The sequence below is a fragment of the Centipeda felix genome, from assembly GCF_900186465.1.
Taxonomy (GTDB): Bacteria; Bacillota; Negativicutes; order Selenomonadales; family Selenomonadaceae; genus Centipeda; species Centipeda felix.
Genome location: NZ_LT891956.1, coordinates 1 through 48,372, shown reverse-complemented (window position 1 = coordinate 48,372; position 48,372 = coordinate 1). Strand labels below are relative to the sequence as shown.

Sequence of the window (48,372 nt, the reverse complement as noted above, 5' to 3'; positions counted from 1 at the left end):
CGACGCGCGGCGGTGTGGCGGCGTCGCTGAACGAGCTGGCGGGCGCGGCGGGCGTCGGCGTCTTGCTCGATGAGGAGCAGATCCCCGTGCGTCCCGCCGTGCAGGGCGTCTGCGAGATGCTCGGGTTCGACCCGCTGACGCTCGCGAACGAAGGCAAACTCCTTGCCTTCGTCCGTCCCGAGCTCACGGCGCGTGTTCTCGATGTGATGCACGAGAACACCTACGGACGCGAGGCGTGCGTGATCGGACACACGACGGCCGATGCGCCCGGTACGGTGGGGCTCAGGACGGCACTCGGCGGCATCCGCGTCGTGGATTTGCCGCTTGGGGAACTGGTGCCGCGCATTTGCTAGGATACGGCAGGAACACCCACCTCCATGGATGATGTTTGCATGATTTTTACTGACATGATTTTTTACGAACAAAAAAGCGAGCGGATCGTCCGCTCGCTTTTTATCAAACGTCTTACTTCGTCAGATGTACGTCGGGAATCTCGACCGTATCATGATGCGTGTCCGGGTCGACGTTGGCATACACGCCCGGCTTCGTCTCATACGCCTTCAGATTGTCCTCGTTCGCCTTGAGCATATCCTCGACAAAACGCTCCACTGCATCTGCACAATATACCTTCATCGTAAAACCCCTTCCTATGACCGTTGATGGTGATCTTTATTTCGAACCGAGCATATCATTTTTTGGGACTTGTGGAAAATATTTCTTTCTGATAAAATAATAGTGTAACTTTATTAAAAAAATCTATTGGACAAATGTGATATTTGAAATATTGTCCCGGTTCTTTATATAGTAGACTAATGATGATATAGGAATACACTACGTTCTGTCGCCGCAGAGGCGCGGAAGGAGATGATCGGATGACGCTGGTTCAGATGCGGTATTTCTACGAGGTATGCCAATGGCAAAACATCACAAAGGCCGCAGAGCATCTGCACGTCTCACAGCCGACCGTCACCGTCGCCATGCAGGCGCTCGAGGCGGAGACGGGGCTGAACCTCTTTCACCGCGAGGGACGCAAGATCACCGTAACGGTGGATGGGGCAAAGCTCCTCAGTAAGGTCTCCTACATCCTCACGGAGGTCGCGCGGCTCGACGATGAGATCCGCGACATGGCGCACCGCCACGCAAAGGTGCGCGTTGCCATGCCGCTGCAGCTCGGCGTCGTCTTTCTCCCGCACATCTTCGGTGAGTTCCGCGCGGAGCATCCCGAGATCGAGCTCGAGATCATCGAGACGGGCGGCGTGAGCGCCCTGCAGATGGTTGAGGAGGAGAAACTCGACTTTGCCCTGACGAACTATACGGCGGATTTCAGCGCGCGGCTCTCCTATGCGAAACTCTTTGACTGCGAGTGCACCTTTGTCACGCGCCCCGATCATCCGCTCGCCGCGCGGCATGCGCTCAGCATCAGCGAACTCAAGGACGAGCCGCTCATCATGCTCGACAGCAAATTCTTCGTCGATCGCCTCGTGCAGGACGCGTACGGGCGTGCTGGCGAAAAGCCGAACGTCGTCCACTACTCGCCCTACCTCCACACCGTCAAAAATCTCGTTCACACGGGCATCGGCTCGACCTTCCTCGCGCGTCCGTCCGTCCTCCCGACCGACGGCTTCGTCCAGATCCCCCTCATCGACCCCCTCTTCATCAACAGCGGCCTCGTCACGAAAAAGGGACGGCAGGTATTCGACGACGTCCGCCTCGTCATGAACTACCTGCGCGCACTGACGAAGAAACTGCTGGGCGACGACAAGAAAGACGAATAAATAAACCCTGTGGGTGTCATGGCCCACAGGGTTTTTCTATCGTTCTATAGTTTTCCCATGATATTCAGGAGACTCTGGTAGCTGTCCACCTCATGATACACTACGTCATCATCGGTGAGCCTGGCAAAGAGTTTTTTGGCGCATTTGATTTTTGCCTGCTCGATGGGTTTTAGATTCAGGCTCTCCATCGTCCCTTTGGTCTCTGCGATAAAGAAAATGTGTTTCACTGCCCCCTTATTGAAGGCAATCGCCCAGTCCGGGGAGTAATTTCCCATCGGCGTCGGGATATAGAACCCCTTGGGCAGCTTCGCGTAGACGCACACCTCCTTGGCGACGTCCATGTCCTCCGCCATGCGACGCTCGACACTTAGGCCATCCTTTGCATAGCCATCGGCGAAGAGGTAGTTGTTCTGCACATTCTTCTTCGCACGGTAGGCACGGGCGTAATCTCGGTTCTTCTCATCGGTGAAAATGGAACTCTCGAAAACCTCATTCGTCCGATTATAGGTAATCTCCTCCACAACCATCGCAGCCTTTTCCTCATTGATCAATCGGATCGCCTTGACGATAAATTCCTCTGGGTTGTTCTGGAGCATCGCAAAGACAGGTCGCTTTATCCCCGCCACAATTTTTGCAGCACTGCGGCGGGTCAATTTCGCACCTTCGGCGATCTTGCCGATCACATCATACTTCACGCTAGAGCCTCCACTACGCTCGAGCGTAAGAGTCTTACGTCGCTCTTCCTTAAAGGCGGTTCCATTTTTGAGATCGTCTGCCGTAAGGTGTTCCTCCTGCTGCCCGCTTGTCACCGTGTACTGGAGGCGGGTCACGAACATTTTTTCGTCAATGTGTGCAATGGCCTTTTGGATCAGCTCCTCGTCATCAAACTCCACCGTATAGGCGTACTTGTGATGGATCAGATCCCACAGACGTTTGAACTCTGCCTTGTAGAAATTATCATTGAGCGGGTTCTCCATCACCGTCGTCTCGCGTCCGTCTCGGATCATGCCATCCAGTGCATGCGGATCGAAAATACTGCCGATCAGGGCGTGCACCCCGTCACTGATGTCCTCGACGGATTCCGGCAGAGGGACGAGCGTATTCGCTTCCTTATCATTTCTGTACTTGTCGGTGATATGCCCGTCATCGTCTACGTAGTCATTGCGAACGAGATAATTGTATATGCTGCGTCCTTGTTTTTCACTGATCGTTACATCTTGGCCATTCAGTATCAGCGTCTTGCCGATAAAATACTCTGCGGTCGCCTCGGTGGGACGGTCGTAGAGATCCTCTCGAATACCGCGCTGCAAATCCGCGACGAACTCCTTGTACCCGTCGGCGGCGATGACCGTCAAATGGTTCACCCTCTGCACCTGGCTGCCCAAAACATGGACGTCCTGTCGATCGCCGTTTTGATTGACACACAGCCGCAGCCCACGTCCGACCTCCTGTCGCTTTTGCGTGGCACTGCTGCCGCCGTGTTTCAGCGTACAGATCTGGAACACATTGGGATTGTCCCAGCCCTCGCGGAGTGCCGAGTGCGAAAAGATAAACCGCACGGGATTTTCAAAGGAGAGCAGCCGTTCCTTGTGCTTCATGATGAGATCATAGGCGGAAATATCGTCACTTTCGTCACAGCCCCGGTTCAACGTGCTGTTCACCTTATGTCCATTTTTATCGATGGAGAAATATCCGGCGTGCGTCTTCGCCGCTTCGATATCCTTCAGATATTCCTCGTAGGGGGTAGAAAAAAGAGTCAGATATTCATTGAGGATCGCTGTGTATTCTTCCTCAAAAATATCGCCGTACACGGCGTTGATCTCGTTGCCATCCTCATCATACCTCCGATACTTTGCCACTTCGTCAATGAAGAATAGAGACAGGCACTTAATCCCCTTGCCGAACAGCTCCTTCTCCTTCTCGAAATGGGAGCGGATGGTCTCCCTGATCTGCACACGGCGAAGCGTCTCCTCCGATACGTCCCCCTGCACCTGCCCGACCTGGATTTCCTCGCCATTGGTAAAAGAGAGCGTTCTCTCGATGGGGTCAATCTGATTGATGCGATAGCCACGATACTGCTCCATGTTCTTCGACAGCGAAAAAATATCGTCGCCTGCTGTCACGAGACGTGTTTCTCGCTTGATGGCCTTATGATGCTTGATCTCAAACTCGAGACGCGCCGTGGGCGGCTTGTCCCCCGCGATGACGATGCTCTCTAAAAACAGGTAGCGGTTCATCCCGCCGAGATTCTTGATGTCAAATCCCTTGACCTCGATCTGCTTGACCAGTTTCTTTTGGTAGGCGTCCAGAGCATCCAATACATAGACCAGATTATGACAATCCTTGTGCGTCGCGGAATAGTTCAGGCAAAAGAGCGGATCAAACTCCTTGAGGCTCTTCTGCGTAGCTTTTCTGCCCATTTTTTGCGGCTCATCCAATATCACAATCGGACGGCATTTTCTGATTACATCAATGGGACGACGGCTGCCGAACTCATCCCGCTCGGACGTAAGATATTGACTTGGTTGTCGGTCGCAAAGGGACAAAGCCGGTAATTTTAACATTGGTCGAACGGCAGACGAGGAAATCACTCTATGTTCTGATAAAGAACAAGAGCCAAAAAGAAGTACTGCAAGCACTTCGTCGGTTGCAGCGGCGCGTCAAAGGAGACTTTACGCACGTATTCAAGAGTATCACGGCAGACAACGGGTCAGCGTTTTTGGATGGCGAAGGAATGAAGCGTGCCGCCAAATGCGGCGAGGTATATTACGCGCATCCGTACAGCAGCTGGGAGCGTGGAAGCAACGAAAACGGAAATCGGATGCTGCGCAGGTTTCTTCCCAAGGGAACGGACTTCAGCAAATTGAAGCCGAAGGAACTGCAGCGGATCGAAGATTGGGTTAACAACTATCCGCGCAAGATTTTCGGATATAAGTCAGCAAATGATATGTATGCTGCGATGATATAACTCGCTAAAAGTTTAACGGGACCTTGCGACAATTAAACTTGCAATTTGCCCACGAACGGGGGCTCTTGAAGATTTCTTGTGCAAAGACGTTACCGTGTGCTATAATGAAACGAATACTGTCTTTCAATCGGTTTATGGTGACCAGCAGCACAGGAGTGTGAAATATTTGTTCGGCATATCTTCGATTCTCAAGCGATTCCTCGGCGACAACAACGACAAGGAGATCGCGCGCTACCGCGGCATCGTGGAGCAGATCAACGCGCTCGAGCCGTCGATGGTGAACCTCACGGATGACAAACTGACGGGTTATACGCAGAAATTCCGTGAGCGGCTCGCGCAGGGGGAGACGATGGAGGAGATCCTCCCCGAGGCGTTCGCCGTCGTGCGTGAGACCTCGCGCCGCGTGCTCGGCATGCGGCATTTTGACGTACAGCTGATCGGCGGCATCTGCCTCCATGAGGGGCGCATCGCCGAGATGCGTACCGGCGAGGGCAAGACGCTCGTCGCGACGACGGCGGTCTACCTCAACGCACTCGCGGGCAAGGGCGTCCACATGGTCACGGTTAACGACTACCTTGCACGCCGCGACAGTGAGTGGATGGGCAAACTCTACCGCTATCTCGGGCTGACGGTCGGCCTCATCGCACATAACATGGACTTCCCCGAGCGCAAGGCGGCGTATGCCGCCGACGTGACGTTCGGCACGAACAACGAGTTCGGCTTTGACTATCTGCGCGACAACATGGTGCTCTCCGAGAGCCAGATGGTGCAGCGGGATCTGCACTATGCGATCGTCGACGAGGTGGACTCCATCCTCATCGACGAGGCGCGCACGCCGCTCATCATCTCGGGTCCCGGCACGAAGTCGACGGACAACTACCGCGTCATGGCGGAGGCCGTCCGCCACCTGAAGGAGGGCGAGGACTACACCGTCGATGAGAAGGCCAAGACCGTCGCACCGACGGACTCCGCCGTTCCGAAGATCGAGAAGATCGTCGGCATCTCGAACCTCTACGCCCCCGAGAACATCGAGCTCTCGCACTGCTTTACGGCAGCACTGCGCGCCAAGGCACTCATGCACCGCGACCGCGACTACGTTGTGAAGGGCGATGAGATCATCATCGTCGATGAGTTCACGGGCCGCCTCATGGAGGGGCGCCGCTACTCCGACGGTCTCCATCAGGCGATCGAGGCGAAGGAGGGCGTCAAGATCCAGCGCGAGTCGCAGACGCTCGCGAGCATCACATTCCAGAACTATTTCCGCATGTATGACAAACTTGCGGGCATGACGGGCACGGCAAAGACGGAGGAAAACGAGTTCCTCAAGATCTACAAGCTGCCAGTCATCGTCATCCCGACGAATAAGCCCATCCGTCGCGTCGACGAGCCGGACGTCATCTACAAGACCAAGGCGGGCAAGTACCGCGCCGTCGGACAGGCGGTCAAGGAGATCCACGAGACGGGGCAGCCCGTCCTCATCGGTACGACCTCCATCGTGCAGTCCGAGGAGATGTCGCACGTCCTGAAGAAAAACGGCATCCCGCACGTCGTGCTGAACGCGAAGTTCCATGAAAAAGAAGCCGAGATCGTCGCCAATGCAGGACAAAAGGGCGCGGTCACGATCGCGACCAACATGGCGGGCCGCGGCACGGACATCAAGCTCGGCGAGGGCGTCGAGGAGCTCGGCGGCCTCTACATCATCGGCACGGAGCGGCATGAGTCACGGCGCATCGACAACCAGCTGCGCGGCCGCTCGGGCCGTCAGGGCGACCCCGGTGCGTCGAAGTTCTTCCTCTCACTGGAGGACGATCTCATGCGCCTCTTTGCCTCCGACCGCATCGCGGGCATCATGGATCGCCTCGGCATGGACGAGGACGAGCCGATCGAGCATGCGATCATCACGCGCTCGGTGGAGCACGCGCAGAAAAAGGTCGAGGCACGCAATTTCGACATCCGCAAACACGTCCTCGAGTACGACGACGTCATGAATCAGCAGCGCGAGGTCATTTACGGCGAGCGCAAGAAGATCCTGCTCGGTGAGAACCTGCGCGACAACATCCTCGCGATGGTCAAACACATCATCAAGGACGAGATGGCGCAGTACGCGAACGAGAAACTCTATCCCGAGGAATGGCAGCTCGACGCCCTCATCGAGGACGCGGAGAAGGTCTACGCCCCGAAGGGACGCCTCAAGAAGGCGGAGCTCGAGGCGCTCGCGCGCGACGAGATCCAAGAGGAACTGGAGAAGGTCGCCGAGGAGGGCTACAAGAACCGCGAGCTGATGTTCGGCGAGGAGAATATGCGCGAGCTCGAAAAGGTCGTCATGCTCCGCGTCGTCGATCAGAAGTGGATGGATCACCTCGATCACATGGACATGCTGCGCGAGGGCATCAACCTGCGCGCCTACGGCCAGCGCAATCCTCTCGTCGAGTACAAGATTGAGGCACTCACGATGTTCGAGGAGATGGAGGCGGCGATCATGGATCAGATCGCCTCGCTCATGTACCATGTGAGCATCGTCACGCCGGTTGGGCCCGCACAGGAGGGCACGGTGGACGGCAGTGCGCCGGCTGGCCCGTCGTGGATGCGGCGGCACAGCAGCGCGCCGAGCAGCTGCTCGCACGCGAGCGCTCGAAGCTCGAGAACCATCTCATGAACGCACGTGTCTCGCACGGCGATGAGTCCGCGCCCGCCGAGGCAAAGGCGGAGAAGAATGAGGACGGCAAAAAGATCGGGCGCAACGATCCGTGTCCCTGCGGCAGCGGCAAGAAGTACAAGAACTGCCACGGGAAGGATAAATGATTATTAGGCTTTGCGACGGATGCTCAACGCAAACGCCTCGTTGCGCAAGTGATCGCGTGCTCGTTCGCCTAAATACTGGCGCACTTCTTAAACGCGCTACGCTTGAACGAAAGAAGTACGCCGGGGGCGAGTCGCCCGAGCGGTCAACGTCATCCAATCACACTTCGCTGACGTTTGTGTTCTTGGGACGTTTTCCCATACGACCTGTTTCCCAATCAGCTTCGTCCTACGGACTTGCTTCTTGGACAGGTCAGTATTTACTCACTTGCTCCGCTAGGGTTTGCTTATGAGCATCCTGCCGCATTCTACTGAATACGAAAGCCTCCCCCCGTCGGTACGGGGGAGGTGGCGAACGGAGTGAGCCGGTGGGGGCGCTTTGAACGGTCCGTTGTTATATCACGTTGAACTTACATTTTAAGGAATAAACTATGCTGGAAGATCTGAAACCGACACTGAATGATCTGGGCGAAAAGCTCGATCAGATGCGCATCTCGCTCGAGATCCCCGCGAAGGAGGAGAAGATCGCCGAGCTCGAGTACAAGATGGGCGAGCCGTCCTTTTGGGATGACGCGGCGGCGGCGCAGAAGCTGAATCAGGAACTCGCCGCGCTGAAGGGCGGCGTCGATACCTACAAGGGGCTTATGGCAAAGTACGAGGATGCCGAGACGCTCTACGAGATGGGCATCGAGGAGGGGGATGCGTCCATGGAGGACGATATCCGCGCCGAGCTCGACCTCATCACGGAGGGGCTTGAGACGCTGCAGCTCGAGGTGCTGCTCTCGGGCGACTACGATGCGAACGATGCCATCCTGACGCTCCATGCTGGCGCGGGCGGAACGGAGGCGCAGGACTGGACGCAGATGCTCCTCCGCATGTATGGACGCTGGGCGGAGCGACACGGCTTTACCGTGGAGACGGCCGACCTGCAGCCGGGCGATGAGGCGGGCGTCAAGTCCGCAACGCTTTTTATCAAGGGGCACAACGCCTATGGCTTTTTGAAGTCGGAGAAAGGCGTACACCGTCTCGTGCGCATCTCGCCGTTTGACTCGCAGGCACGGCGACACACGTCGTTCTCCGCGTGCGATGTCATGCCCGAGATCGACGACGCGGTCGAGGTGCCGATCAACATGGACGATGTGCGCGTCGACTACTATCGCGCGAGCGGCGCGGGCGGACAGCACATCAACAAGACCTCGTCCGCCGTGCGCATGACGCATGAGCCGACGGGCATCGTTGTGCAGTGCCAGAATGAGCGCTCACAGCTCCAGAACAAGGAGCAGTGCATGAAGATGCTCCGCGCGAAGCTCTTTGAGCTCGAACAGGAGAAAAAGGAAGAGGAGATCGCAAAGCTCGAGGGTGTCCAGCAGAAGATCGAGTGGGGCAGCCAGATCCGCTCCTACGTGTTCCAGCCCTATACGATGGTGAAGGACGTGCGCACGAACGCCGAGACGGGCAACGTGCAGGCGGTCATGGACGGCGAACTCGACCCATTCATCCGCGCGTATCTCAACGCCAAGGCAAATCACGAGTTTTAAGAGAAGTTTGGCTTCCCCCATCGCAATGGGGGAGCGGTCAACGTCGACCAATCGTATTTCGCTATCGCTCATACTCTTGGGACGTTTTCCCGTACGACCTATTACCCGAATCGGCTGCGTCCGATGGACTTGCCTCTCGGACAGGTCAGTATGTGGCACGCTTCGCGTGCCGATAGGGGCGCCGGTGCCTGAGGAACATCTGCATCGATGCAGACGCATCATTGCAGTCGTCTGAGGTGCCCCTTCCACCGCTTGCGCGGTTCCCCTCCCCCGCTGTGGCAGGGGAGGCGATTATTGACAGGAGGGTTCATCATGTGGAAGGCAGTCACGGCCATTCTCATCCTCGCGCTGATTGCGGCGGGAGCGGTATTCGTCCTGCCGACCGTCGTCGAGGAGCACATCGTCGATGCGCTGAAGCAGCAGACGGCGGCGGAGGATGTGCAGATCTCCATCACGGACAGCCCGCGTCTCGTCTTCGGTGAGATCGGTGCCGTCGACGGCGTCATGCGGCAGGGACGCGTCGGCAAGCTCTTCGTGCGTGAGCTGACCGTCAGCGGCACGGGGCTCAAGGTGGATATGATGACCCTCCTGCGCGAGCACAAGGTGGAACTCACCTCCGCCGACAGCGTCCAGATGCGCGGCGTCGTCGATGCCGATGCCGTGCGCGAGCTGATCGGCAGCTCCTCGGGCAAGTTCGAGGGCGTCGAGGTGAAGGTGGAGCCCGGCAAGGTGCTCGCAACGGCAGAGACGAAGGCGCTCGGGCAGACGTTTGACGTGACCATCGACGGCGCGTTCAGCGTCGCGGACGGCGATCTCTACTACAAGGCACGCCGCATCTCCGCGCGCGGGCTCGGACTGAATGCACTGAGCCTCGACAGCATCCTCCCCGACATTCTTGTCGCGCGTGCCAACAGTCTGCCTCTCGGGCTCGCCTTTGAGAGCGTCGAGGCGCGGGACGGCGTGGTGGTGCTGACGGCTGGAAAGTAAGGCTTCGGTGCGGTAACATCGCAAACGCCTCGCTGCACGAGCGATCACGTGCTTGTACACTTAAATACCGACGAATTTCTAAACGCGCTTCGCTTGGACGAAGAAATTCGTCGGGGTGTACCGCACGTTTTCCTCGCTCGTTCCACTAGGGTTTGCTGCTGTCACCGCAGCCTGCGTGGGAATAGATACCATTATTTTTCACCCTCATTTTCACACTTATTTGATACAGAGCGCGCAGCATGGACGCTGCATTATATCGAAGGACTTATTTTAGATGAAGAAATTTTACTATCATCCGATTCTGCTGGCGGCGATTCTCATCGGCTTTGTCGCGAGTGTCGTGATCGGCTTCCAGCGGCACGCCGTCGAGGTGAACTCGCGCACGGTGGAGCTCGCCATCGACTACGAGGGGCTTTTGGAGCTCGCACAGCGCGAGGGGCTCCCCGCCGATGAGGTGCTCGCTCAGGCAAAGGAGGCGGGCATCACCTCGCTCGCCGTCTATGAGACGACGTTTAAGAAGTTCAACGCGAACGGCAAGGCGGCCGTCCTCTCGGGCGCGGACATCCTCGCGCGCTATCACAGCGGGATGCTCATGGATCCGCGCTGGCGCACGCTGGTGGACGAGGGGAAGATCGTCGGCACGGAGGTCTACGTCGTGGGGAGCGACCCCGAGACCTACGCACAGCTAAAGGATGACCTCCTGCGCCGTTTCGGCGCGGATCGCGTCACCGTCGATACGGTCGGCGATGAGGAGGTCATCGCGGTCAAGGCGTTCTATGAGGCGTTCCTGAAACAGAACATCGGGATGCCGGCGGACGAGATGCGCGCCGTCAACGCAGCAGGTTTTGACGTACTCGCGCGCCCGTCGAACTACCACGACTGCACGCCGGATGATGTACGCGCTGTCTTTGACCGCATGGAGGGCATCCGTGTCTCTGCCATTGTCTTCTCGGGACAGGAGACGCTCGGCGCACCGAAGGCACTGCAGACGACCATCGACGAGATGAAGGAGCGTCGGCTGACGCTCGGCCTGATCGAGGGCATCACGCAGCTGCAGTTCTACCGTCAGCAGGGGATGGACGAGATCGCAAAGGGGCTCGGAGAGGAGCACGTCGCGCGTCTCTACGCCATCCCGCCCGATGAGCAGAAAAAACTCAAGATCGCCGAGGCGGTCGAGCGCTGGGTGACGACGGATGAGGAGCGCAACATCCGCATCAATCTCCTGCGCATCTATGATACGCCTGCGCCCAATATGTCTCTCCTTGAGACGAATATGAAGTACTTCACCGATACGCGCAAGGCACTTGAGGCACACGGCTTTGCCCTTGGCCATGCGGGGACGTTTGCGGACTACGCGCCGTCCCGCCTCCTGCGCGCACTCGTCATCATGGGTGTCGCCGCGGCGGGCGTGCTCTATCTCTCGCTCGTCATTCCGGCGCTGAACCGCCGCCGTCGTGCAGTGCTCCTCGCCTTCGTCGTGCTCGCGCTCATCGGTATGATGCCCGTCCTGCTCGGTGCGGGGAGCAAGATCCGCATGCTCGCGGCACTCGCGAGCGCGAACCTCTTTCCGGCACTCGCCATCACGGGGCTGCTCGATCTCCTCGGCGGACGGCGTTTCGCAAAGGATACGCCCACATGGCGCATCATCGTCGCGGGCTGGGTGCTCCTCGGCATCACGAGTGCGCTCTCCCTCGTCGGCGCGGGCTATCTCTCAGGCTCACTCGTCGATACGCGCTATCTCCTCGAGTTCGACATCTTCCGCGGGATCAAGCTGACCTTTGTCCTGCCGATGGTGCTCGTGGCGATTGCGTTCATGCAGCGCTTTGATATCTTTGATGGGCAGTTCGACGCGTCGGCGGGCGTCCTCGGACAGGTGCGCGAGATACTCGCGACCCCCGTGCGCATCGGCTCGCTCCTCGGCGGCCTTGTCCTCATCGGCGCGCTCATCGTCCTCGTCCTGCGCAGTGGGCACACCTCAGGAATGCCCGTGCCCGGGATCGAGCTGAAAATGCGCGCCGCGCTCGAGCAGCTCTTCTACGCACGTCCGCGCACGAAGGAGTTCATGATCGGACACCCCGCCTTCCTGCTCGCACTCTGCGCGGCGGTACGGCGGTGGCGGACGTGGATCATCTTTGCCCTCGTCCTCGTGGCAACCATCGGACAGGGCTCCATGGTCGAGACGTTCGCACACATGCGCACGCCGATCGAGATGTCGCTCGTGCGCGGCATCGGCGGCATCTTCCTCGGCGGTGCGATCGGTGCCGTCCTCGTCGCCCTCGTCGCGGCGTGGAATGGACTCTTGGAGCGGGTGAAGCGGGCTGGTTGAACTGCTGCCGTAAACGAAGCCTCCCCTGCGAGAGGACCTCGCTCGGCATCCGTGTATGAGTGCCCTGCTACTCCTCGCAGAACCCTCGTTACGCAAGCGGTCGGGCACTTATCTGCGAGGGAATCACGGACGCATTCAGTTGTCCATCTTGGCACATCTTTTTCGCCCTCTCTGTGTCGATAAATCCTCAGCATAGCCACCGCTATGCTTCCGGTTTATCTCCTTGATAGGACGGAAAATCTGCACCAATCTGAACAGCATCATTGCGTTCGTGATTCCCCAATACCTGCGGATTCCAAACGCGCTTCGCTTAAACGGTTAAAATCCGCAGGGGGGCAGAACGTGCCCTCTCTTCCGCTCGCTCCACTAGGGTTTGCTACGGAGTACTGCATGGCTGCGATTACGGTGAAACAAAAGCCTCCCCCGTGCGACACGGGGGAGGGGGACCATGCGGAGCATGGTGGAAGGGGCGCCATGGGCGGCGCAGGAAAATCGTCATAGGAATGGGAAAACGGAACGGAGGGCGCTTTACCTGATGAAGCGGATCGTTGTATCCGGGTACTATGGTGCGAAGAACGCGGGCGATGAGGCCATGCTCGCGGCGATGCTCGAGGTGCTCGGAGATTTGGACCCGGAACTTCATATCACGGTCATCTCAGCCAACCCTGCCGACACTGAGCGGCGCCACGGCGTCCATGCGGTCGGCTCGCTTGACGCGCGCGGAATCTTCCGCGCCATGCGGCACGCCGACCTCCTCATCAGCGGCGGCGGCAGCCTGCTCCAGAACGTCACGAGCCGCCGCAGTCTCTACTACTACATGGCGGTCATCCTGCTTGCCCTCCTCCTCGGCAAACGCACGATGCTCTACGCGCAGGGCATCGGTCCCGTCACGGGGAAATTCGCCTGCCGCTGCATGCGCTGGCTCGGCAACCGCGTCTCCCTCATTACCGTGCGCGACGAGGGCTCCATGGCAGAGCTGCGCCGCCTCGGCATCCGCCGTCCGCCGATGGAGTGCACCGCCGACCCCGTACTCGGCATCCATCCCGTCGGGCGCGAGGCAGGGCGCCATCCTCGCCGCCTGCGGAGCGGACGGCGCGCGCCCCGTCGTTGGCATCTCCGTACGCGACTGGCAGGGCTGGCAGCACTACAAGGAAATCCTTGCCGAGATCAGCGACGCCATCGTCCGCGAGCTCGATGCACGCGTCATCTTTCTCCCCATGCAGTACCCCGAGGACGTGCGGACGGCGGAGACCGTCGCCGCATGGACAAAGGAGGACTGCACCGTCCTCACGGGCGAATACACCACCGCAGAGCTCCTCTCCCTCGTCGCGAACATGGACCTCATGATCGGCGTGCGCCTGCACGCCCTCATCTTTGCAGGTGTCATGGGCGTCCCCATGATCGGCATCTCCTACGATCCGAAGGTCGACCGCTTCCTGCGCTCCATCGGGGAAAAACCCGTCAACGACCTGCAGGACATCACCACCGTGAGCGTCCTCAAGGAAGTCCGCCGCAAATGGGCGGCACGCAGCGAATTTACGGCGGCGAACGCGGACCTCCTCGCACAGATGCGCAGCCTCGCCGCACGCAACGCCGAGCTCGCATTGGGACTAATTCACGGGAAACAGTAATGGGGAAAAACAAAGCCTCTTTGCTGGGACGTTCCAACTTGATTATTAACAACATCACATATTAAGGAAGCACTGATAAATTCGGCGCTACCATCTTAACGCATCTTTTTCGCCCGCTTTTCGTTAGCAAATCCTCCACATAGCCTTTGCTATGCGTCCGGCTTGCTGCCTCAATCGGACAAAAAATCTACGTCAATATGGCAGACCTCATTTTATCAGCGATTCCTTAAAAGAGCACTGCACGGGTGATTCGCCAATGCAATGCTCTTTTTTTATTCCCGTAGTGTCCGCATCAGAGCTTCCTTATTCTCCGTCGGCGTTGTTGTCGGACGGCCGAGGTCAGCGCGCGAGCCGATGGCGGTGCGCACCTCAAGGAAGGTGAGCACATCACTCCTCCCTACCGCAGGGAGCACCTGCGCGAGCTCTGCCGCATCTGCCGCCGTCTGCACCAGACGGTAGCCGACGGCACGCGCGACGGCGGGGAAGTCCACCGTATGCGCCGCTGTCGGTGCGCCGCCGACGCTCTCATGTGCCTCGTTGTTGAGGAGGACGTGGACGAGATTCGGCGGTGCAGCGGCACCGATGGTCGCCATCGCGCCCATGTGCATGAGGGCTGCACCGTCCCCGTCGAGGAGAAAGACGCGCTGCGACGGGCGGTGGAGGGCGATGCCGAGAGCAATCGCCCCCGCATGCCCCATCGAGCCGACGGTGAGAAAGTCATGGGCGTGATCCTCGCCGCGTACCTCGCGCAGATCAAATAGCTCACGCCCCGTCTTCCCCGTGGTTGCGACGACGACAGCGCCCTGTGCCGCATCGAGGATCCGTGCGATGGCATCCTCGCGCCGCAGGGGATTTTCATTTGCGTATTTGTGTTTCGGATGCGTGAGCGCTCCCTTGCGGACGAGGAGCGCGCACTGTCCGCCGGCAGCGAGATGCGGGCGGATCTGCTCCATCCACGCGGAGACATCCTCCGGCTGGGACGCCTCCGTGAGCACCATCGTCTTGACGCCCATCGTCTCGAGGAGCGGCAGCGTGAGGCGCCCCTGTACGAGATGCTGCGGCTCGTCGTGGAGGTCTGGCTCGCCGCGCCAGCCGATGACAAAGATGCACGGGATGCCGTAGACCCCCGCGTGGAGGAGGGAGAGCAGGGGATTGACGATGTTGCCGAGCCCGCTGTTCTGCAGGTAGACAAGCGGCACCTTGCCCGTCGCGAGATGATAGCCCGCCGCGAGTGCCGCCGCATTCCCCTCATTCGCCGCGATGATGTGCGACGGACTGTTCGCCCCGTAGGTATCCATCAGAGCGTCGACGAGCGGGCGGAGCTTCGAGTCGGGCACGCCCGTAAAGAACTCTGCTCCAAGGGCGGCAATGAGATCGTTTGCGTTCATCGTATCCTCCTGTTATCATGCGTTTGATTCTTTCGGCGGCGGGAATGCCTCCCCGTTGCTCGCGATGCCCTTTAGGAACTCCCGCACGCGCGGGTAGAAGAAGGCGCGCAGGGCAGGATCGTCGATTTCATATCCAGCCTCTTTCTCGTGTGCACGGGGGTAGATCTCCGCCTTGGCATACTGCAGGTCGATTGTCCCACTGACGGAGGCGACATTCGGTGTTTCCAGACAGAGGGTGTAGTCCCTGCTGCGCGCCGCGAGAAAGTATTCCTTACGAGGGAAGATGGAGTTGCTGAATGCAATCTCCCGTCCTGCTCCCCCGAAGACACGCGGGAGGATGCCGTCCACCGGGGCATCGACGGGAAACCCGAGGAGCGCACACAGCGTCGGGTAGATGTCCACGGCACTGGTCAGATCGTCCACGACTGCGTGCTCGGGCACCCCCGCCCCGCGCATCATCCATGCGGCATGCGTCAGCGGGGCATCGACGATATAGGGGTTCGGACTAAAGATGGATACTCCGTGGTCGGAGTAAAGACTCACGAGATAATCAGCGGGGTCATAGTGCTCCTCGATGTAGGAGAACAGCATGCCGAGCGTACGATCCGCGCTATGCACGGACTGCCGGAACGCTGCTTGGTAAAATCCGCTCGGACGCAGATAGGGACTGGGGACGTGTGCCTTGGCCTCAGGGAGACGATCCACGAGGGGGAGGCGCATCTGTGCCGCAGCAGGAATCTGAAAAAGTCCACTGTTCCACGGATGGATATCGTTCAGGTGCAGAAAAATAAAGTGATCTGCATCGCCGCAGCCCTCCAGACAGCGTATGGTTCGTTCCGTCCCATCGTGGGCGAAGGTACAATAGGGCGTAACGACGAGGCGGTCATAGCCGCGCGTCACACCGTTATATATTCCGATGGCATCGCCGACGAGGTTCGACGTCGCATATCCCGCGCTGCGTGCGCGCTCTGCGATGGTGATGATCTCCTCACGCAGCTCGATGGCCTGCCACTCACTGAATATCCCCGTATGCTGCAGATACATCCCCGTCTCAATGGTCGCAAGCGAGGGATAGGTATACTCGTGAACGGAAAAATGCTGGTGAAATGTCGTGCCGCGTGCAAAGAAATGCGACGTGTGTGGCATATCATCCGCGAAAGAAGCCTCCATCACTTCCCACGGGAGCGCATCGAGGAGAATGTTCAGCACGAGCTTTCGGCGCGTAGGGTTGTGACCGATATGAATCGGTGTGCCGACGATAAAGTCCTCCTCCGATGAGAGTGCCGTGTCTTCATTTAGCCGAAAATAGTTCGGCGCATCGGGATTGAGCGGTGCAACGTCGCTGACCGCTGTCGTCTGCGCACGGAGCATCTGTCCTGCTGCTGTGCCGATGACGGGGACAATGATCTCCGTCCCCTGCACAACGTGAATCGCTGCCTCCTTTGGCGCGCGCGTACCGCGCATGATGTCAAAGGTGAAATCCCCGCCGACATTTTCGGCAAGTCCAGGCGTATTGCGCATGGCATTCATCAGCCAGTGCTTGTTTCCGAGCACCTCCTGCTCTGCGTAGGCAGCGACATAGTACGCAGGCGTGATGTGCTGGGAGACGGGCAGGAACTCCGCAAAGAACACGGAGGACTCTGCCTCCAGCCCCGTCTCTGGCGAGTAGTGCATTCGGCTCAGCGCATAGGGGGCATAGTTCGCCTTTCCGGCCGCGATGGACAGACGGTCGAGTGTCTCCTGCGTCAGCACTGAGGCGGGGAGGTCGAGAGTGATCGGGACGTGAAAGAAGTTCAGTGCGTAGCCCTGCATGACGAGAGCATCTGCATGGCGTCCTGCCTCCAGATAGGCACGGCTGAGGACAGACCAGACCGCAGGCTCGGCGGGACGCATCCGAAAGGCGCGCTCCCCGCAGGTGACAGAATTCTCCGCATCCCCATTGGCGAGAAGATACTGCGCCGCGAAGATATCGGCGTGCGCCGCATCCCCGCCCGCCTCGCGGTACGCGGCGAGCTGCATGAGGAAGTCGTCGTCGTAGGCATCCTGCTCCGCGCGTGCGAGGAGACCGTAAAAGAGCCCCTGCGTATATTCATCGTTGCGCCAGAAAGATGTGAGCTCGTTTGGCATACATATCCCTTTCGTGGAAGTCACATGAAGAGTTCCCCATTGTTTGCGATCTCGCGGATAAAATCCCGTGCGCGGGGGTAGAAGAACGCCTGCAGTTCTGCGCTGTCTAAGGAGCAGCCCGCCGCGAGCTCATGCCCGCGTGGATAGATCCCGACGCATGCCTCCGCAAAATCCGCCGTACCGTCCGGCTGCGTGACATCTTTTGTTTCCAGCCGCAGCGCGTGCGTGGCTGTCCGTGCAGCGAGCTTGAACGTCTGCCCTGGGTAAAGGGAGAAAGAGTATACAGCGTCGCGTGCCGTACCGCCGAAGACAGCGGGCAAATTTCCGTCAATGTCAGAGGCGACGGGAAAATGACAAAGAGCCCCCAGGGTTGGATAGAGATCGACGGCACTGGTCAGCTCGTTTGCGATCACGCCTCTTGGCACGCCCGCCCCGCGCATCATCCATGCCGCCATGGTCGAGTTCTCTCCGATGATGTCGAGCGGATCCTCATCCCGGCGCGGGGTGAAGACAGAGCTGCCGTGATCGGAGTAGAGACTGACGATGTATTCATCGTCCTCGTAGTGATTTTCGATATAGGAAAGCAGCATACCGATATTGCGGTCAACATCCCTCAGACCTGCCCGGAACTGCGCTTTGTAGATCTCAAAATCCGGCAGGCGGACGCTCGCCGTCGCCTTCTCCCAAGCGAAGAGGCGCTGATCGAGCGGCAGATGCGTCTCGACCGCCGTATGGAAATTGAACCCCATCGCATCCCACGGGTGGATATCAGAGAAATGGAGAAAGGTGAAGAGATCCGCTTCGCCAAATGCCTCGATGTGATGGATGGCTCGCTCTGCACCGATGCCGGAGGGCTGATTCCATACCGTTGAAATCAGCCGGTCGTAGCCGCGCATGGTTCCGTTGTAGATGCTGTCTGTCGTCAGTATGGGGGCGGCGGTGTAGTACCCGAGATCCTTCATGCATTCGCCCAGCGTCAGGAACGCGCGTGAGAGCTCGTGACTGGCATCCGCCTGAAAAAGCTGTGTGTGGTGGGCGTATCGTCCCGTTTCGATTGCGGGGAGTGCGGGGTACGTGTACTCCGATGTGGAGAAATGTGCATCGAAAATCGTGCCCTTGGAAAAAAATCGCGCGATATTCGGCATCCATTCGGAAAAATGCGTACGCACGATATTCCATGGCAGCGCATCGACGAGGATATTCAGTACGAGTTTATGCCGCCGCGCGCTGTGCCCGAGGAGGATCGGCGTTCCCACAGCGAATGGCGCGGGCTCCTCACAGGTGATCGTCGTAGGGGCGGAGAGACGCATATAGCTGTAGAACCATTGACCGAGATAGGCGAGCTGATCTGCGTGGGTGGGCGTGCTGATGATGAGCTCCTGCAGCGGCTTTGTTCCTGCGATGGGCAGGAGCACCTCACGTCCCTCTGGTACGTCGATATTCACCGTCGTGTGTACTTCCTGCGCTTTTTGCAGATCAAATGGGAAATCGCGGCAGATATTGTCCTGGAACCAATCCTTTGAACGTGCGTCTGCCATCATATAGGAGCGGTCGGAGAGAAAACCGCCGTCGGCATAGGTCCCGCACCAATAGCTAGCACTTCCCTCCGGCGTGGTGATCGGGACGTATTCTCCGACAAAGACATCGGGACGAAATACGAGTACACCGCCATCGCACATGGCACGAGACTTTGCCAGCGGTGCGTTTAGCGCACCGTTCATCGCGCGTGTGAGCCGGGCAAGGGCGGCCGCATTTAGTCCCTGCGGCAGAGAAGCGGGGAGCGGCGTATGTGTAAAACGATGGAGATAGATTCTAAAAATCGCAGCGCTCAGGCCGTCGCCACGCTGCTCATCGGCCGAGGCCAGTACATTCCATACAGCAGGATTTAGGGGGCGCTTGCGGTAGGCGCGTTCTCCGCACACGGCAGCGGTCTCTGCATCTCCATTCGCGAGAAGATACTGCGCCGCGAAGATATCGGCGTGCACTGCATCCCCGCCTGCCTCTCGATACTCGGCGAGCTGCGTGAGAAAGTCGTCGTCGTAGGCGTCCTGCTTCGCGCGTGCGAGGAGATCGTAAAAGAGCGCAGAAGCCCGCTCGTTGTTGTGCCAGAATACGCTGAAATCGTCGCTTATCATATCGTTTTCCTTTTTCGACTGCTCTTTTTAGGGCTGTCCGCCAAACCACTCCGGTCGTGCGGCGCGCATGGCAGGCCAGAACTCCCCGTTGTTCGCGATCTCACGGACAATACTGCGCGCACGCGGGTAGAAGAATGCGCGCAGTTCCTCACTGCCCAAGGCGTAGTCCTCCTCGAGCTCGTGGGCGCGCGGATAGATCCCCACACGTGCACCGGCGAAATCCACTGTACCATCCTCATCGACGGGGTCCTGCGTCTCAAGGCGCAGCGCGTAGTCGTAGGTGCGCACGGCGAGCTTATAGGTCTGTCCCGGGAACATCGACATGCTATATACCGCGTCACGCTCTTTCCCGCCAAAGACCGCCGGCAGATTGCCGTCGATGTCCTCTGCCACGGGGAAGCCGCAGAGCGCACCGAGTGTCGGATAGAGATCTGCCGTGCTGGTCAGCTCGTTTACGATGCGTCCCGCAGGGACACCCGCCCCGCGCATCATCCAGAGGGCACGCGTTGAGTTCTCGGCGATCACGTCCATCACTCCGTTCACGGGCGTGCTGAAGATCGAGTTACCGTGGTCGGAGTAGACGCTGACGAGATACTCCTCCTCCGCGTAGTGCTCCTCGATATAGGTGAACAGCTGCGCCAGATTGCGGTCCACGCGGCGAAGACTCCGCCAGAACTGCTCCTGATAGATCTTGAGCCGTGGCAGGCGCACACTGGCGATATGCTCATCGATCTCAAACAGCCGCTCTGAGAGCGGCAGATGCGATTCTACGGCAGGGTGGAATTTAAGGCCCTTGGCATTCCACGGATGCACGTCGGAGAGATGCAGATAGAGGAATTGATCCGTCTCGTCGAACGCTTCGAGCTGCATGATGGTGCGGTCAACACACTCTGCCGAGGGCTGCTTCCACGCCGTCACATTCATCTGATCGTAGCCGCGCAGCGCACCGCAGCAGAGGCTGTCGCTTGCCCCTGCCGGAGCGGCGGCATAGTAGCCGAGATCTGTCATGCACTCCGAGATGGTCTTGATGTCGAGCGGAATCTCGTGACTGTCCCGCTCATTGAACACCTGCGTATGGATCGGATAGCGTCCCGTCTCGATCACGGGGAGGGACGGATAGGTGCACTCCGATGTGGAGAAATGCTGATCGAAGATCGTGCCGCGCGCGAAAAAGCGCGCGATGTTCGGCATCGCATCGGGAAAGCGCGTGCGCGCGATATTCCACGCGAGCCCGTCGATGAGGATGTTCAGCACAAGCTTTCGCCGCACGGGGCTGTGCCCGAGGCGGATCGGCGTGCCGACGGCATAGACGGCATCGGAGGCCGGGGTGATCTCGGTCGTCTCCGCGAGGCGGAACTGGCTGAACGCCCATTTGCCGAGATAGGCGGATGCCGGCGGCTGGGTTTCTGTCGTGATCGTCAGCTCCTGCAGCGGCTCTGTTCCTGCGATGGGGAGAATGACCTCCGCCCCCTCCGGCACCTCGATCGTTAGAGGGCCGCGCACCTCCTGCGCCTTTTGCAGGCAGAACGGATAATCCCGCTGCATCTTATCGACGAAGACGCCGCTGTGCCGTACCTCCTCGAGCAGTTGGCTTTGATCCGAGAGAAACGCATTATCGACATAGGCGGCGACCCAGTAGCGCGCGTTTCCTGCGGGCGGCGTGAGCGGGAGATACTCTCCCACGAAGGCGTCGAGCTGAAACTCCAGTGCATGATCGGCAAGGCAGGCGCGCGTCTGCGTCGTCGGTACCCCCGTTCCGATGCCTGCGGCGATGGAGAGCCGGTCAAGACCTTCCGTTCCGCCGCGCATGAGCAGCTCCGTGGGAATCTCGGGGGAGAGATAGAGCCCATAGGCGTATCCATACATCGTGAGCGCATCGACGGGACGATCCAGCTGCGTGTATGCCTCGGCCAATAGAAGCCAGACCTCGCGGTTGACGGGGCGCTTTCGGTAGGCGCGTTCCGCGCAGACCGCCGCATTCTTCGCGTCACCGTGATGGAGGAGATACTTCGCCGCAAAGATATCCGCGCGCTCACTCGTGGGCGCTGCCTCGCGGTACGCGGCGAGCTGCATGAGAAAATCGTCGTCGTAGGCGCCCTGTTCCGTGCGTGCGAGGAGACCATAAAAGAGCGCAGAGGCCTGTTCGTTGTTGCGCCAGAATACGCGGTTGTCTTCTCTCATCTCATGCCTCCTTCGGCGGCGGGAATATCTCTCCGTTATCTGCAATGCCTTTTAGGAAATCCCGTACGCGCGGGTAGAAGAATGCGCGCAGGGCAGGGTCGTCGATTTCATATCCATTTTCCCGCTCGTGCTCACGCGGATAGATGGCGACGTTTGCCCGTGCGAGATCGACGGTGCCGTCGGTGTGGACCGGTTCCTTCGTTTCAAGGCAGAGCGTATGCGATGCCGAGCGGACCGCGAGAAAGTACGGTTTGCCGGGGTAGAGGGAGTTGCTGAATGAAACATCCCGTCCTGGGCCGCCCAATACGTGCGGGAGTACGCCGTCCACATCGGCATCGCCGGGGAAATCCAGCAGATGCGCTATCGTCGGATGGATGTCTGCTGTGCTGGTCAATTCCTCGGTGATAACCCCTTCGGGAATGCCCGCGCCGCGCATCATCCATGCCGTATGGGTCAGCGGGCTGTCCACGATGTAGGGCGTTGGGCTGAAGATGGAGACGCCGTGGTCGGAGTAGAGGTTTACGAGGTACTCCTCCGGCGCATAGTGTTCCTCCAGATAGGAAAACAGTGTGCCAAGAGCCCGATCCGTACTGCGCACCCCATAGCGGAACGATGCCTGATTGATGGGGCTCGGACGGAGATAGGGGCTATGCGGCGCGTGAATCTCATCCGTCATACGTGCGGCAAGCGGCAGCGAGGCCTGCACTGCAGTCACCTGCTGAAAGAGCGGCGCAGGCCATGGGTGGGCATCTGCCGTGTGAAAATAGATGAAGTGATCTGCGTCGGGCATGCCGTCCAGATGGCGGATGATGCGCTCTGTCCCCTCGTAGGCAGGCGTACGGTACATTGCTGCGATGAGGCGATCATAGCCGCGCATGCACCCGTCGTACAGCCCCATGCCGAATCCCATCAGCTGTGCCGTTGCATAGCCGTGGTCCCGTGCACGCTCCGAGATCGTTGCGATGCTAGAGGAGAGCTCCACGGGGATCTTGTCGTGGAACATCTTGCTGTGGTGTGGATAGAGCCCGGTCTCGATGGTCGCCAGCGACGGATAGGTGTACTCGGAGACAGAGAATTGCTGATTGAAGATCAACCCGCGCGCAAAAAAGCGTGCCGTCTGCGGCATCATCTCTGCGAAGCAGCTGCCGACGATCTCCCAGGGGAGCGCATCGACGAGGATATTCAGTACCAGACGGCGGCGTCGTGGATGATGTCCGATCTGGATCGGGGTGCCGACGAGAAATGCGTGATCGGAGGAGAAGTCAGTCGTCTCACGAAGCCGAAAAAAATTGGGTGTGGCAACGTTCAGCCAGCCGGGCGCGTCGACCGATGCAGAATGCACGTGGATCTGCTGTGGCTGGCACACGCCGATAGCGGGGAGCACGGTGCCGATGATGGGGAGGACGACCTCCTGTCCGGGAGCAAGCTCGATATGTGCTGCCCCGGGGGCACGCTGCGCGCGCATCAGATCAAAGACAAAGTCGCCTGCGGCGAAGTAACCGACGCCCTGCGCATCACGGACGTTCTTCAGCTGCCATGCCTTATCGCCCTGCTGCCCTTGCTCCGCGTGGACACCGACATAGTAGGCGCAGTGGTGATTTTCGGATGCGGGGAGAAACTCGCCGGCAAAGAGCCCGTCCGTCGTGGTGATGCCCGACTCTGGATCATAGGATGCGCGTGTGGCGAGCGGCACGAACGAAGGATGAGACAGGACGACGGACAGGCGGTCAAGTGCCTCCTGTGTGATCGATTCATGCGGATAGTCATCCACCGCGATTGGCACATCGGTGAGCCGGTTGGTGTAGCCCTGCATGAGGAGCGCGTCAGCATAGCGGCCGAGCGCCTTGCAGGCACGCGCGAGCACCTCGAAGATCGGCGCTTGGAGCGGGCGCAGACGAAAGGAGCGTTCCGCGCAGATAACGGCGTTCTCTGCATCTCCATTCGCGAGAAGATACTGCGCCGCGAAGATGTCGGCGTGTGCCGCATCCCCGCCCGCCTCGCGGTACGCGGCGAGCTGTGCGAGAAAGTCGTCGTCGTAGGCGTCCTGCTCCGACCGTGCGAGGAGATCATAAAAGAGCGCAGATGCCCGCTCGTTGTTGCGCCAGAATGTGCTGAAATCGTCGCTCATCATATCTCTTTCCTTTTTCGGCTGCGTTTTTTAGGGCTGTCCACCGAACCACTCCGGTCGTGCGGCGCGCATCGAGGGCCAGAACTCCCCATTGTTCGCGATCTCGCGGACGAAGTTACGGGCACGCGGATAGAAGAACGCATTCAAATCCTCTTGATCGACGGCGCAGCCTGTCTCAAGCTCATGGCCGCGCGGATAGATACCGGCGCGCGTAATCATAAAGTCCACCGTTCCGTCCTCATCGACGGGATCCTGTGTCTCAACGCGCATCGTATGATCGTGGGTGCGCACGGCGAGCTTATACGTCTGTCCGGGATACTGCGATGCACTGTATACCGCGTCGCGCGGCGTGCCGCCGAAGATGGCGGGGAGACGGCCGTCAATATCGTCATTGACGGGGAACCCGCAGAGATGTCCTAGGGTCGGATAGATGTCCACCGTGCTCGTGAGATCGTGAACAACGGTGCCCGCGGGGATGCCCGCACCGCGCATCATCCACGTGGCACTGGTGGAGCGCTCGCTGAGGATGTCGATGCTGCCGCCGATGGTATCACCGAACATGGGAATCCCGTGATCCGAATACAGGTTGATGAGATACTCATCCTCGTTAAAATGCTGCTCCAGATAGGAGAACAGCAGCCCGAGCGTGCGATCCGTCTGCCGCATCTGCTCCAGATACTGCTCCTGATAGATGCGGAGATTGGGCAGACGGACACTCGCCACATCTGAGTCATGCGGGAAGAACCGTTCCGCAAGCGGCAGGTGTGCCTCAACGGCCGTATCGCACTTGAACCAGCGTGCATTGTACGGATGCACATCCAGCAGATAGAGGAAGAGGAACTGATCGGTCTCGTCAAACGCGTCGATGTGGCGGAGGACGGAGTCCACACCGACCGCCGTGTGCAGCGTCCATCCGGCGGCGATGACACGGTCGAACCCGCGCAGCAGACCGTGTGCGATCCCCTGTGTCGTCGCCATGGGGGCAGCGCAGTGGTAGCCGAGGCCTTTCATCCGCTCTGCGATGGTCGGCATACGGAGCGGCAGCTCGTATCCGACGCGCAGATTAAATATATTTGTATGATGCGGATAGTATCCGGTCTCGATGGCGGGGTAGGCGGGCAGGGTATACTCAGAGCTCGAGAACTGCTGATCAAAGATCGTTCCGCGCGAGAAGAAACGCATGATGTTCGGCAGATGTGTCTCTGCATAGGGGCGTGCGATGGCCCATGACAGCGCATCGACAAAGATGCTCAGGACGAGCTTTCTGCGCCGCGGGCTGTGCCCAAGGCGGATTGGCGTGCCGACGGTATAGGGGCTGTCCGCAGGCGCGTGCAGGGTGGCATTTTCACTGAAGCGAAAGAAATTAAACGACCATTTGCCCAGACAGGTTTCCTGTGTGCCGTCGGATGCCGTTGTTACGGCGAGCGGCTGCTCCGGTGCCGTGCCCGCGATGGGGATGATCGCCTCCTCCCTCGGCGGAAGCTGGATGGACACCGTGCCGCGGACCTCCTGCGCCTTTTGCAGATCGAAGAAGAAGTCGTGGTAGCCATGACGACAGAAGGAACGCTCATGCCGCAGATCGGTCAGCACATGACTCTGATCCGACAGACAGGCATTCTCGGCGTAGATCCCACCCCAAAAGGATGCGCTTCCCTCCGGCATGGTGAGGGGGAGTGCCTCACCGACAAATATATCGGGACGAAATAAAAGCTCCCCGTTTTCCACGTAGGCACGGCTCGTGGCAGTCGGTATATTGAGGCATGTTCCCATGGCGAGGGAGAGCCGATCCAGTGCCTCTGTCAGCGACGGTGATTCCATATCCAGCGATGGCATCGGCGCGCCGTAAAGGCCGTAGAGATGGCCCTGCATAGCGGCCGCATCGCTTTCGCGGCCGAGGGCCTTATCGGCGGCGGCGAGGAGCTTCCAGATCTCGGCGTTGAGCGGGCGCTTTGCGCGGGCACGCTCTGCGCATACGGCGGCGTTTTCCGCATCATCGTGATGGAGCAGGTACTTCGCTGCAAAAATATCCGCGCGCTCACTCGCGGGTGCTGCCTCACGATAGACGGCGAGCTGCATGAGAAAATCGTCGTCGTAGGCATTACGCTCTGATCGTGCGAGGAGATCATAGAAGAGCTCCTGCGCGTGCTCATCATTGTACCAGAATATGCTGAAATCGTCGTTCATCTCATGCCTCCTTTGGCGGCGGGAATACCTCCCCATTACTTGCGATGCCCATTAGGAAATCCCGCACGCGCGGGTAGAAGAAGGAACGAAGCGCTGGATCGTCAATTTCACGTCCCGCGATCCCCTCCTCGCCGCGCGGGTAGCATGCTGTGACAGCACGCGCGAGATCCACCGTCCCATTCGGCAGGAGAGCATCTGATGACTCGAGGTGAAATGTATGCGCCCGCGTACGTGCGCGCAGACAGTAGGTACGTCCGGGGTAGAGCGAGTTGCTGAACGCGATCTCACGTCCGCTGCCACCAAAGATCTGCGGCAGGACGCCATCCACATGTTCTCCGACAGGGAAATGGAGAAGGTATGCGAGTGTCGGATAGATGTCCACCGTGCTGGTCATTTCGCTCACCGTGATCCCCGCGGGAACGCCTGCCCCGCGCATCATCCATGCAGTGTGTGTCATGTCCGGACTGACGATGTAGTGGTGCTTGCTGAATATGGGAACGCCGTGGTCGGAGTAGAGGCTGATGAGGTACTCATCCGGTGTGTAGTGCTGCTCCAGATAGGAAAAGAGTGTGCCGAGAGCCCGGTCGAGATCACGGATGCCCTGGACGCATGCCGCAGCACTGAGCGGCGTTGCGCGCAGATAGGGGCTCGGGTCGCTGCCCTCTGCGCCCGAGAGACGCTCTGTGAGAGGAAGTCGTGCCTGCACACTCGACGTGATCTGGAAGAGCGGATATGGCCACGAGTGGGCATCCATCGTGTGGAGAAAGATGAAGTGGTCACTATCGCGTAGTCCTTCGAGGTGGCGAATGACTCGCTCGACGCCCTCGTAGGCGAGTGTGCGGTATCCTGAGACGATGATACGGTCATGACCGCGTGTTGCCCCGTTGTAGATGCCGATGCCGTCGCCCATGAGATTTGCCGTCGCATAGCCGAGGGCGTGCAGCCGCTCAGAGAGGGTACTGATGTCCGCGGACAGTGGCGTAGCGATCTTATCATTGAAGATTTGGTTATGATGCGGATACATCCCGGTCTCGATGGTTGGCAGGGAGGGATAGGTATACTCCGATACAGAAAAATGCTGATCGAAGATCGTTCCCCGCGCGAAGAAGCGGGCTGTATTCGGCATCCACTCGGCGAAATGCTCCCGCAGGATCGCCCACGGCAGTGCATCGGCGAGGATGTTCAGTACGAGTGGACGCCGCATTGGACTGTGTTCAATGGAGATTGGCGTGCCCACGAGAAAACTACGGTCAGAGGAAAGGGAGGCATCTTCGGTCAGACGGAAGAAGTTGGGTGTCGCGGGATTGAGCGGCGCATCCTGCGCAAGGCTTTTTGTTTTGATGTGTAGCCGCTGGAACGGTGTCACGCCGATGACGGGCAGAACATTCTCTCCGGTGCAGTGAATCTCGGCGCGTCCGGGGGCACGGTTAGCGCGTATGATGTCGTAGACGAATTCCCCACCGACATTGAAGGAAAAACCCTCTGCCGACTGGATCGTCTGCAGGAGCCATGCCTTGTTGCCCTGCTGTTCCTGCTCCGTATATGTGGCGACGTAGTAGGGCGGACGATGTACACCCGTCGTGGGGATAAACTCACCGGCAAAAACACCTTCCGTGGCGCACAGCCCCTTTTCGTCCTCCCAGCTCATACGGCTGAGCGCCATCGGCGCATAGCTTGGTTTTCCCATGGCAACGGACAGACGATCGAGCACCTCGGGGGTCAGCGCGCTGCGCGGAATATCCGCCGGGAGTGTGAGCGGATGGTCCAGCAGCTTCGCCGTATACGCCTGCATGACAAGCGCATCCGTATAGCGTTCCGTCGCTGTGTATGCACGGCGCAGCACTGCCCAGAGTGCAGGCTCGACAGAGCGCAGGCGAAAGGCACGTTCCGCGCAGATGACGGCGCTTTCTGCATCTCCATTCGCGAGAAGATACTGTGCGGCAAAGATGTCGGCGTGTGCGGCATCCCCGCCTGCCTCCCGATAGGCGGCGAGCTGCATGAGAAAGTCGTCGTCGTAGGCGTCCTGCTCCGCACGTGCGAGGAGGTCGGAAAAGAGCGCAGAAGCCTGCTCGTTATTGCGCCAGAATATACTGAAATCGTCGTTCATAATATTTCTTTCCTTTTAGCGCTGTCCGCCGAACCACGTGGGGCGTGCATCACGCATCGCGGGCCAGAACTCCCCGTTGTTTGCGATCTCGCGGACGAAGTCACGGGCACGCGGGTAGAAGAATTTCCGCAGATCCGCACTATCCTCAGCATAGTTCTCATCGAGCTCATGGCTGCGCGGGTAGATCCCCACACGTGCATCGGTGAAATCCACCGTGCCGTCCTCGTCGAGCACTTCACGCGTCTCCAGACGAAGTACGTGTCCGTGGTTTCGCACGGCGAGCTTATACGTCTGCCCCGGGAACATTGACATGCTGTATGCTGCGTCGCGGACTGTACCCCCGAAGACGGCGGGGAGACGGCCGTCAATGTCGTCATTGACGGGGAATCCGCAGAGGTGCCCCAGGGTCGGATAGATGTCTGCAATACTCGTGAGGTCGTGGACGATGCGTCCCTCAGGCACACCTGCACCGCGCATCATCCACGCGGCGCAGGTAGAATTCTCTGAGATGACGTCCACCGCGGCAGTGCTGTTGTTGAAAATGGAAACCCCGTGATCCGAGTACAGATTGACGAGATACTCGTCCTCGCTGAAGTGTGTCTCCAGATAGGAGAACAGCTGCCCAAGATTGCGGTCAACCTGCCTGATCCGCTCCAGATATTGCTCCTGATGGATGTATAGACTTGGGAGGCGCACCGCGGCAGCAGGCACTTTTTGGTTGAAGATGCGCTCTGAGAGAGCCATGTGCGTCTCAACCGCCGTGTCAAACTTGAAATCAAGAGCGTCGTATGGATGTACGTCATTGGCGAGCAGAAAGAGGAACAGATCGGTCTCGTCGAACGCCTTGAGATGACGAATGGCCGAGTCCACGGCGTTAACAGAGTTTAGTGTCCAACCGCTGGCGATCAGCCGATCAAATCCGCGCAGTATGCCGTGAGAAATACCGTTTGTGCATGCGAGCGGTGCAGCACAGTAGTAGCCCTGTTCCTTCATCTGCTCGGATATTGTCGTCATGTGGAGCGGGAGCTCATAGCCTGCCTTCTCGTTGAAGATCTGCGTATGATGCGGATAGTATCCCGTCTCAATAGCAGGATGCGCCGGCAGGGTGTACTCCGAGGTCGAAAAATGTTGATCGAAGATGACTCCGCGTGAAAAGAAACGCATGACATTCGGCAGATGCGTCGCTGCATAGGGGCGTGCAACCGCCCAGGACAGTCCATCGACGAAGAGGTTCAGGACGAGCTTTCTCCGCTGCGGGCTGTGACCGAGGCGGATCGGTGTTCCAACGGCATAGGGCGCATCCGCGGAGGCGTGCAGTGTGGCACTCTCACTGAAACGGAAGAAGCTGAATGCCCATTTGCCGAGATAGGCCTCCTTTGTCCCGAGGGACTCCGTCGTTACGGCGAGCGGCTGGTTGATGGCTGTCCCTGCGATGGGGATGATCGCCTCCTCTCCCGGAGGGAGCTCGATCTTTGCCGTTCCGCGCACCTCTGTCGCCTTCTGCAGGTCAAAGAGGAAATCGCGGTGTCCGTAGCCGATGAATGACTCCTGATGGCGCAGATCCTCCATCAGGCGGCTGTGGTCTGACAGAAAGGCATTCTCCGTATAGACCGCACTCCAAAACCGTGCACTGCCGGCGGGCATGGTGAGCGGGAGCTCCTCACCGAGAAAGACATCATGGCAAAAACAGAGTGCGCCGTTTTCCACATAGGCACGGCTTTCTGCTGTTGGTGCATTCGGACAATGTCCCAGTGCAATGGTGAGGCGCCCCAGTCCCTCCTGCAGATTGGACGGGGTCAAGTTCAGTGCAAGTTTCGGCGCTCGGTAGAGCCCGTAGGAAAGTCCCTGCATATCGATAGAGTCCATCTCGCGGTGGAGGGCTTTGTAGGCGACGGCGAGGATCTTCCAGATCTCGTAGTTGAGTGGACGTTTTTCGCGGGCACGTTCTGCGCATACGGCGGCGTTTTCTATATCACCGTGATGGAGCAGATACTTCGCCGCAAAGATATCGGCGCGCTCACTCGTGGGCTCTGCCTTACGATACGCGGCGAGCTGCATGAGAAAGTCATCGTCGTAGGCGGCCTGCTCCGACCGTGCGAGGAGGTCATAGAAGAGCCCCTGCGCGTGCGTATCGTTGCGCCAGAATATGCTGAAATCGTCGTCCTGCATGGTGGGTCCCTTTCCTCAAAGCCGCGATAGGGCTCCTGTTGCTATGCGTTCAGTGCTTCCTCGAATACGCGGAAGAACGCCGCAATGTCGGGCGCGTCGATCGCGCCGAGTGCACACAGGCGGAAGGTCGATGCCGTCTGCATCTTGCCGGGATAGATGGTGTAGCCGCGCTCATAGCAGTAGTCGTGCACCCGGGTGAAGTCAAAGTCTGCCGACGGATAGTTGACGGCGACGACGAGCCCCGACTGGATCGCACGCGGGATGGTCTCGGTGAGCCCCAGACGGGCGATTCCCTCGTGGATGGCATTGATCGTGCGTGTATGACGCGCCCATTTCTTCGTTTCTCCCTCGGCGAAGTATTCGGCGAGGGCGCGCTTTGCCGCGTATACGGTCTGCACGGGTGGGGTAAAGCGCATCTCGCCCGTCTCCTCGAAGCCCTCGTACTGCATGACGAGGTTCGTATAGTAGGAGCGCACGGGATAGTCCTTTGCCGCCGCGAGCAGGGATTTCTTGGCGATGACGAAGGAGAGCCCCGTCATGCCCTGGATGCCCTTCTGCGCCGAGGACATGCAGACGTCGATGTTCATCTCGTCGGCGGAGAAGGGGATCATGGCATAGGTCGAAATGGTATCGGCGATCATGACCGCGCCATGCGCGTGGGCGAGCGCACCGATCTCGTGCACGGGGTTCAGGATGCCCGTGCCCGTCTCCTGATGCGTCGTGTAGACGGCGGCGATGTCGGGATTCTCTGCGAGCGTGCTCTCCACCGCATCGAGATCGGGCAGACCGTCCGCCGGGAAGGTCAGGTTGATGTGCGGCACGGAGTAGGCGCGTGCGATTTCTGCCGCGCGCGCAGAGTAGGCGCCGTTGTTGATGATGAGGAGTCTTTTCCCGGCGGGGACGAGCGAGCTGACGCACGAATCAATGCAGAGCGTGCCCGATCCACAGAAGAGAACGGTCGCCCAGTCCGCCGCATCAGCGTGGACGACCTTCAGGAGGTCGGTGCCGAGCGCGCGCATGAGCTGGCCGAATGCACGCTCACGCGGACAGATGTCGGGGACGATCTGTGCCATCTTGACGGTGTCCGTCGTGGTCGCAGGCCCCGGGTTGAGGAGGATGTTGCGCTGGATGTTCATGATTTACTCCCGGTACATAAAGCAGTTGAAGACGAAAGGTGCGTTCCAGTAGCCCCTAAGCTGCATTGGCGTGAAGACAATGCGCAGGTCATGTGCGCGGGCAAAGTCCTCAAAGAAACTGCGCGGAAAGAAGAGATTGCTGAGTCCCTTGTAGCGCGCGTCGTAGTCAGGGATTACAGAGCGGCGATAGGCGTGAAACGCTTCTTCTTTGTCACGATCGTGTACGTCAATCAGGCCAATCGCACCAGTTGTTTTTTCGAGCATTCGCTCCATCAGCTGTTCGGCATACGCATTGTCGGTCAGGTAGTGGAGCAGGCTGTTTGCGTATACGGCATCGTATTTCTGCGTTGTATCAATGGCGTCCGCTTCACCGGCGTAGAGTTCGATGGCATGGGGGAGCACCGCGCGCGCAATCGCGACGAGGCCCTCGGCATAGTCGGTTCCGCCGACCGTTATCCCCGCACGCTGCAGCAGGTAGAGGTTTGCCCCTGCACCGCAGCCGACCTCAAAGGCACGGCCTCCATGCGTGAGATGCAGCCGATGCTGGATCTCGGCATCCAGTTCAAGCCATGCGTCCAGAGAGATGCCGCCCTCCATGACATCGTAGCCATTGAGCCGCTTCAGTTCGAGGAAAACGTGTTTCCAATCCCCATCGAGTCCGCCTGTGACTGCCTTTCTGCGGTTCCAGATGGCTCTCCACGCATCCTGCATCTATACCACCTCGATCAGTCGGATGATATCCTTGATTGGCAGGAGTTCCTTGTCGATCTCGTGGGCGCGGTGATGGACGAGGATGGAGCGTGCCGCATTCTCCATGGAGGGGAATGCCGCGCGCGTGAGCTGGTTGGCGTAGATGACGATGCGGACGCCATGTGCCGCGAGCTCCGCCTCCGTGATCGTGTTGTAGGAGGATGGGACGGCGACGATGGGGACATCGGGGTGGCTTGCGTGGAAGGTGTCACAGAATGCGATGACCTCATCGGGCGATTTGGCGCGCGAGTGGATCATGATGGCGTCTGCGCCTGCCGCGACATACGCCTCGGCGCGTGCGAGGGCGTCCTCCTGTCCCTTTTCGAGGATCAGGCTCTCGATGCGCGCGATGATCATGAACTCCTCCGTGCGCTGCGCTGATTTGCCCGCCGCAATCTTTTCGGAGAAATTTTCGATCGTGTCCTGCGTCTGCGCGACCTCCGTGCCAAAGAGGGAGTTGCGCTTTGCGCCCGTCTTGTCCTCGACGATGACGGCGGAGACGCCGATGCGCTCAAGGGTGCGGACGTTGTAGGCAAAGTGCTCAGCCGTTCCGCCCGTGTCCATGTCGAGGATGATGGGCTTCGTCGTGACGTCCATGACCTCGTTGATGGTCTGGATGCGGTCGGAGAGGTCGACGAGCTCGATGTCGGGCTTGCCGCGTGAGGTCGAGTCACAGAGACTGGAGACCCACATGGCGTCGAACTGGTCGAGGCCGCCGTCATTCTCGACGACGGTTTTCTCCGCGATCAGTCCCGTGAGGCCGTTGTGCACCTCGATGGTCTTGACGATGGGGACAATATCGAGGAGACGGCGCAGACGGCCGCGGCGCGCCTCGGGCATGGCGAGCTGCTCGCGCATCTGCCAGTCGATCTTGCGCACCTCGTCATTATAGGTATAGGATGGTTCGATCAGTTTTCCGCCGTAGCGCGCGAGCGCCGCGAGGACGTTCTTGCGGATGGAGGACTCGGGACCCTGCGCCCAGTTGCTCCCGTGGACGACGTAGTCGGGGCGCAGACGATCCAGTACCTCGTCGTACATGATGTGATCCTGTACGATGACCTCCGCGACCTCGGGCAGCTCGCTGAGCATCGCCATGCGCTCTTCGAGTGTCTTCGTCGGAAAGCGGTTGTAGCGCACCATCTCCGCGTCGGAGAGGACGCCGACAGTGACCCGGCCGAGCTCCGCCGCCGCGCGCAGGAGGTTCTTGTGTCCTGCGTGGATGATGTCCGTGCAGAAGCAGGTATAAACGTTCTTCATATCTTTCCCTCTATTTCATTCTTGCTGTATATATGCCTCCCCCGTCCGCGACGGGGGAGGTGGCACGCGCCAGCGTGACGGTAGGGGCGCTGGTGGCTTGTATGCATCTCTGACGATAGAAAAAAGCTGTTGCTCAAAGCGCCCCTTCCACCGCTTCGCGGTTCCCCTCCCCCTCAGTGGAGGGGGAGGCTTTGCTTCACTAGGTTTGCTACAGGGGATGCACCGTCTTCTCGGCAGAGAGAACCTCCTGTAGCTTCGCGTCGGGCATCCCTACAGACAGGCACCCAGCAGACGGTGCTCAATTATGTCTTATCCGCGCCTCCAGCGCCCGCAGATCCGCCACGGTGTCGATCTCCCACACGTCCTCGCGCGTGCACTCCCTGATATACACATCACATGTGTCGGGATTGTATTTCAAAATGATCTCGTCCCAGTAGAGCTGACGGTATCGTTCTTCGCGGTACATCGCATCCGCACAGGCCGCGAGCCGCCGCCCGTCCTCTGCCGTCCAGTAGGAGAGACCGAGCATCTGGTGGCAGGGGTGTGAGCTCTCTGTAGCGATGTGCGTGATCTTCCCGTCGGCATCCGCGTCGAAACACCAGTCATCCGTCGCTGCCACGGGGAAGGCGATGTAGTTCGTGCGCTCCTGTGTGGGCGTGATGATGGCGGGATGCGCGAGGTAGAGATCGCCCTCGATGACGTAGCTGTCCTCAAGCAGCCCTGCACGACCCGCGAGCGCGATGGAGGAGATGTTATTGGCCGCCGCCCAGTCCGGATTGTCGAGAAAGGCAATGTGCGGGTACGCGTCCTTGAGCGTGTCAAGCGCCGCGCCGCAATAGCCCCGTACTATAGTAATCGACGAAATCCCCGCCGCATTAAGCGCATCTAAAATGGTTGCGATGATCGGCACGCCGTTCACGGGAACGAGCGGTTTCGGCAGGTGATCGGTCAGCGGCGCGAGCCGTGACCCACGCCCGGCTGCGAGAATGACGGCGCGCATCACACGATGTGCATTCATCAGCACAGCCCCATTTTGCGTTTCGCCTTCGCGAGCGTCTTTTCGGCGATGTGTGCGGCGCGCTCCGCCCCCCGCGCAATCTCTGCGTCGAGGTACGCCTTATCCGTGAGCAGCTCCGCATAACGCTCACGGATGGGGCGCAGCTCATCGGCGACGACCGTCCCAACGGCCGTCTTGAAGTCGCCGTAGCCCTTTCCTGCAAACTCCGCCGTGATCGCATCGCAGGATTTCCCCGTGATGGCAGAGTAGATCGTCATGAGATTGTTGATGCCGTCCTTGCCCTCGCGAAATGCGACCTCGGCATCGCTGTCCGTGACGGCGGACTTGAATTTTTTGAGGATCGTCTTCTCATCGTCGAGGATGAAGATGGTCGCCTTGGCGTTCTCGTCGGACTTGCTCATTTTCGCCGTCGGCTCCGCGAGACTCATGACGCGCGCACCCGCCTTCGGGAAATAGCCCTCGGGCAGGCGGAACGTCTCGCCGTAGACGTGGTTGAACCGCGCGGCGACGTTCCGCGTAAACTCAAGGTGCTGCGTCTGATCTGCCCCGACGGGCACGTAGTCCGCCTGATAGAGAAGAATATCGCCGGCCATGAGCGCAGGGTAAGTGAAGAGGCCCGCGTTGATGTCCTCGGGATGCTTCGCCGACTTGTCCTTGAACTGCGTCATGCGGCTGAGATCACCGAACGGGCTGAGACAGGAGAGCATCCATCCCATCTGCGCGTGTGCACTCACGTGGCTCTGGATAAAGACGAGACTCTCCTCCGGATCGAGTCCGCACGCGAGCAGGAGGGCAAACGCCGCGCGGCTTGCCTTTCGCCGCATCGCAGGCTCGTGATAGACGGTGAGCGCATGGAGATCGGCGACGAAGTAATAGCAGTCGTATTCCTTCTGCAGCTGGCGCCAGTTTTTCACCGCGCCGAGATAGTTGCCGAGGGTGAATGTGCCGGTGGGCTGAATGCCGCTCAGGATGATCCTGCGGCGGGCTGGATCGTTTTCGTTCATGGATATTCCTTCCTTATACACATAGAATCTCTTTCATTATATCTCATGAGAGAAAGATAAGCAAAGCCGCGGAGCAATGAATTTCCCGTTAAGGAGATAGAAGATACGGAAATAATTTTATGCCCGTAACATTCGTTACAGAAAACGACTGCCAATACCCAGTAGAATGATGCTGAGAATCGTTCTATAATCGACCAGCGGAGGTGTTATGATGACAGAACAGAAGCAAAACGAGATGGGCCATGAGTTCCTTGCACGCCTTGGCAAGACGCGCCTGCGTCCCGGCGGGCGTGAGGCGACGGAGTGGCTCCTTTCCCATGTGGATTTTACCATTGACACGCGCGTCCTTGAGGTCGCCTGCAACATGGGCACGACGATGATCGCGCTGGCGGAGGAGCATGGCTGCCGCATCACGGGCCTCGATATGAATCCCGCCGCCCTCGCGAAGGCGCGTGCCAATATCGAGGCACACGGGCTTTCCGATGTGGTCGATGTGGTCGAGGGCAACGCCATGGCGCTGCCGTTCCCCGACGCGGCGTTCGACGTCGTCATCAATGAGGCGATGCTCACCATGCTGCCGCGCGAGAACAAGGCAAAGGCGATCGCCGAGTACTTCCGCGTGCTGAAGCCGGGCGGCGTACTCCTGACCCATGACGTTGCCCTGCGCACGGACGACGAGGAGCAGGCGGCGGAGCTGCGCGCGGGGATCTCGCGTGCGATTCGCGTAAACGTCGATCCGCTCTCTGAGGGCATGTGGCGCCAGCTCTTTCAACAGGCGGGATTTACGACGGAGGTGCAGACGGGGCGGATGACGCTGCTCGATCCTGCCGGATTGGTGCGCGACGAGGGGTTCGACGGTGCGATGAAGATCATCCGCAACGGGCTGCGCACGGAGAACATCGACCGTTTCCGCACGATGTTCAATTTCTTTTTCGATCATGGCAAAGAGTTTTCCTATATTGCCATCGTCAGCAAGAAGTAACAAAAAGCAGCGAGGATGCCTCGCTGCGCACATGGGCAGCGGTATGTCATATTGTGACGCACCGCTGCCTTTTTGCGTGAAAAATACCTTGCCAAGAATCTTCCTCTCTGTTACAATATCTTCCGTAGCAAAAAATGCGAACCACAAGATATGGTATTATGTATGGATAAAGGAGCGAAATCTATGACAGTGACGACGGTGACAAAACGCGCGGGCAATGCGGTGCCCTACGACCGTTCGAAGATCCTCAATGCCATTACCTCGGCGAGCAAGGAGTACGTCCACCCGATGACGGCACTTGAGATCGACACGGTGACGAAGAGCGTCGAGGAGGCGTTTGGCGACCGCACGGAGATCAGCGTCGAGGAGATCCAGGATCTCGTCGAAAAACAGCTGCTCGCGCACGGGCACTATGACATTGCGCGCCGCTACATCACCTATCGCCAGCGGCATGCCCAGCGCCGCCGCGCGCAGAAGCACCTCATGGAGAGTTACCGCGACATCTTCTTTGCCGATGCGGTGGACTCCGATCTCAAGCGCGACAACGCGAACATCAACACAGACGCGTCGATGGGCATCATGCTGAAGCTCGGTGCGGAGGGGGCAAAGCACTTCGTCGACAACTACGTTCTCGACGAACGCTATGCGACTGCTGACCGCGAGAACTTTATCCACATCCACGACAAGGACTTCTCACTCATCACGTTCAACTGCTGCCAGATCGATCTTCTGAAACTCTTTCGCGGCGGCTTCTCGACGGGACACGGTTTCCTGCGCGAACCGAACTCCATCCGTGCCTACGCGAGCCTCGCGTGCATCGCGATCCAGTCGAACCAGAACGACATGTTCGGCGGGCAGAGCATCAACGCGTTTGACTACGCCATGGCAGACGGCGTAAAGAAGTCCTTCCGCAAGGCAATCCTCGAGGAGGCGTGGAAGGCGCTGCTCTACCACATCGGGCATGGTTATTTTACCCACGAGGCGTTCAAGAAGGCACTGCGCGCGGAGCTCGACTTTGCCGTCTGCGTCTATGCGGAAAAGCAGGACGACGCGCGTGCGGAGCGCGCCCGTGCCGAACTCATGCGTGCACTGAACATCGTCTACAGTGCAGCATTCGACACCCCGGCGGAGCAGGAACTCGAGGCGGACGTGCGGACGATCTACCAGCTCGCCTGCGAGAGTGTCGAGGAGGAGACGCATCAGGCGATGGAGGCGCTCATTCACAACTTCAACACACTCCACTCACGTGCGGGGGCACAGGTGCCGTTCAGCTCCATCAACTACGGCATGGATACCTCGCCCGAGGGACGGCTCGTCATCCGCGAGGTGCTGAGCGCGATCTGGCAGGGGCTCGGCAACGGCGAGACGGCGATCTTCCCCATTTCTGTCTTTCAGCTTAAGGCGGGTGTCAACTACAACCCCGAGGATCCGAACTACGACCTCTTTATCGAGTCCTGCCGCGTCAGTGCGCGCCGCCTGTTTCCAAACTACGTCAACCTCGATGCGCCGTACAACCTCCAGTACTACAAGCCCGGCGACTATAACAGCTGCGTCGCAACCATGGGCTGCCGCACGCGCGTCATGAGCAACGTCAACGGCCCCGAGCAGTCGGGCAGCCGCGGGAATTTTTCCTTTACGACGATCAACCTGCCGAAGCTTGCGCTCGAGGCCAAGGGCGATCTGGGGAAATTCTGGGAACTCTACGATTACTATATTGACCTCTGCCACGACTATTTGCTCGATCGGCTGAAGATTATCGAGGAAAAGCACATCTACAACTATCCATTCCTTATGGGGCAGGGCGTCTGGCTCGACAGCGAAAAGGCGAGTCCCGTCGACTCCATCAAGGAAGTGCTGAAGCACGCCTCGTACTCGATCGGCTTCTGCGGACTCGCCGAATGCCTCGTCGCACTCATCGGAAAGCACCACGGCGAGAGCGAGGAGGCGCAGAAACTCGGGCTCGAGATCGTCGGGCACATGCGCGAGCGTACCGATGCCTACACCGAGGCGGAGCACCGCAACTGGTCGACGTTCGGCACCCCCGCGGAGAGCACGGCAGGACAGTTCCAGCGTGCGAACAAGCGCGTCTATGGGACGATCCCCGGCGTCACCGACCGCTCTTACATGACGAACTCAAGCCATGTGCCCGTCTACTACGACATCAGCGCCTACGACAAGATCCGCATCGAGGCACCGTATCACGCGCTCGAGAACGCAGGGCATATCGCCTACATCGAGATGGACGGCGACCCGTCGAAGAACGTCAAGGCCTTCGAGAAAGTCGTCCGCGCCATGCACGACGCGGACATGGGCTACTTCTCCATCAACCACCCCGTCGACCGCGACCCCGTCTGCGGCTACACGGGACTCATCGAGAACGAGTGCCCGCACTGCCATCGCAAGGAGACTGCCTTCGGCACGATGACCGTACCGCGCATGAAGGACTGAGAAAGCATATCCTTAGCTTCCCTAGCCTCCCTCGCAAATGGGGAAGCTGCTATGCCGTGATTTCGCTAAAGCCTCCTCCGCTGTGACGGGGGAGGGGGACCGCGAGCGGTCAACGTCAGCCAATCACACATCGCTAACGCTCGTGTTCTTGGGACGTTTTCGCATACGGCCTGTTTCCCAATCAGCTTCGTCCTACGGACTTGCTTCTTGGACAGGTCAGCAAGCGGTGGCGGGGGCACAAGAAAGGACTGCCGTACGAGGCTTGACTCGTTCAGCAGTCCTTTTTATATGGAAACTTATCTACAGTTGAACCACGGGCATACTTTTGCTAAAATATTCCATCGAGGAGGGGATCTCTGTGCGTGAAAAAGAGTGGCGTACCTGCGCGATGAGCGTCAACGGACTGCCGCAGCGTGTTCGTTACCGTACCGACACGGTGGAGCATCTCTTTCTGCCGCTGCTGCGTCGTCTCACGGAGCTGCAGCGGCGCAGCGGGCGGCGATGCATCGTCTTCCTTGCCGCGCCGCCCGCTACGGGGAAAACGACGCTCGCGCAGTTCTTGGCGCAGCTTTCACGCACCGAGGCGGGGCTGACCCCCGTGCAGGCACTCGGCATGGACGGCTTTCACTACCCAAATCGCTGTCTCGCGGCGCATACCATCCGGCAGGGCGGGGAAGAAATCCCCCTGAAATCCATCAAGGGCGCACCCGAGACCTTTGACGTCGCTGCACTCGCGGCGAAATTCGGCGCGGCGCGGGAGGAGAGCGTGACATTCCCCGTCTATGACCGCCGCATTCACGATGTCGTGCCCAATGCCGTCACGGCGGATGCGCCAATCCTCCTCGTCGAGGGCAACTGGCTGCTCTTGGACGAGGAGCCGTGGAGCGGCCTCCGTCCGCTCGCCGACTATGCCGTCCGTATCGACGCACCCGCCGCGTTCCTGCGGGCTCGTCTCATCGCCCGCAAGGTGCAGGGGGGGCTCTCCGAGGCGGAGGCGACCGCCTTCTACGAGGCGAGCGATGCCCGCAACGTCGAACGCTTTGCCGCACACGCAGGTGCGGCGGACGAGATCTGGCGTATGGAGGCAGACGGCGACTTCGCGCGGGTATAAATTTCCATATGAAAACTCCCACTGCGGCTGGCATCGCAGTGGGAGCTTTGTCGTCCGTTGTGTTATACTGAAACTGCCACGGCCCAACCAACCCAATCCGGCAAGGAAGGGAGGTTGTCACGATGACCATCGGAGATGTTATGCTTTCCCTGCTGACCAGCGTACTCGGGAGTATTCTCGGGGCGCTGATTCTGCAGAGGCTGGGGCGGTAGAAGCGACCGCCGTTGTGGCACCAGCCAGATGCGACCTCACCAGTTGCAAAGAAAGACCCCTGCGGTAACCAGCCGCAGGGGATTTCTTTCTTTTGGTTGTCAATGACCATCGTTGACTTCTACACACAGTATAACACGTTTATTCTGTTTTGCAAGGATAAATTTATCACCCCGCCGCTGCGTTCTCCACGGTCGGCGCCGCGCCCTCGGTGATGCATTCCTTCGTCACGGTGACGCGGCGCGGGGCGGTCTCACGCGGGATGTCGAACATCACGTCGAGCATGACCTCCTCGATGATGCCGCGCAGGCTGCGTGCGCCCGTTTTGCGCTCGATTGCCTTTTTTGCGACGGCACGCAGTGCGTCCTCGGTAAAGACGAGCTCCACGCCGTCCATCGCGAGCAGCTGCTGGTACTGGCGTACCGGCGCGTTGATCGGCTCGGTGAGGATGCGCAGGAGTGCGTCCTCGTCAAGGGTTTCGAGCGTGCAGATCACGGGCAGGCGGCCGATGATCTCAGGGATGATGCCGTACTCCATGAGATCCTCCGGCGTGACCTGATGGATGAGTGCGTCGTATTCCTTTTCGAGATCCTTGCCGCGCACCTCCGCGCCAAAGCCCATGGCGACGTTGCCTTTCTTGAGGCGCTTGGCGATGATCTTCTCGATGCCGACGAATGCGCCGCCGACGATGAAGAGGATGTTTTTCGTATCGACCTTGATGGTCGGCGCCTCGGGGTGCTTGCGCTGGCCGCGCGCCGTGAACTCGACGACACTGCCTTCGAGCATCTTGAGGAGTGCCTGCTGGACGCCCTCGTGGCCGGGGTCAGCAGTGATGGAATTGTTCGCACCGGATTTGCGCGCGATTTTATCGAACTCGTCGAGGTAGATGATGCCGTGCTCCGCCTTCTCCACGTCCTTGTCCGCCGCATAGTAGAGGTTGCGGACGGCGACCTCTACATCCGCGCCGACGAAGCCCGCCTCGGTGAGGCTGGAGGCATCTGTCACGGCAAACGGCACATCGAGGAGCTTTGAGAGATGGGAGAGGAGGGCGGTTTTGCCGCAGCCCGAGGGACCAAGCATGATGACGTTCGACTTCTCGATCTCCGTGCCCTCGTCCTCTTTCTTTTCGTAGCCGTATTTCATGCGCTTGTAGTGGTTGTAGACGGCAACGGCGAGGATTTTCTTCGCGCGGTCCTGATTGATGATGTAGGTGTCGAGATACTCCTTGATGAGGTGAGGGCGCGTCTTTTCCAGTACGTCGCCCAGCTCCTTGCGGAACGTCGTGCGCTCCTCCGAGGAGACGGATGCGTCGTGCTCGTCGAGGTAGCGGTTGATCTCACGCACGCAGTCCTTGCAGATCGCAAAGCCTGTGTTCGGATCGTAGATCGGCATATCGTATTGGTCGCGCACGTCGATGATGCGCTTGCAGAAGGTGCATTGATGCTTGACCGGATTTTTCGGCATTTCAAATTCCTTTCAGGGTATTTCATCTAGGAAATCACTGATAAAACAGTCTCTCAGATCGGCGTAGATTTTTGTCCGATTGAGGCAGCAAACCGGACGCATAGCAAGGGCTATGTGGAGAATTTGCCGACGACAAGCAGACGAAAAGATGCGTCAAGATGGTCGTGCCGAACTTATCAGTACTTCCCCCAGAATAAATTCTATCATAGAATACCACAGGAAGGGGGAAGAAACAAGGAACAATCATCTGGGGAAATATAATTATGGATAGAAAATTTTTTCTGCTGCATATCTTGTTTTATGGTAGAATGATTTCATACTCGATAAAATGATTTTGCGTTCAATGAGAAAGGACGTAGAGAGATGAGGAAGGGGATCCTGTTCGGGCTTATTCTGGGAGCGCTCATCTATTTTTTCGGCCCCGGCTTGGGGCTTTGGAAAAAAGATGCGCCTGCTGCACAGCCGATGACAGCGACGCAAACAGAAAAGACGGATGCCAAAACCAAGGAGAATGGGGAGCGCGGCACAAAGAAGGGCAGCGAGAAAACCACGGGGGGCTCTCTGCGTACGGACCAACCTGCAGCGCAGAGTGCATCTGCACAGAAGCCTGCGCTTGTCGGGCGTGTGGAGTCCATCTCGCGCCCGTCCTCGCTGACAGGTCCGATGGGCACCGTGCAGGGGCCTTTTGCTCTCGTCAAACTGACGCTTGCAAACCGAGGCTCGAGCAGTATCCACATCGTGAGTTTTAACATACGCATGGTTGATACGGATGGCAACAGCTATGCAGTCTCGGACAGCGGTATGGGCGTGCTCTTTCACAACAGGGTTGCCACGTTCCACATGGAAAACATATCACCAGGGATGCAGATGACAGCAAGTGTTGTTTTTGCCATGCCCGCGGGAGCGACTCCCGCAAAGATACTGGTGCAGCCGCATGGGCCGAATCAGCCGATATCGGAGATCAAATTATAGGACGGGGCTGCGCGGGGGCGCGCAGCCCGCTGATAGAGGAGGAATAGATATGGATATCCGAACCTATTATGAAGAGCAGCGTGGACTCATGTGTACCGCCATGCAAGAATCTCTGCCGTACCTGCGGCGGCTCCTGCGAATGGATGCGAAGCAGTTTGCGACAGTACTGGGGATCCACGAACAGGAGATGGCGGACATCGAGGTGGGAGGCGAGGAGCTCGGTGCGACGATGTTCCTCGCGATTGCCGCTGTGTTGGACGGCGCTGTGCGGGAGAGGCCAGAGATTGCCGTGCGGATGGAGACAATTCTCTCACTCAACGCACCTGAGGACGCAGGTCTTTTCGATCACCTCGGTACGCTCTCACTCACACAGCGGTGGCTCGACACATTCCCTGCGCCTCTCGATATATATGCACAGGACAGTACACGCGACTGGCTGACGGAGGAGGATTACCATGCCTTCGCGACGGACTGCCGCATCTTCCTTGACCACAGCGTCGTCGCATCGGAGGGCTTCTTTGCGGCAGCAGAGCCGCTGATCGCTGCATTGCGTGAACATGGCAGTGCTTTCTTCATCTCCCTCGCGACTGTGCGAGCTCTTGAAGGGGATATGCGCAGCACGGATGATGCCGTGCGCAGAAGAGCCAAGCACGGTATGCAGCATTTGGTGCAGCTGCAGGAGGAGGGGCTGATCGACCTGCGCGGTGAAGATGACGACGGGTCGGAGCTCAGTACTTTCTTTTCCGTGTTTGCGCGATTCAAAAATGCCCATCAGATTGTACTCTTTACGAACACGTCTGACTGTGCAGCACAGATCGCACTGCTGAATCGTGCTCACCTCGGCGGTGCGGAGATCGACCTTGTCGGATATCAGACCGATCACGGATTTTATCGCTGGCAGGTTTCGGGCGCAGACTGCGGCATACCCTCCTATGCAGACGAGGAGGATGATGCGGACGTGCGGGAACCGGTGATCGGATGGGATGACCTTGACGGTGTGCCTGCGGAACCCTCCGATGCGCCTCTTGAGAACCTTGAGGAGATTGAACGTGTGCCGCCTTCCGCTGAGGAGATACCTCCGTGTTCGGACGAGGTAATTATCTTCGACGAGCCGGATGCTGCGGAGCTGGAGACTATGGCAGCGGATATGCGGGCGTTCGAGAAAGGTATGATAGAGAGCAGCGCACCCGCCGCCGCAGCGGACGATGTCGCGACAGCTGAGCTCGTGGACCGGCAATGCGGTGATAATAGCAATGACAGCACTCCGTTCACGCCGAAGAGCAGCGTACCGGAGCATGACCGCAGTGCTTTGCCGCGTGGATGGGACGAGATCGGCTGATGAGAAAAGACGTAGGGGGTGGAGAGCGCGTGCGCGTAGGGACGGGACGCAACATGAAGGAGCGGCAAGAGAAGCTGCTTGATATGTATTTCAAGGACTGGAAGGTGTTCATTGACACCTGCAGTCTGCTCAAGGAGGCTGCGCCGACGTTCTGGGAACGCGCCAGACCCTATATTTTGAAGTACAACAACCCCGTCATCGTTCCGGAGCGTGTGCTTCACGAACTGCAGAAAATTTACAGGAACGCCGCGGGGGTATATGATCCTGTGGATGTGCGAAATGCGGAACGCTGTTTGTCAGAGTTTTTGCCACGGTATCAGCAGGAGAACCTGCTCGAATTTCGTGGAGAGCCGGTTGATCGGGAAGGTCACGCAGACAACGTCTTCATCACGCAGTTTACGCGTCACCGCATGACGTACAACCTCCTTCTCATCACGCAGGATGCAGACCTCGGCGCGGACATCCGCAACCTTGTCAACCAGCGTTCCGTTCAGCGCGGCAAGAAAATCCATGTACGGCGCATCGATGGCGGCGGCAACCTTTTCCCGCAGGATGGAAAGAAGCCGCATACGAAAAGGACGGACTCCGCGCGCGCGCAGACAGACGGTGACCGTCGACCGCATGGTGGGCATGAGCACACGGCAGGGCAGAGGCCCGCGCCGCAGCGCACGGACAGCCGCTCGTCCGCCATGACCACTGCGCGAAAGACCGTCGTCACGGCCATCGCCGATGATCCGCTGCCTGCAGCACACATCCCCATCGAGGGCGAGATTGTCTTCCGCGTACAGAACGGCGTGCCGGAGCGCATACGTCTCGGCAAGGAGATCGGTAAGGGCGGCGAGGGCAGGATCTACGAAACGGGCACGCCATACGTTGCGAAGATTTACGCGCGGGACTGCCTGACTGTACGGCGGCGGGAAAAGATTCGCCGTATGCTCAGCTGCAGCATCTCCTGCGCAGGTATCTGCTGGCCCATTGCGGAGCTCTCGGACAAGAGCGGGAACTTCGTCGGCTATCTAATGCCGCGTGCACAGGGGCAGTCCCTGCAGATTGCCGTCTTCAGTCCGCGGCGGCTGCAGAGATTTTTCCCGCACTGGAAAAAGGTCGACCTCGTTATCCTTTGCATTACCATCCTTGAGAAGATCAAGTACCTTCACGACCACGACATTCTCATCGGCGACCTGAATGACCAGAATATCCTCGTCGTTTCCGCGACCGAGGTCTACTTTGTTGACACGGACAGTTATCAGATTGAGGGCTTTCCCTGTCCCGTAGGCACCCCCGTTTACACCGCCCCCGAGGTGCAGGGACAACCGTTCTCAAGCTTTCTGCGCACGAAGGGGAATGAGGCATTTGCTATCGCGACCCTGCTTTTCCGCATCATGCTTCCGGGTAAGACGCCTTACTCCCAGCAGGGCGGCAACGATCTGCAGGAAAACATTGCACGCGGTGATTTCTCCTATCCCTGCGGAGAGAACTCGAATCGCCGTGCTCCCGACGGCCCGTGGAGATTCATCTGGAGCCATCTCCCGCGCCGTGCGATGAAAGAACCGTTTTATCAGACCTTCCGCAAGGGCGAAGCACACTACGAAGAGTGCGACCGCCTCGATGTGAACGCGTGGCTTGCAAACCTGCGCGAGTACAAGAACCTCCTCACGAATGGGAAGTATGCGGAGCAGGATGCCCTCTCACTTGAGATTTTTCCGAATCGCTACAAGCACATTGAACCAAATGCAGACGCGAAGTCCCCGCAGCAAACGAAGACATGGGGGCACTCAACGCCGCATACAAAGTCTGGAGCGAAGCAGTCGAAGTCACCAGAAAAACGCCCGTGCCGCGTTTGTAAGAGCGAGGTGCCGGTCACGCAGCTCGACCACGGCGTATGTTCCTTGTGCAGAGGAGAAATTTATGAATGGAAGCAATGTAGAACGTGCGGCAGCCGTTTCTGCATCACCGCTGCCGAGCACGCCTTCTTCGTGGATAAGGGGCTGGCTCAGCCCGAGAACTGCAGGGAATGCCGCGAGGCGCGAAAGAAGGAGCGCGAGACGTGGCTCACGACACCACAGCAAAACACCTCTTCGCGCACGCCCGTCCCGCAAAGTGACCGTGCGGAGGAGAGCTCATCATTTGAGACCGTTGCCGGAATCGGCATCGGGCTTGCCATTGCCTATGCCGTCGTTCATTTTCTATTATAATATGGGAGAAATACCATGAAAGACCTGCACCTCATCCGCATGGACGACCTCGTCACCAATCCGACGCCGCGTGTACCCGTCTGCCTCTGCCTTGACACGAGCGGCTCCATGGCAGCAGTCGAGGCGGGCAGCTACGTCGGTACCGGAGAGACCATCCGCCAAGACGGCAAACTCTGGCAGATCGTCGAGGGCGGGAAGAGCCGCATACAGGAGCTTCAAAAGGGCATCGAAATGTTCTTCGAGGCAATCCGTACCGACATACTCGCCGCCGACTCTGCTGAGATCAGCATCGTCACCTTCGACAACGAGGCAAAATGTCTGCTTGACTTCGCCAACATTGAACGGCAGACCGTCCCACAGCTGCACGCAAATGGACTCACGGCGATGGGGGAGGGGGTCAACCTCGCCCTCGACCTGCTGGCGCAGCGCAAGAAAGAGTATCAGGATAAGGGGGTCGACTACTATCAGCCGTGGCTCGTCCTCATGAGCGACGGCGAACCGAATGGCGATCCTGCTGAGCTGCGCCGTGCCGCCCAGCGCGTCACGGAACTTGTGAATGCCGGTAAGCTGACCGTCTTCCCTATCGGCATTGGGAGCGAGCCGGGCATGGACGCGCTTGCTGCACTCTCGCCGAAATGGGAGCCGCTGCGGCTCGACGGTCTGAAATTCCAAGAATTCTTTGCATGGCTCAGCAGCAGCATCAAGGTCGTATCGAACTCCACACCAGGAGATAAAATCAAGCTCGATGTCGATCGTATCAAAGACTGGAGCACACTCTCTTGAGCGAAGAACGCGGTATTCTATGGAACTTTGCAGAGTGTGCCGTTACAGGGCGGCGGCACCGTGCCGGAGACCTGCCGTGCCAGGATAAGACCTATGCCTGTGAATCGGGGGGCACTGCCGTCATCGCTCTCGCTGACGGCGCGGGCTCTGCTGCATTCTCCCAAGAGGGGGCAGAGACTGCCTGCCAAGAGATTGCGGCAATATTTTCTGGTTCCTTTGATGCTTTTGATGCGGAGACAGACGGGGCACGTGTCAAACAACAGATCCTTACACAGCTGCGTACGGCACTCGCCGCACGGGCGGACGAATGTGCGTGTCATGTTGATGCTCTTGCCTCTACGCTGCTCGCTGTTGCCGTCAAGGGGGATCGCTTCATTCTCCTTCATATTGGTGACGGTGTCATTGGCTGCCTACGCGAAGACCAGCTCGTCGTCCTCTCTCAGCCGCTTAACGGTGAGTTTATCAATACCACGGTATTCATCACCTCGCCTGAGGCGACGGACACCATGAAACTTGTCAAAGGGGATGTGGCAGATATATGCGGCTTCGTCCTTCTCTCCGACGGCGCAGAAATGAGCCTCTATGATCGCCGACAGAAGACCCTCGCGCCTGTCCTGCACCGTGTCTTCAACACAGCCCGCGGAGAGGATCGCGCGAACATGGAGGAAATGCTGCGCAGAAGCTTTGAGAACAGTGTTATTCAGGCGACTGGTGATGACTGCAGCATCGCGCTGATGGTGCGAATGTAAAAAAGTTGACAAAAAGTCGAAAAGAGGGGTTGACGGGACTGGTGGCGTGTGTTATATTATGACAGTCGCGCCGATGAGAGCGGCGGGCGAGCGAAAGCAAGCCCCAGCACTAGAGCGGCGCAGGATGTACCCTGAAAACTACACAATGCAAAACAAGTTAGAGGAAACTCTAACAGCCAGATGCAACATCGTTGTGAAGGTGGAAACACCTTCGGTCAACGAAACAACAATTCTTTTACAAGAATGACATTTTGAGCCAACAGGCTCTCAGATAGACTCCGGTCTTTTATGGAGAGTTTGATCCTGGCTCAGGACGAACGCTGGCGGCGTGCTTAACACATGCAAGTCGAACGGGATGATCTTAAAGCTTGCTTTTAGAGAATCTAGTGGCAAACGGGTGAGTAACACGTAGACAACCTGCCGACAGGATGGGGACAACATTCCGAAAGGAATGCTAATACCGAATGAAGTCAGAGGAGGGCATCCTCCTCTGATGAAAGATGGCCTCTAT

The 48,372-nt window shown here is 58.9% G+C and carries 30 protein-coding genes, 1 rRNA gene and 3 pseudogenes; 17 read left to right on the top strand and 17 right to left on the bottom strand.

The annotated features are described in order from the left end of the window. A partial coding sequence (locus C1713_RS01255; protein WP_245870892.1) for an AIR synthase-related protein occupies positions 1-353 on the top strand: 353 nt, incomplete at its 5' end. 112 nt (positions 354-465) lie between these two features. On the opposite strand, the gene C1713_RS12025 is transcribed toward C1713_RS01255, so the two are convergent. Further along, positions 466-633 (bottom strand): hypothetical protein, encoded by a 168-nt coding sequence (locus C1713_RS12025; RefSeq protein WP_006690846.1) that lies wholly within the window; start codon positions 631-633, stop codon positions 466-468. A 239-nt stretch (positions 634-872) separates the two neighbouring features. Between C1713_RS12025 and C1713_RS01250 the strand changes: the two genes are divergently transcribed. After that, a complete protein-coding gene (locus C1713_RS01250) occupies positions 873-1,775 on the top strand; it encodes a LysR family transcriptional regulator (protein WP_102492772.1) in 903 nt (300 codons plus the stop codon). Positions 1,776-1,819: 44 nt separating this feature from the next. Here the strand turns inward: C1713_RS01250 and C1713_RS01245 are convergent, their stop codons facing one another. After that, positions 1,820-4,195, bottom strand: coding sequence for a restriction endonuclease (locus C1713_RS01245; RefSeq protein WP_212669078.1), 2,376 nt, complete (start codon positions 4,193-4,195; stop codon positions 1,820-1,822). Positions 4,196-4,287: 92 nt separating this feature from the next. Between C1713_RS01245 and C1713_RS01240 the strand changes: the two are divergent. The 6 genes and pseudogenes from C1713_RS01240 to csaB all read left to right on the top strand — a co-directional run. Then, a pseudogene (locus C1713_RS01240) lies at positions 4,288-4,743 on the top strand (IS30 family transposase); the annotation flags it as partial. Between the two features lie 166 nt (positions 4,744-4,909). Continuing rightward, a pseudogene (gene secA / locus C1713_RS01235) lies at positions 4,910-7,545 on the top strand (preprotein translocase subunit SecA). Between the two features lie 428 nt (positions 7,546-7,973). Continuing rightward, positions 7,974-9,080: a peptide chain release factor 2 gene (prfB, locus tag C1713_RS01230; protein WP_102492770.1), complete on the top strand. Its 1,107-nt coding sequence runs from the start codon at positions 7,974-7,976 to the stop codon at positions 9,078-9,080. Between the two features lie 312 nt (positions 9,081-9,392). Continuing rightward, positions 9,393-10,067, top strand: coding sequence for a DUF2993 domain-containing protein (locus tag C1713_RS01225; RefSeq protein WP_009753382.1), 675 nt, complete (start codon positions 9,393-9,395; stop codon positions 10,065-10,067). Positions 10,068-10,341: 274 nt separating this feature from the next. Continuing rightward, positions 10,342-12,393: a DUF5693 family protein gene (locus C1713_RS01220; RefSeq protein WP_102492769.1), complete on the top strand. Its 2,052-nt coding sequence runs from the start codon at positions 10,342-10,344 to the stop codon at positions 12,391-12,393. Positions 12,394-12,928: 535 nt separating this feature from the next. Continuing rightward, positions 12,929-14,024: pseudogene (gene csaB / locus C1713_RS01210) on the top strand (polysaccharide pyruvyl transferase CsaB). Positions 14,025-14,085: 61 nt separating this feature from the next. Here the strand turns inward: csaB and C1713_RS12230 are convergent. The 14 genes from C1713_RS12230 to trpS form a co-directional block, all read right to left on the bottom strand. Further along, positions 14,086-14,211: a secretion protein HlyD gene (locus C1713_RS12230; RefSeq protein ID WP_071586101.1), complete on the bottom strand. Its 126-nt coding sequence runs from the start codon at positions 14,209-14,211 to the stop codon at positions 14,086-14,088. Positions 14,212-14,296: 85 nt separating this feature from the next. Further along, complete coding sequence (gene aepY, locus C1713_RS01200; protein ID WP_102492767.1) at positions 14,297-15,412, bottom strand: phosphonopyruvate decarboxylase; 1,116 nt, start codon at positions 15,410-15,412, stop codon at positions 14,297-14,299. Positions 15,413-15,427: 15 nt separating this feature from the next. Further along, the gene (locus C1713_RS01195) at positions 15,428-17,539 is read right to left on the bottom strand and encodes a sulfatase-like hydrolase/transferase (protein ID WP_102492766.1); all 2,112 of its coding nucleotides are present in this window, start codon (positions 17,537-17,539) and stop codon (positions 15,428-15,430) included. Between the two features lie 20 nt (positions 17,540-17,559). Beyond that, positions 17,560-19,671: a sulfatase-like hydrolase/transferase gene (locus C1713_RS01190; RefSeq protein ID WP_102492916.1), complete on the bottom strand. Its 2,112-nt coding sequence runs from the start codon at positions 19,669-19,671 to the stop codon at positions 17,560-17,562. Between the two features lie 30 nt (positions 19,672-19,701). Beyond that, positions 19,702-21,855: a sulfatase-like hydrolase/transferase gene (locus tag C1713_RS01185; protein WP_102492765.1), complete on the bottom strand. Its 2,154-nt coding sequence runs from the start codon at positions 21,853-21,855 to the stop codon at positions 19,702-19,704. Position 21,856: 1 nt separating this feature from the next. After that, positions 21,857-23,986, bottom strand: coding sequence for a sulfatase-like hydrolase/transferase (locus C1713_RS01180; RefSeq protein WP_102492764.1), 2,130 nt, complete (start codon positions 23,984-23,986; stop codon positions 21,857-21,859). A gap of 27 nt (positions 23,987-24,013) precedes the next feature. Then, positions 24,014-26,167, bottom strand: a complete 2,154-nt coding sequence (locus C1713_RS01175) for a sulfatase-like hydrolase/transferase (protein ID WP_102492763.1) — start codon at positions 26,165-26,167, stop codon at positions 24,014-24,016. A 1-nt stretch (position 26,168) separates the two neighbouring features. Further along, positions 26,169-28,274 (bottom strand): sulfatase-like hydrolase/transferase, encoded by a 2,106-nt coding sequence (locus tag C1713_RS01170; RefSeq protein ID WP_102492762.1) that lies wholly within the window; start codon positions 28,272-28,274, stop codon positions 26,169-26,171. A gap of 15 nt (positions 28,275-28,289) precedes the next feature. Next, positions 28,290-30,443 (bottom strand): sulfatase-like hydrolase/transferase, encoded by a 2,154-nt coding sequence (locus tag C1713_RS01165; RefSeq protein ID WP_102492761.1) that lies wholly within the window; start codon positions 30,441-30,443, stop codon positions 28,290-28,292. Between the two features lie 41 nt (positions 30,444-30,484). Beyond that, the gene (locus tag C1713_RS01160; protein ID WP_102492760.1) at positions 30,485-31,579 is read right to left on the bottom strand and encodes a 2-aminoethylphosphonate aminotransferase; all 1,095 of its coding nucleotides are present in this window, start codon (positions 31,577-31,579) and stop codon (positions 30,485-30,487) included. 3 nt (positions 31,580-31,582) lie between these two features. Continuing rightward, complete coding sequence (locus C1713_RS01155) at positions 31,583-32,290, bottom strand: class I SAM-dependent methyltransferase (RefSeq protein ID WP_102492759.1); 708 nt, start codon at positions 32,288-32,290, stop codon at positions 31,583-31,585. Then, positions 32,291-33,586, bottom strand: coding sequence for a phosphoenolpyruvate mutase (aepX, locus tag C1713_RS01150; protein WP_102492758.1), 1,296 nt, complete (start codon positions 33,584-33,586; stop codon positions 32,291-32,293). A gap of 298 nt (positions 33,587-33,884) precedes the next feature. Next, positions 33,885-34,604, bottom strand: a complete 720-nt coding sequence (locus C1713_RS01145; protein WP_102492757.1) for a phosphocholine cytidylyltransferase family protein — start codon at positions 34,602-34,604, stop codon at positions 33,885-33,887. Then, a complete protein-coding gene (gene trpS, locus C1713_RS01140) occupies positions 34,604-35,608 on the bottom strand; it encodes a tryptophan--tRNA ligase (RefSeq protein ID WP_102492756.1) in 1,005 nt (334 codons plus the stop codon). Before trpS ends, C1713_RS01145 begins: the two co-directional genes overlap by 1 nt. A 211-nt stretch (positions 35,609-35,819) precedes the next feature. Here trpS and C1713_RS01135 point away from each other — a divergent pair, with 211 nt between their 5' ends. The 3 genes from C1713_RS01135 (at position 35,820) to C1713_RS01125 (ending at position 40,149) form a co-directional block, all read left to right on the top strand. Beyond that, the gene (locus C1713_RS01135; RefSeq protein WP_170950738.1) at positions 35,820-36,590 is read left to right on the top strand and encodes a class I SAM-dependent methyltransferase; all 771 of its coding nucleotides are present in this window, start codon (positions 35,820-35,822) and stop codon (positions 36,588-36,590) included. A gap of 183 nt (positions 36,591-36,773) precedes the next feature. After that, a complete protein-coding gene (locus C1713_RS01130; RefSeq protein WP_040572590.1) occupies positions 36,774-39,038 on the top strand; it encodes an anaerobic ribonucleoside triphosphate reductase in 2,265 nt (754 codons plus the stop codon). Between the two features lie 358 nt (positions 39,039-39,396). Continuing rightward, positions 39,397-40,149 carry a nucleoside/nucleotide kinase family protein gene (locus tag C1713_RS01125; RefSeq protein ID WP_245870890.1) on the top strand — a complete coding sequence of 251 codons (753 nt, stop codon included), beginning with the start codon at positions 39,397-39,399 and terminating at the stop codon, positions 40,147-40,149. A 378-nt stretch (positions 40,150-40,527) separates the two neighbouring features. Here the strand turns inward: C1713_RS01125 and clpX are convergent, their stop codons facing one another. Then, on the bottom strand, positions 40,528-41,823 hold the full coding sequence (clpX, locus tag C1713_RS01120; protein ID WP_009753363.1) for an ATP-dependent Clp protease ATP-binding subunit ClpX: 1,296 nt from the start codon (positions 41,821-41,823) through the stop codon (positions 40,528-40,530). Between the two features lie 363 nt (positions 41,824-42,186). On the opposite strand from clpX, the gene C1713_RS01110 reads away from it, so the two are divergent. The 6 genes from C1713_RS01110 to C1713_RS01080 all read left to right on the top strand — a co-directional run. Next, positions 42,187-42,795 (top strand): DUF4352 domain-containing protein, encoded by a 609-nt coding sequence (locus C1713_RS01110; RefSeq protein WP_050342327.1) that lies wholly within the window; start codon positions 42,187-42,189, stop codon positions 42,793-42,795. A 49-nt stretch (positions 42,796-42,844) separates the two neighbouring features. Next, a complete protein-coding gene (locus C1713_RS01105; protein WP_102492753.1) occupies positions 42,845-44,134 on the top strand; it encodes a PIN domain-containing protein in 1,290 nt (429 codons plus the stop codon). Beyond that, on the top strand, positions 44,134-46,329 hold the full coding sequence (locus C1713_RS01100; RefSeq protein ID WP_009753360.1) for a zinc-ribbon domain containing protein: 2,196 nt from the start codon (positions 44,134-44,136) through the stop codon (positions 46,327-46,329). Before C1713_RS01105 ends, C1713_RS01100 begins: the two co-directional genes overlap by 1 nt. A gap of 15 nt (positions 46,330-46,344) precedes the next feature. Next, complete coding sequence (locus C1713_RS01095; RefSeq protein ID WP_050342333.1) at positions 46,345-47,112, top strand: vWA domain-containing protein; 768 nt, start codon at positions 46,345-46,347, stop codon at positions 47,110-47,112. Continuing rightward, on the top strand, positions 47,109-47,861 hold the full coding sequence (locus tag C1713_RS01090) for a PP2C family serine/threonine-protein phosphatase (protein WP_050342335.1): 753 nt from the start codon (positions 47,109-47,111) through the stop codon (positions 47,859-47,861). Before C1713_RS01095 ends, C1713_RS01090 begins: the two co-directional genes overlap by 4 nt. A 285-nt stretch (positions 47,862-48,146) precedes the next feature. After that, positions 48,147-48,372: ribosomal RNA gene (locus C1713_RS01080) — 16S ribosomal RNA — on the top strand; the annotation flags it as partial.

Coding starts and splice junctions, on each gene's coding strand:
- aepY (WP_102492767.1), bottom strand. CDS start 15,412: ATGAACGCAAACGATCTCATTGCCGCCCTTGGAGCAGAGTTCTTTACG.
- trpS (WP_102492756.1), bottom strand. CDS start 35,608: ATGAACGAAAACGATCCAGCCCGCCGCAGGATCATCCTGAGCGGCATT.
- C1713_RS01225 (WP_009753382.1), top strand. CDS start 9,393: ATGTGGAAGGCAGTCACGGCCATTCTCATCCTCGCGCTGATTGCGGCG.
- C1713_RS01220 (WP_102492769.1), top strand. CDS start 10,342: ATGAAGAAATTTTACTATCATCCGATTCTGCTGGCGGCGATTCTCATC.
- C1713_RS01095 (WP_050342333.1), top strand. CDS start 46,345: ATGAAAGACCTGCACCTCATCCGCATGGACGACCTCGTCACCAATCCG.
- C1713_RS01250 (WP_102492772.1), top strand. CDS start 873: ATGACGCTGGTTCAGATGCGGTATTTCTACGAGGTATGCCAATGGCAA.
- C1713_RS01135 (WP_170950738.1), top strand. CDS start 35,820: ATGACAGAACAGAAGCAAAACGAGATGGGCCATGAGTTCCTTGCACGC.
- C1713_RS01145 (WP_102492757.1), bottom strand. CDS start 34,604: ATGAATGCACATCGTGTGATGCGCGCCGTCATTCTCGCAGCCGGGCGT.
- prfB (WP_102492770.1), top strand. CDS start 7,974: ATGCTGGAAGATCTGAAACCGACACTGAATGATCTGGGCGAAAAGCTC.
- C1713_RS01155 (WP_102492759.1), bottom strand. CDS start 32,290: ATGCAGGATGCGTGGAGAGCCATCTGGAACCGCAGAAAGGCAGTCACA.
- C1713_RS01110 (WP_050342327.1), top strand. CDS start 42,187: ATGAGGAAGGGGATCCTGTTCGGGCTTATTCTGGGAGCGCTCATCTAT.
- C1713_RS01130 (WP_040572590.1), top strand. CDS start 36,774: ATGACAGTGACGACGGTGACAAAACGCGCGGGCAATGCGGTGCCCTAC.
- C1713_RS01175 (WP_102492763.1), bottom strand. CDS start 26,167: ATGAACGACGATTTCAGCATATTCTGGTACAATGATGAGCACGCGCAG.
- C1713_RS01100 (WP_009753360.1), top strand. CDS start 44,134: ATGAGAAAAGACGTAGGGGGTGGAGAGCGCGTGCGCGTAGGGACGGGA.
- C1713_RS12025 (WP_006690846.1), bottom strand. CDS start 633: ATGAAGGTATATTGTGCAGATGCAGTGGAGCGTTTTGTCGAGGATATG.
- C1713_RS01185 (WP_102492765.1), bottom strand. CDS start 21,855: ATGAGAGAAGACAACCGCGTATTCTGGCGCAACAACGAACAGGCCTCT.
- C1713_RS01105 (WP_102492753.1), top strand. CDS start 42,845: ATGGATATCCGAACCTATTATGAAGAGCAGCGTGGACTCATGTGTACC.
- C1713_RS01180 (WP_102492764.1), bottom strand. CDS start 23,986: ATGATGAGCGACGATTTCAGCACATTCTGGCGCAACAACGAGCGGGCA.
- C1713_RS01165 (WP_102492761.1), bottom strand. CDS start 30,443: ATGCAGGACGACGATTTCAGCATATTCTGGCGCAACGATACGCACGCG.
- aepX (WP_102492758.1), bottom strand. CDS start 33,586: ATGAAGAACGTTTATACCTGCTTCTGCACGGACATCATCCACGCAGGA.
- C1713_RS01195 (WP_102492766.1), bottom strand. CDS start 17,539: ATGCCAAACGAGCTCACATCTTTCTGGCGCAACGATGAATATACGCAG.
- C1713_RS01170 (WP_102492762.1), bottom strand. CDS start 28,274: ATGAACGACGATTTCAGTATATTCTGGCGCAATAACGAGCAGGCTTCT.
- C1713_RS01245 (WP_212669078.1), bottom strand. CDS start 4,195: ATGGGCAGAAAAGCTACGCAGAAGAGCCTCAAGGAGTTTGATCCGCTC.
- C1713_RS01160 (WP_102492760.1), bottom strand. CDS start 31,579: ATGAACATCCAGCGCAACATCCTCCTCAACCCGGGGCCTGCGACCACG.
- clpX (WP_009753363.1), bottom strand. CDS start 41,823: ATGCCGAAAAATCCGGTCAAGCATCAATGCACCTTCTGCAAGCGCATC.